At 66.0% G+C, this 57,102-nt stretch carries 59 protein-coding genes (2 of these 59 only partly in view); 51 read left to right on the plus strand and 8 right to left on the minus strand.

The genetic code is table 11. The features are described from left to right. The 26 genes from rpsC to glmM form a co-directional block, all read left to right on the plus strand. A protein-coding gene (gene rpsC / locus AC5RT8_RS12580; protein WP_494096049.1) for a 30S ribosomal protein S3 crosses the window boundary here: on the plus strand, nt 1-766 show its 3' portion. 77 nt of this gene lie to the left of the window's left edge; 766 of the gene's 843 nt are visible here — the last part of the coding sequence; the start codon falls outside the window, past its left edge; its stop codon occupies nt 764-766. Next, complete coding sequence (gene rplP / locus AC5RT8_RS12585; protein WP_146361096.1) at nt 767-1,183, plus strand: 50S ribosomal protein L16; 417 nt, start codon at nt 767-769, stop codon at nt 1,181-1,183. It abuts the gene before it with no gap. 2 nt (nt 1,184-1,185) lie between these two features. After that, nucleotides 1,186-1,515 carry a 50S ribosomal protein L29 gene (gene rpmC / locus AC5RT8_RS12590; protein WP_494096050.1) on the plus strand — a complete coding sequence of 110 codons (330 nt, stop codon included), beginning with the start codon at nt 1,186-1,188 and terminating at the stop codon, nt 1,513-1,515. After that, the gene (gene rpsQ, locus AC5RT8_RS12595) at nt 1,512-1,817 is read left to right on the plus strand and encodes a 30S ribosomal protein S17 (protein ID WP_494096051.1); all 306 of its coding nucleotides are present in this window, start codon (nt 1,512-1,514) and stop codon (nt 1,815-1,817) included. Before rpmC ends, rpsQ begins: the two co-directional genes overlap by 4 nt. Before the next feature lie 383 nt (nt 1,818-2,200). After that, nucleotides 2,201-2,569 carry a 50S ribosomal protein L14 gene (gene rplN / locus AC5RT8_RS12600; protein ID WP_055239356.1) on the plus strand — a complete coding sequence of 123 codons (369 nt, stop codon included), beginning with the start codon at nt 2,201-2,203 and terminating at the stop codon, nt 2,567-2,569. A gap of 3 nt (nt 2,570-2,572) precedes the next feature. Further along, nucleotides 2,573-2,932 (plus strand): 50S ribosomal protein L24, encoded by a 360-nt coding sequence (gene rplX, locus AC5RT8_RS12605; RefSeq protein WP_494096052.1) that lies wholly within the window; start codon nt 2,573-2,575, stop codon nt 2,930-2,932. Then, complete coding sequence (gene rplE / locus AC5RT8_RS12610) at nt 2,932-3,501, plus strand: 50S ribosomal protein L5 (RefSeq protein ID WP_493996335.1); 570 nt, start codon at nt 2,932-2,934, stop codon at nt 3,499-3,501. Before rplX ends, rplE begins: the two co-directional genes overlap by 1 nt. Before the next feature lie 90 nt (nt 3,502-3,591). After that, complete coding sequence (gene rpsH / locus AC5RT8_RS12615; RefSeq protein ID WP_146361106.1) at nt 3,592-3,990, plus strand: 30S ribosomal protein S8; 399 nt, start codon at nt 3,592-3,594, stop codon at nt 3,988-3,990. 18 nt (nt 3,991-4,008) lie between these two features. After that, a complete protein-coding gene (gene rplF, locus AC5RT8_RS12620) occupies nt 4,009-4,545 on the plus strand; it encodes a 50S ribosomal protein L6 (RefSeq protein ID WP_494096053.1) in 537 nt (178 codons plus the stop codon). A gap of 2 nt (nt 4,546-4,547) precedes the next feature. Beyond that, a complete protein-coding gene (gene rplR / locus AC5RT8_RS12625; protein ID WP_494096054.1) occupies nt 4,548-4,931 on the plus strand; it encodes a 50S ribosomal protein L18 in 384 nt (127 codons plus the stop codon). 29 nt (nt 4,932-4,960) lie between these two features. After that, the gene (gene rpsE, locus AC5RT8_RS12630) at nt 4,961-5,638 is read left to right on the plus strand and encodes a 30S ribosomal protein S5 (protein ID WP_494096055.1); all 678 of its coding nucleotides are present in this window, start codon (nt 4,961-4,963) and stop codon (nt 5,636-5,638) included. Then, nucleotides 5,638-5,850, plus strand: coding sequence for a 50S ribosomal protein L30 (rpmD, locus tag AC5RT8_RS12635; protein ID WP_146361114.1), 213 nt, complete (start codon nt 5,638-5,640; stop codon nt 5,848-5,850). The genes rpsE and rpmD overlap by 1 nt, the downstream gene beginning before the upstream one ends. A gap of 1 nt (nt 5,851) precedes the next feature. Next, on the plus strand, nt 5,852-6,307 hold the full coding sequence (gene rplO / locus AC5RT8_RS12640) for a 50S ribosomal protein L15 (protein WP_494096056.1): 456 nt from the start codon (nt 5,852-5,854) through the stop codon (nt 6,305-6,307). A 245-nt stretch (nt 6,308-6,552) separates the two neighbouring features. Beyond that, nucleotides 6,553-7,863 (plus strand): preprotein translocase subunit SecY, encoded by a 1,311-nt coding sequence (gene secY, locus AC5RT8_RS12645; RefSeq protein WP_494096057.1) that lies wholly within the window; start codon nt 6,553-6,555, stop codon nt 7,861-7,863. Further along, on the plus strand, nt 7,860-8,432 hold the full coding sequence (locus AC5RT8_RS12650; protein ID WP_494096058.1) for an adenylate kinase: 573 nt from the start codon (nt 7,860-7,862) through the stop codon (nt 8,430-8,432). Before secY ends, AC5RT8_RS12650 begins: the two co-directional genes overlap by 4 nt. Nucleotides 8,433-8,478: 46 nt before the next feature. Then, entirely contained in the window at nt 8,479-9,303 is an 825-nt protein-coding gene (map, locus tag AC5RT8_RS12655; protein ID WP_494096059.1) for a type I methionyl aminopeptidase, read from the plus strand. Nucleotides 9,304-9,576: 273 nt separating this feature from the next. Then, complete coding sequence (gene infA / locus AC5RT8_RS12660; protein WP_055239372.1) at nt 9,577-9,798, plus strand: translation initiation factor IF-1; 222 nt, start codon at nt 9,577-9,579, stop codon at nt 9,796-9,798. An 83-nt stretch (nt 9,799-9,881) separates the two neighbouring features. Then, entirely contained in the window at nt 9,882-9,995 is a 114-nt protein-coding gene (gene rpmJ, locus AC5RT8_RS12665; RefSeq protein WP_012397712.1) for a 50S ribosomal protein L36, read from the plus strand. A 201-nt stretch (nt 9,996-10,196) separates the two neighbouring features. After that, nucleotides 10,197-10,574, plus strand: a complete 378-nt coding sequence (rpsM, locus tag AC5RT8_RS12670) for a 30S ribosomal protein S13 (protein WP_230021123.1) — start codon at nt 10,197-10,199, stop codon at nt 10,572-10,574. Nucleotides 10,575-10,639: 65 nt separating this feature from the next. Continuing rightward, nucleotides 10,640-11,041, plus strand: a complete 402-nt coding sequence (gene rpsK, locus AC5RT8_RS12675; RefSeq protein WP_049829160.1) for a 30S ribosomal protein S11 — start codon at nt 10,640-10,642, stop codon at nt 11,039-11,041. 182 nt (nt 11,042-11,223) lie between these two features. Further along, complete coding sequence (locus AC5RT8_RS12680; RefSeq protein ID WP_146361126.1) at nt 11,224-12,234, plus strand: DNA-directed RNA polymerase subunit alpha; 1,011 nt, start codon at nt 11,224-11,226, stop codon at nt 12,232-12,234. Nucleotides 12,235-12,299: 65 nt separating this feature from the next. Beyond that, nucleotides 12,300-12,833: a 50S ribosomal protein L17 gene (gene rplQ, locus AC5RT8_RS12685; RefSeq protein WP_494096060.1), complete on the plus strand. Its 534-nt coding sequence runs from the start codon at nt 12,300-12,302 to the stop codon at nt 12,831-12,833. A gap of 38 nt (nt 12,834-12,871) precedes the next feature. Continuing rightward, nucleotides 12,872-13,801 (plus strand): tRNA pseudouridine synthase A, encoded by a 930-nt coding sequence (locus tag AC5RT8_RS12690; RefSeq protein ID WP_494096061.1) that lies wholly within the window; start codon nt 12,872-12,874, stop codon nt 13,799-13,801. A 307-nt stretch (nt 13,802-14,108) separates the two neighbouring features. After that, nucleotides 14,109-14,552 (plus strand): 50S ribosomal protein L13, encoded by a 444-nt coding sequence (gene rplM, locus AC5RT8_RS12695; protein WP_494096062.1) that lies wholly within the window; start codon nt 14,109-14,111, stop codon nt 14,550-14,552. Between the two features lie 39 nt (nt 14,553-14,591). Continuing rightward, nucleotides 14,592-15,089 (plus strand): 30S ribosomal protein S9, encoded by a 498-nt coding sequence (gene rpsI, locus AC5RT8_RS12700; protein WP_494096063.1) that lies wholly within the window; start codon nt 14,592-14,594, stop codon nt 15,087-15,089. A gap of 358 nt (nt 15,090-15,447) precedes the next feature. After that, nucleotides 15,448-16,812 carry a phosphoglucosamine mutase gene (gene glmM / locus AC5RT8_RS12705; protein WP_494096064.1) on the plus strand — a complete coding sequence of 455 codons (1,365 nt, stop codon included), beginning with the start codon at nt 15,448-15,450 and terminating at the stop codon, nt 16,810-16,812. A 16-nt stretch (nt 16,813-16,828) separates the two neighbouring features. On the opposite strand, the gene coaA is transcribed toward glmM, so the two are convergent. Continuing rightward, nucleotides 16,829-17,809 carry a type I pantothenate kinase gene (gene coaA / locus AC5RT8_RS12710; RefSeq protein ID WP_494096065.1) on the minus strand — a complete coding sequence of 327 codons (981 nt, stop codon included), beginning with the start codon at nt 17,807-17,809 and terminating at the stop codon, nt 16,829-16,831. 123 nt (nt 17,810-17,932) lie between these two features. Between coaA and glmS the strand changes: the two genes are divergently transcribed. From glmS to tsaD, 13 genes are all read left to right on the plus strand, one after another. Next, nucleotides 17,933-19,819 carry a glutamine--fructose-6-phosphate transaminase (isomerizing) gene (glmS, locus tag AC5RT8_RS12715; RefSeq protein ID WP_494096066.1) on the plus strand — a complete coding sequence of 629 codons (1,887 nt, stop codon included), beginning with the start codon at nt 17,933-17,935 and terminating at the stop codon, nt 19,817-19,819. 13 nt (nt 19,820-19,832) lie between these two features. After that, entirely contained in the window at nt 19,833-20,183 is a 351-nt protein-coding gene (locus AC5RT8_RS12720; protein WP_494096067.1) for a holo-ACP synthase, read from the plus strand. Nucleotides 20,184-20,193: 10 nt separating this feature from the next. Then, entirely contained in the window at nt 20,194-21,726 is a 1,533-nt protein-coding gene (locus AC5RT8_RS12725; RefSeq protein WP_494096068.1) for an NAD(P)H-hydrate epimerase, read from the plus strand. A 74-nt stretch (nt 21,727-21,800) separates the two neighbouring features. After that, nucleotides 21,801-23,981, plus strand: coding sequence for a glycogen debranching protein GlgX (glgX, locus tag AC5RT8_RS12730; RefSeq protein ID WP_494096069.1), 2,181 nt, complete (start codon nt 21,801-21,803; stop codon nt 23,979-23,981). Further along, on the plus strand, nt 23,978-26,314 hold the full coding sequence (gene treY / locus AC5RT8_RS12735; protein WP_494096070.1) for a malto-oligosyltrehalose synthase: 2,337 nt from the start codon (nt 23,978-23,980) through the stop codon (nt 26,312-26,314). Before glgX ends, treY begins: the two co-directional genes overlap by 4 nt. Next, entirely contained in the window at nt 26,311-28,053 is a 1,743-nt protein-coding gene (gene treZ / locus AC5RT8_RS12740) for a malto-oligosyltrehalose trehalohydrolase (protein ID WP_494096071.1), read from the plus strand. Before treY ends, treZ begins: the two co-directional genes overlap by 4 nt. Before the next feature lie 156 nt (nt 28,054-28,209). Continuing rightward, on the plus strand, nt 28,210-29,256 hold the full coding sequence (gene mgrA, locus AC5RT8_RS12745; RefSeq protein ID WP_494096072.1) for an L-glyceraldehyde 3-phosphate reductase: 1,047 nt from the start codon (nt 28,210-28,212) through the stop codon (nt 29,254-29,256). Next, complete coding sequence (locus AC5RT8_RS12750) at nt 29,257-29,781, plus strand: GNAT family N-acetyltransferase (RefSeq protein WP_494096073.1); 525 nt, start codon at nt 29,257-29,259, stop codon at nt 29,779-29,781. After that, nucleotides 29,778-31,034, plus strand: coding sequence for an alanine racemase (gene alr / locus AC5RT8_RS12755; protein WP_494096074.1), 1,257 nt, complete (start codon nt 29,778-29,780; stop codon nt 31,032-31,034). Before AC5RT8_RS12750 ends, alr begins: the two co-directional genes overlap by 4 nt. After that, nucleotides 31,031-31,558 (plus strand): tRNA (adenosine(37)-N6)-threonylcarbamoyltransferase complex ATPase subunit type 1 TsaE, encoded by a 528-nt coding sequence (tsaE, locus tag AC5RT8_RS12760; protein WP_494096075.1) that lies wholly within the window; start codon nt 31,031-31,033, stop codon nt 31,556-31,558. The genes alr and tsaE overlap by 4 nt, the downstream gene beginning before the upstream one ends. A gap of 54 nt (nt 31,559-31,612) precedes the next feature. Beyond that, entirely contained in the window at nt 31,613-32,281 is a 669-nt protein-coding gene (gene tsaB, locus AC5RT8_RS12765; RefSeq protein ID WP_494096076.1) for a tRNA (adenosine(37)-N6)-threonylcarbamoyltransferase complex dimerization subunit type 1 TsaB, read from the plus strand. 29 nt (nt 32,282-32,310) lie between these two features. After that, nucleotides 32,311-32,796, plus strand: a complete 486-nt coding sequence (gene rimI, locus AC5RT8_RS12770; RefSeq protein WP_494096411.1) for a ribosomal protein S18-alanine N-acetyltransferase — start codon at nt 32,311-32,313, stop codon at nt 32,794-32,796. Beyond that, nucleotides 32,793-33,875: a tRNA (adenosine(37)-N6)-threonylcarbamoyltransferase complex transferase subunit TsaD gene (gene tsaD / locus AC5RT8_RS12775; protein WP_494096077.1), complete on the plus strand. Its 1,083-nt coding sequence runs from the start codon at nt 32,793-32,795 to the stop codon at nt 33,873-33,875. Before rimI ends, tsaD begins: the two co-directional genes overlap by 4 nt. A 61-nt stretch (nt 33,876-33,936) precedes the next feature. On the opposite strand, the gene AC5RT8_RS12780 is transcribed toward tsaD, so the two are convergent. Next, nucleotides 33,937-35,082 carry a glutamate--cysteine ligase gene (locus tag AC5RT8_RS12780; RefSeq protein WP_494096078.1) on the minus strand — a complete coding sequence of 382 codons (1,146 nt, stop codon included), beginning with the start codon at nt 35,080-35,082 and terminating at the stop codon, nt 33,937-33,939. Nucleotides 35,083-35,243: 161 nt separating this feature from the next. On the opposite strand from AC5RT8_RS12780, the gene AC5RT8_RS12785 reads away from it, so the two are divergent. Next, complete coding sequence (locus AC5RT8_RS12785; RefSeq protein WP_494096079.1) at nt 35,244-36,059, plus strand: shikimate 5-dehydrogenase; 816 nt, start codon at nt 35,244-35,246, stop codon at nt 36,057-36,059. Here the strand turns inward: AC5RT8_RS12785 and AC5RT8_RS12790 are convergent. Then, nucleotides 36,056-37,270 carry a class I SAM-dependent methyltransferase gene (locus tag AC5RT8_RS12790; RefSeq protein WP_494096080.1) on the minus strand — a complete coding sequence of 405 codons (1,215 nt, stop codon included), beginning with the start codon at nt 37,268-37,270 and terminating at the stop codon, nt 36,056-36,058. The two genes, AC5RT8_RS12785 and AC5RT8_RS12790, sit on opposite strands and share 4 nt — an antisense overlap. Nucleotides 37,271-37,324: 54 nt before the next feature. Here AC5RT8_RS12790 and AC5RT8_RS12795 point away from each other — a divergent pair, with 54 nt between their 5' ends. Next, nucleotides 37,325-38,476 (plus strand): MalY/PatB family protein, encoded by a 1,152-nt coding sequence (locus AC5RT8_RS12795; protein ID WP_494096081.1) that lies wholly within the window; start codon nt 37,325-37,327, stop codon nt 38,474-38,476. Here the strand turns inward: AC5RT8_RS12795 and AC5RT8_RS12800 are convergent. The 5 genes from AC5RT8_RS12800 to AC5RT8_RS12820 form a co-directional block, all read right to left on the minus strand. After that, nucleotides 38,473-38,775, minus strand: a complete 303-nt coding sequence (locus AC5RT8_RS12800) for a hypothetical protein (protein WP_494096082.1) — start codon at nt 38,773-38,775, stop codon at nt 38,473-38,475. The two genes, AC5RT8_RS12795 and AC5RT8_RS12800, sit on opposite strands and share 4 nt — an antisense overlap. 120 nt (nt 38,776-38,895) lie before the next feature. Beyond that, a complete protein-coding gene (locus AC5RT8_RS12805) occupies nt 38,896-39,654 on the minus strand; it encodes an iron ABC transporter ATP-binding protein (protein WP_494096083.1) in 759 nt (252 codons plus the stop codon). A 37-nt stretch (nt 39,655-39,691) separates the two neighbouring features. Continuing rightward, the gene (locus AC5RT8_RS12810; protein WP_494096084.1) at nt 39,692-40,708 is read right to left on the minus strand and encodes an iron chelate uptake ABC transporter family permease subunit; all 1,017 of its coding nucleotides are present in this window, start codon (nt 40,706-40,708) and stop codon (nt 39,692-39,694) included. Further along, entirely contained in the window at nt 40,701-41,741 is a 1,041-nt protein-coding gene (locus AC5RT8_RS12815; RefSeq protein WP_494096085.1) for an ABC transporter permease, read from the minus strand. The genes AC5RT8_RS12810 and AC5RT8_RS12815 overlap by 8 nt, the downstream gene beginning before the upstream one ends. Before the next feature lie 67 nt (nt 41,742-41,808). Then, nucleotides 41,809-42,750 carry a siderophore ABC transporter substrate-binding protein gene (locus tag AC5RT8_RS12820; protein ID WP_494096086.1) on the minus strand — a complete coding sequence of 314 codons (942 nt, stop codon included), beginning with the start codon at nt 42,748-42,750 and terminating at the stop codon, nt 41,809-41,811. A 331-nt stretch (nt 42,751-43,081) separates the two neighbouring features. Between AC5RT8_RS12820 and groES the strand changes: the two genes are divergently transcribed. The 10 genes from groES to AC5RT8_RS12870 form a co-directional block, all read left to right on the plus strand. Then, entirely contained in the window at nt 43,082-43,378 is a 297-nt protein-coding gene (gene groES, locus AC5RT8_RS12825) for a co-chaperone GroES (protein WP_146361179.1), read from the plus strand. Between the two features lie 81 nt (nt 43,379-43,459). Beyond that, nucleotides 43,460-45,070, plus strand: coding sequence for a chaperonin GroEL (gene groL / locus AC5RT8_RS12830; RefSeq protein WP_494096087.1), 1,611 nt, complete (start codon nt 43,460-43,462; stop codon nt 45,068-45,070). A 205-nt stretch (nt 45,071-45,275) separates the two neighbouring features. Next, a complete protein-coding gene (gene guaB / locus AC5RT8_RS12835; RefSeq protein ID WP_494096088.1) occupies nt 45,276-46,793 on the plus strand; it encodes an IMP dehydrogenase in 1,518 nt (505 codons plus the stop codon). 129 nt (nt 46,794-46,922) lie between these two features. Then, the gene (locus AC5RT8_RS12840; protein ID WP_494096089.1) at nt 46,923-48,062 is read left to right on the plus strand and encodes a GuaB3 family IMP dehydrogenase-related protein; all 1,140 of its coding nucleotides are present in this window, start codon (nt 46,923-46,925) and stop codon (nt 48,060-48,062) included. Nucleotides 48,063-48,126: 64 nt separating this feature from the next. Next, entirely contained in the window at nt 48,127-49,851 is a 1,725-nt protein-coding gene (locus tag AC5RT8_RS12845) for a glycerol-3-phosphate dehydrogenase/oxidase (protein ID WP_494096090.1), read from the plus strand. 97 nt (nt 49,852-49,948) lie between these two features. Next, nucleotides 49,949-50,425, plus strand: coding sequence for a PTS sugar transporter subunit IIA (locus tag AC5RT8_RS12850; protein ID WP_494096412.1), 477 nt, complete (start codon nt 49,949-49,951; stop codon nt 50,423-50,425). A 55-nt stretch (nt 50,426-50,480) separates the two neighbouring features. Then, entirely contained in the window at nt 50,481-51,302 is an 822-nt protein-coding gene (locus tag AC5RT8_RS12855) for an SURF1 family protein (RefSeq protein WP_494096091.1), read from the plus strand. Next, nucleotides 51,299-51,715 (plus strand): DUF3817 domain-containing protein, encoded by a 417-nt coding sequence (locus AC5RT8_RS12860; protein WP_494096092.1) that lies wholly within the window; start codon nt 51,299-51,301, stop codon nt 51,713-51,715. The genes AC5RT8_RS12855 and AC5RT8_RS12860 overlap by 4 nt, the downstream gene beginning before the upstream one ends. 83 nt (nt 51,716-51,798) lie before the next feature. Further along, on the plus strand, nt 51,799-53,388 hold the full coding sequence (gene guaA / locus AC5RT8_RS12865; RefSeq protein WP_494096093.1) for a glutamine-hydrolyzing GMP synthase: 1,590 nt from the start codon (nt 51,799-51,801) through the stop codon (nt 53,386-53,388). 149 nt (nt 53,389-53,537) lie between these two features. After that, nucleotides 53,538-57,102, plus strand: the 5' portion of a protein-coding gene (locus AC5RT8_RS12870; protein ID WP_494096094.1) for an AAA family ATPase. Its footprint extends 278 nt past the window's final position; 3,565 of the gene's 3,843 nt are visible here — the first part of the coding sequence; it begins with the start codon at nt 53,538-53,540; its stop codon lies off the right edge, out of view.

A 57,102-nucleotide genomic window follows, 5' to 3' on the forward strand; every position in this document is an offset into this window, starting at 1 on the left:
CAACAAGCCGGGCCAGCGTTACAAGGACTTCGTCCGCGAGGACATCAAGATCCGTCAGCTGATGTCCACCGGCATGGACCGCGCCGGCATCGCCAAGGTTGAGATCGAGCGCACCCGTGACCGTGTCCGTGTGGATATCCACACTGCACGTCCGGGCATCGTGATCGGCCGCCGCGGCGCCGAAGCCGACCGCATCCGCGGCGAGCTCGAAAAGCTCACCGGCAAGCAGGTCCAGCTGAACATCCTCGAGGTCAAGAACCCCGAGATGGAAGCACAGCTGGTTGCCCAGGGTGTCGCTGAGCAGCTCTCTTCCCGCGTGGCTTTCCGCCGTGCGATGAAGAAGGCCATCCAGTCCGCACAGCGTGCAGGCGCCAAGGGTATCCGTATCCAGTGCTCCGGCCGCCTGGGCGGCGCTGAAATGAGCCGTTCGGAGTTCTACCGCGAAGGCCGTGTGCCCCTGCACACCCTGCGTGCGAACATCGACTACGGCTTCTTCGAAGCCAAGACCACCTTCGGCCGCATCGGCGTGAAGGTCTGGATCTACAAGGGCGATGTCACCTCCAAGGAACTGGCTGCACAGCAGGCTGCTGCACCGTCCCGCGGACGTTCCAACGACCGCCCGGGCCGTGGCCCGGCCGACCGCGGCGACCGCGGCGGCGACCGCCGTCGTCGTCCCGAGCGCGGCGACAAAGCCGCCGCGCCTGCTGCTGCAGAGGCTCCGGCCGCTGAGGCAGCTGCCCCCGCAGCAGAAGGAGGACAGGCTTAAATGCTTATCCCACGTCGAGTCAAGTTCCGTAAGCAGCACCACCCGGGTCGCTCCGGCGCTGCAACCGGCGGCACTGCCGTCAGCTTCGGCGAGTGGGGTATCCAGGCTTTGACGCCTGCGTACGTCACCAACCGCCAGATTGAAGCTGCGCGTATTGCCATGACGCGCCACATCAAGCGTGGCGGCAAGGTCTGGATCAACATCTACCCGGACCGTCCGCTGACGAAGAAGCCTGCCGAAACCCGTATGGGTTCCGGTAAGGGTTCTCCGGAGTGGTGGGTTGCAAACGTCAAGCCGGGACGGGTTCTCTTCGAACTCTCCGGTGTTTCCGAAGAGGTAGCTCGTGAGGCCCTGCGCCTGGCGATCCATAAGCTGCCGTTGAAGGCACGCATTGTGCGTCGCGAGGGTGGTGAATAGAAATGGCAGTTGGATCAAAAGAGCTGACAACTGAGCAGCTGGACGGCTTCGATAAGGACCGTCTCGTAGAGGAACTGGCCAAGGCCAAGGAGGAGCTGTTCAACCTCCGCTTCCAGTCGGCCACCGGCCAGCTGGAAAACCACGGTCGTCTGCGTGCAGTCAAGCGCGACATCGCCCGCATCTACACGGTGCTGCGTGAGCGCGAGCTGGGCATTCGTCCCGAGGTTGCCGCTCCCGTCGAGGAAGCAGCACCCGAGGCACCGAAGAAGTCAAAGAAGAAGGCTGACAAGTCTGAAGCTGAAGCCAAGGTCGCTGAGGATGATGCCAAGTGAGCGAAAACAAGAATGAGGCAGCAGTGACAACTGACGCAAACGGCGCTGATGCCCGCGGGTACCGGAAGACCGCACGCGGCTACGTGGTCTCGGACAAGATGGACAAGACCATCGTTGTCCAGGTTGAGGACCGCGTAAAGCACGCCCTTTACGGCAAGGTTATCCGCCGGACCGAGAAGCGCAAGGCCCATGACGAGCAGAACTCTGCCGGCATCGGTGACCTCGTGCTGATCGCCGAGACCCGGCCGCTGTCCGCTACCAAGCGGTGGCGCCTGGTCGAGATCCTCGAAAAGGCCAAGTAACCTAGTAGTAAGAAGTACCGGCCGGCCCGCCGGTGTGTTCCCCGCGGCAAGCGGAGAACACACCGGCACCGTCCACAGCGTGAGGGCCCCGGCCGCGTTATCATGTTCGATTTCGCATCCGGGGCCTTTCCGCGATAAACTTGAAATCTTGTCTGTGTGGTGCGGAAGTGTGTCCGGAGTACGGCCTGTTTCAGGTCCGGATTCCGACCAGTTCTCCTCACCGCCGAATGAGACAAAAGCCCGATAATCTTGTTCGACTCCGCGGAGCGGCTGCACTGGCGTGCAGCATGCCGGCCGGCGTTGAGTACCAGTATTACGGGGTCCACCCATATCCGTTCCGCAAGGCTCAAATCTGAGAACCGGCGCGACGACAGGAGTAATAAGTGATTCAGCAGGAGTCGCGACTGAAGGTCGCCGACAACACGGGTGCCAAGGAAATCTTGACCATCCGCGTTCTCGGTGGATCCGGCCGTCGCTACGCAGGCATTGGCGACACCATTGTTGCCACCGTCAAGGATGCAATTCCCGGCGGCAACGTCAAGAAGGGCGACGTGGTCAAGGCCGTCATCGTCCGTACCAAGAAGGAACGCCGCCGCCAGGACGGTTCCTACATCAAGTTCGATGAGAACGCTGCAGTGATCTTGAAGAACGACGGCGACCCCCGCGGTACCCGTATCTTCGGGCCGGTCGGCCGCGAACTTCGCGACAAGAAGTTCATGAAGATCATTTCGCTGGCTCCGGAGGTGCTGTAGTCCATGGCAAAGATCAAGAAGGGTGACCTCGTTCAGGTCATCACCGGTGCAAAGGCTGAGCGCGGCGGAGACCGCGGCAAGCAGGGCAAGGTTCTGAAGGTTTTCCCCGAGAGCAACCGCGTTCTCGTTGAAGGCATCAACCGCGTCACCAAGCACACCAAGGTTGGCCAGACCTCCCGCGGTTCCAACACCGGCGGCATCGAAGTTGTCGAAGCCCCGATCCACGTTTCCAACGTCGCCGTCGTCGACCCGGAAACCAAGAAGCCGACCCGCGTTGGCTTCCGCACCGAAACCGTCGAGAAAGATGGCCGTGAGCGCACTGTGCGTATCCGCGTGGCCAAGGGCTCTGGGAAGGACCTCTAATGACTGAGACTGTCACCAAGATCGTTCCCCGTCTGAAGACCCGCTACGCAGCGGAGATCAAGCAGACCCTGCAGGACGAATTCAACTACGCAAACGTCAACCAGGTTCCCCGCCTTGTCAAGGTGGTTGTGAACATGGGTGTTGGAGATGCCGCCAAGGACTCCAAGCTCATTGACGGTGCGGTCCGGGACCTCACCCAGATCACGGGCCAGAAGCCCCAGGTCACCAAGGCACGCAAGTCCATCGCACAGTTCAAGCTGCGCGAAGGCATGCCGATCGGTGCGCACGTTACGCTGCGCGGCGACCGCATGTGGGAATTCGTGGACCGTCTGGTCACCCTGGCTCTGCCCCGTATCCGTGACTTCCGCGGCCTGAACGGCAAGCAGTTCGACGGCAACGGCAACTACACGTTCGGTCTGACCGAACAGTCGATGTTCCACGAAATCGATCAGGACAAGATCGACCGCGTACGCGGCATGGACATCACCGTGGTTACCACCGCAAAGACCGATGACGAGGGACGCGCGCTGCTGAAGGCGCTCGGCTTCCCGTTCAAATCCGAAGATTAATTACTACGTAACAGGTCCGACGGAAAACCGTGAGGCACGGCCGCACGGGGCTCCTGCAGGAAACCGTTACGAGGGAGGGCAAGAGCCCAAATGACAATGACAGATCCTGTCGCAGATATGCTCACGCGTCTGCGCAACGCAAACTCGGCATACCACGATTCCGTGTCCATGCCCTACAGCAAGCTCAAGGCGCGCGTTGCTGACATCCTGAAGGCCGAAGGCTACATTGCCGGCTGGAAGGAAGAAGAGGCCGAGGTCGGCAAGAAGCTGACCCTGGATCTCAAGTTCGGTCCGAACCGCGAGCGTTCCATCGCCGGTGTTCGCCGCATCTCCAAGCCCGGTCTGCGCGTTTACGCGAAGTCCACCAACCTGCCGCACGTGCTGGGTGGTCTGGGTATCGCAATCCTGTCGACGTCGTCAGGTCTCCTGACCGATCGCCAGGCCGCCAAGAAGGGTGTAGGTGGGGAAGTCCTCGCCTACGTCTGGTAGCAGGGAAGGGAAAGAAAAATGTCACGTATTGGACGTCTGCCCATCCCGGTTCCTGCCGGAGTAGATATCGCCATCAACGGCAACGTTGTATCCGTCAAGGGTGCCAAGGGCGAGCTGAGCCACACCGTGCCCAGCCCGATCACGGCCACGCTTGAAGACGGCATCATCACCGTTACCCGCCCGAACGACGAGCGTGAATCCCGCTCCCTCCACGGCCTGACCCGCACGCTGATCAGCAACATGATCACCGGCGTGACCGAGGGCTACAAGAAGGATCTGGAAATCGTTGGTACCGGTTACCGCGTAGTTGCAAAGGGTTCGGACCTCGAGTTCGCCCTGGGCTACAGCCACCCGGTCCCCGTCGCGGCCCCCGAAGGCATCACGCTTACCGTGGTCGGCCCGACGAAGGTCACCGTGTCCGGTATCGACAAGCAGCAGGTGGGCGAGGTTTCCGCCAACATCCGCAAGCTGCGTAAGCCCGACCCCTACAAGGGCAAGGGTATTCGTTACGCCGGCGAGATTGTCCGCCGCAAGGTCGGAAAGGCTGGTAAGTAACCATGGCCATCAGCATTAATAAGAAGCGAAACAGCAAGAGCAAGTCTGCCCTGCGCAGCCGTCGCCAGCTGCGTATCCGCAAGCGGATTTCCGGAACCGCGGCTCGCCCGCGCCTCGTGGTCAACCGCTCTGCCCGCCACATCTTCGTCCAGGTTGTCGATGACACCCGCGGCGTAACCGTGGCTTCCGCCTCCACCATGGAAGCGGATCTGCGTGCACTGGACGGCGACAAGACCGCCAAGGCCAAGCGCGTCGGCGAACTCGTTGCTGAGCGGTCCAAGGCCGCCGGCATCGAAGCCGTTGTCTTTGACCGCGGTGGTAACCGCTACCACGGCCGTATTGCTGCAGTTGCAGACGGCGCACGTGAAGGTGGGCTGGCACTGTGACCGAGGTAAACAAGGAAAAGGAAAATCAGGTGACTGAAGCTACAGCTGCTGAGGCAACTGAGACCAAGGAAGCCGCAGCCACCGGTACCGACGACCGCCGCGGCGGACGTCGCGGCGAGCAGCGCTCCGACCGTGGAGGCCGCGGCGAACGCGGTGGCCGCGGTGGCCGCGACGGCGGACGCAACGATGAGAAGGACAAGTTCATTGAACGCGTCGTGACCATCAACCGCGTTGCCAAGGTGGTCAAGGGTGGCCGTCGCTTCAGCTTCACCGCCCTCGTTGTTGTCGGTGACGGCAACGGCATGGTCGGCGTTGGCTACGGCAAGGCAAAGGAAGTTCCCTCCGCTATCGCAAAGGCCGTTGAAGAAGCCAAGAAGTCCTTCTTCCGCGTCCCGCGCATCGGTGGAACCGTCCCGCACCTCGTCCAGGGCGAAGCTGCCGCAGGCGTTGTCCTGCTGCGTCCGGCTTCCCCCGGTACCGGTGTTATCGCCGGTGGTCCGGTCCGTGCCATCCTCGAGTGCGCCGGTATCCACGACGTGCTGTCCAAGTCGCTCGGGTCCTCCAACGCGATCAACATCGTGCACGCCACGATTGACGCGCTGAAGCGCCTCGAAGAGCCCCAGGCAGTGGCAGCACGCCGCGGCCTTCCGCTCGACCAGGTTGTTCCCGCCGCGATGCTCCGCAACATGCAGAAGGCAGGTGCCTGATGTCGACTCCGAAGAACGTTGCCGTTAGCACGGCTCGGCTGGAAATCACTCAGATCAAGTCCACCATCGGTGGTAAGCAGAATCAGCGCGACACGCTGCGTTCACTGGGCCTGAAGCACATCGGCGACTCCGTCGTCCGTACTGCTGACGCAGTGACCGTTGGCATGATCAACACGGTTCCGCACCTCGTGAAGGTTGAGGAGGCGAAGTAACATGCCCGAAGAAAACACAACTCTCAAGGTCCATCACCTGCGTCCGGCACCCGGTGCCAAGACGGCCAAGACCCGCGTAGGCCGCGGTGAAGGTTCCAAGGGTAAGACGGCAGGCCGCGGTACCAAGGGTACGGCTGCCCGCTACCAGGTCAAGGCCGGTTTCGCAGGCGGGCAGCTTCCGCTGCACATGCGCCTGCCGAAGCTGCGCGGCTTCAAGAACCCGTTCCGGGTCGAGTTCCAGGTTGTCAACCTGGACAAGATCTCGGAGCTGTTCCCCGAAGGCGGCACCGTGAGCATCGAAGCACTGGTTGCCAAGGGCGCGGTTCGCAAGAACCAGCCCGTCAAGGTGCTCGGCTCCGGCGACATCACCGTCAAGGTTGATGTCACTGCGAACGCCTTCTCCGCCAGCGCTGCAGAAAAGATCGCCGCAGCCGGCGGATCCACCACCACGGTCTAAGACCTCGTGGCGGGTCTGCCTCCCTCCTTCGTCCGGACGCATTGGGCGTCCGGCGGGAGAGGGGCGGAAGATCCAATGCTTCACCACTGAACTCCTGGCGGACCCCACCCGGTCTGCCGGGAGTTCAGTTTCGTTTAAGGCAACTACCGCGCCCCGTACGGCGTTAACGCAGTACGGGCCGCGAGCGGCTAGACTCTGTTTCTGTCACAAGTCCGGATCGGACTTTCCAAACTTCAGGAGGACGCTTGCTTAGCGCTATTGGCCGGGCTTTCCGGACACCAGATCTGCGACGCAAGCTGTTGTTTACGCTGGGAATCATCACTATCTTCCGCATGGGTGCTTTTATCCCGGCCCCGGGTGTTGACTACGGCAATGTGCAGCAGTGCTTGAATCTGGGTGCCACCTCGGGTGGTATTTACCAGTTCGTCAATCTTTTCAGCGGCGGTGCGCTGCTGCAGGTCTCCATCTTTGCCCTCGGCATCATGCCCTACATCACCGCCAGCATCATTGTTCAGCTGCTGCGCGTCGTGATCCCGCGCTTCCAGGCGCTCTACGACGAAGGCCAGCAGGGCCAGTCGAAGCTGACCCAGTACACGCGCTACCTCACCATTGCGCTGGGCCTGCTCAACGCAACAACGGTCGTGTCCCTGGCCCGCTCCGGTGCGCTCTTCAACAACCAATGCGCCCTGCCCATCATTCCGGATGACAACCTGGTGACGATCCTGCTGCTGATCGTCACACTGACCGCCGGTACCGGCGTCATCATGTGGATGGGCGAACTCGTGACGGAAAAGGGCGTGGGCAACGGAATGTCGCTGCTCATCTTCACCTCCATCGCGGCGTCCTTCCCCAGCTCCCTCGGCGCCATCCTCAACGCGCAGGGCTGGACCATCTTCCTGGCCGTGATCGCCGTGGGCGTCCTGACGGTTGCCCTGGTCATCTTCGTGGAACAGTCCCAGCGGCGCATTCCGGTGCAGTACGCCAAGCGGATGGTCGGCCGGCGGACCGTGGGCGGCACCAACACCTACATCCCGATCAAGGTGAACATGGCCGGCGTGATCCCCGTGATCTTCGCGTCCTCCATGCTCTACCTGCCCAGCCTCCTCGCGCAGTTCAATACGCCGAGCCAGGGCACCCCGCCGGGATGGGTGGTGTGGATCAACAACTACCTCGTCAGCGGCGACCACCCGCTCTACATGCTGGTGTACTTCCTGCTGATTGTCTTCTTCACGTACTTCTACGTCTCCATCACGTTCAACCCGGACGAGGTCTCGGAGAACATGAAGAAATACGGCGGCTTCATCCCCGGCATCCGGGCCGGCCGCCCCACCGCCGAATACCTGCAGTATGTGCTCTCCCGGATCACGCTGCCCGGCGCCCTTTACCTGGGCTTTGTCGCCCTGATCCCGCTGATTGCTCTGGTGTTGGTTGGAGCTAACCAGAACTTCCCGTTCGGCGGAACGTCAATCCTCATCATGGTTGGTGTGGGACTGGAAACGGTCAAACAGATTGACGCGCAGCTCCAGCAACGTCACTACGAAGGGTTATTGCGATGACAAGAATGCTCATTATCGGGCCTCCCGGCGCCGGTAAAGGAACTCAGGCGGCCCGGATCTCGGACCGCCTCGGTGTCACGGCAATATCGACCGGAGACATTTTCCGTTTCAACGTCAAGGAGCAGACTCCCCTGGGAGTGGAGGCCAAGAAGTACATCGACGCCGGCAACTTCGTTCCGGATTCCGTCACCAATGACATGGTCCGGAGCCGGCTGGCCGAGGGCGACGTCGAATCGGGCTTCCTGCTCGACGGCTATCCGCGCACCGTGGCGCAGGTCGAGGAGCTGGACGATATCCTCGCCGGCAACGGCCAGAAGCTCGACGCCGTGCTCCTGCTGACGGCCGACGACGACGAACTCGTTGCCCGCCTGCTTCGGCGTGCGGAACTCGAAGGCCGCAGCGATGACACCGAAGACGTCATCCGGCACCGCCTGGACCTCTACAAGCAGCAGACGGGCGACGTCGTCGCCCGTTACGAGGACCGCGGCATCGTGACCCGGGTGGACGGCCTCGGAGCCATCGACGACGTCACCGAGCGCGTCATGGAAGCACTGCAGGACCTGCGCTAAAGCCGGTCCGCGCACAAAGTTATCCCGCTAGGAAGTTAGAAGACACATGTTCGGCCAGCCTCGAATCGAATACAAGACCAACGAGCAGATGCGCACCATGCGCGAAGCCGGCCTTGTGCTGATTTCCGCTCTTGACGCAGCAGTGAAGGCCGCCGACGTCGGAGTCAGCACACGGGAGATCGACGCAGTGTTTGCCCGGGTGCTCAAGGAAGCTGGAGCAACATCCAACTTCCTGGGCTACCACGGCTATCCGGCCACGGTCTGCACGTCAGTGAACGAGGAAGTTGTCCACGGCATCCCCGGGAACCGGGTCCTGCAGGACGGCGACATCATTTCCATTGACGGGGGTGCGGTCGTGAACGGCTGGCATTCGGATTCCGCCCGTACCGTGATCGTGGGTACGCCGGACCCGGCGGACCAGCGGTTGTCGGAGGTCACCGAAAACGCCATGTGGCACGGCATTGCCGCTGCCGCCAAGGGCAGGTTCGTAGGCGATATCGGCGACGCAGTGGACGACTACGTCACCAGCGTCCCGGGCCCGAAGCTGGGAATCCTCGAGGACTACGTCGGCCACGGCATCGGCACCGAAATGCACCAGGCACCGGACGTGCTGAACTACCGGACCGGGCACCGCGGTCCCAAGCTGCGGCCGGGCCTGTGCCTGGCCATCGAGCCGATGCTGGTGCGCGGCAAGATCCTCACCCGCACGCTCGACGACGACTGGACCGTCGTCACCGAGGACGGCAGCCGGTCCAGCCAGTGGGAGCACTCCGTGGCGATCCACGAAAAGGGCATCTGGGTGCTCACGGCGCCCGACGGCGGGGCGTCCCGCCTGGAGCCCCTGGGTGTCACGCCGGTTCCGATTCCCTAGCAGCCGTGAACCGCGGCAGCAGGCCCCGTTCCTTCCGGAACGGGGCCTGCTGCGTTGGGAAACACCCGGGCCGGAAACTGGACAGCACGGGCGATTTAACTTATGGGGGCTCTTCCCGTAGAGTTATCTGTTGGTTGTCTCTACATTCGTGCCCGGATTGACCGTTTTCGATGCCTTGTGCGCCGATGCGGAGGCCGGAAGCGGGCAGGGACGGCCACATTCGAAAAACCGTTGCCGGCGTCACAGCCGGGAACACAGACGTTAGCGGAGGATATGGCCAAGAAAGACGGCGTCATTGAGATCGAGGGCTCGGTAAACGAAGCCCTGCCCAACGCGATGTTCCGCGTTGAGCTGGCCAACGGCCACATTGTGCTCGCACACATCTCGGGAAAGATGCGTCAACACTACATTCGCATCCTCCCCGGAGACCGCGTTGTGGTGGAACTTAGCCCGTACGACCTCACCCGGGGTCGCATCGTCTACCGCTACAAATAAACCGCTGCCAAGACAGTCAGCGCACCGGCATGCCGGCCCGCTGACAGTTCAAGCTCAACCCTGCAACCACGCAAAGGAAAACCATGAAGGTCCAGCCGAGCGTCAAGCAGATCTGCGATAAGTGCAAGGTGATTCGCCGTAACGGTCGAGTCATGGTGATCTGCGAGAACCCGCGCCACAAGCAGCGCCAGGGCTAATCAGCCTCTCTAGCTCCGAGGTCCGCAAGGGCACCGGTAAGAGGGCCCCTTTATCAGGGATTCAGCCCACGCGTAGTTAATTCAATAAGGCAGTGCAGCGTCTATACGCGTGACGCATACCCCCGGTACGGAGGCCGGGGACCTGGCAACAGGGACGCACTGCTTCAGACCTCCGGTAATAACCAAAGGAGAACCGCCGATATGGCACGTCTCGCTGGCGTTGACATTCCCCGCGAAAAGCGGGTAGTGATTGCGCTTACCTACATCTACGGCGTGGGCAAGACCCGTGCAGAGCAGACCCTTGTAGAGACCGGCATCAGCCCGGATACTCGCGTCAAGGACCTCACCGACGCTGAACTCGTTCAGCTGCGTGACTACATCGAGGGCAACTTCAAGGTTGAGGGTGACCTCCGCCGTGAGGTGGCCGCCGACATCCGCCGCAAGGTCGAGATCGGCAGCTACCAGGGCATCCGGCACCGCCGCGGCATGCCCGTCCACGGTCAGCGCACGAAGACCAACGCTCGTACCCGCAAGGGCCCGAAGCGCACCGTTGCCGGTAAGAAGAAGGCCGGCCGCTAAATAAGCGGTCTTACGGCCAGGCCCGAATCCGGGCCACCTAAACCAAACTCTTTGTAGGAGAAGTAATGCCCCCCAAGACTCGTGGAGCGGTCCGCAAGCCGCGTCGCAAGGATAAGAAGAATATCGCGCTCGGCCAGGCGCATATCAAGAGCACCTTTAACAACACCATCGTGTCCATCACGGACCCGTCCGGTGCTGTTATCTCATGGGCTTCCGCCGGTGAGGTTGGCTTCAAGGGCTCCCGTAAGTCCACCCCGTTCGCTGCTCAGATGGCTGCTGAAGCTGCCGCAAAGCGCGCACAGGAGCACGGCGTCCGCAAGGTCGACGTCTTCGTGAAGGGTCCGGGCTCCGGTCGCGAGACCGCCATCCGTTCGCTGCAGGCCACCGGCCTGGAGGTTGGCTCCATCCAGGACGTCACTCCGAGCGCACACAACGGTTGCCGTCCCCCGAAGCGCCGCCGCGTATAAGCAGCACTGCGGTTCCGGTTACCCCGGCGGGCAGGCCACTTTCAGCAAGTGGCCTGCCCGCCGGAGGGCGCCGGTCCCGGGCTGGCTGTAAGCCGTCCAAGACGCCCGCGGAAGACCCGTCGTCGTCGTTTCCACCATTTGTGTTGCGTCATATAGCGGATGCTCGCTGAAAGGAAATGCAAGTGCTCATTGCACAGCGCCCCACCCTCACTGAAGAAGTCGTAGCCGACAACCGCTCACGGTTCATCATTGAACCCCTGGAGCCCGGTTTCGGTTACACCCTTGGTAACTCCCTCCGTCGTACCCTGCTGTCCTCCATTCCCGGTGCCGCTGTAACCAGCATCCGCATCGAAGGCGTGCTGCACGAGTTCACGACGGTTCCCGGCGTCAAGGAAGATGTCACTGAGATCATCCTGAACGTCAAGAACCTCTCGGTTTCCTCCGAGCATGACGAGCCCGTTGTGGCGTACCTGCGCAAGCAGGGCCCCGGCGTGGTGACGGCTGCGGACATCGCTCCGCCGGCCGGCGTGGAGTTCCACAACCCCGACCTGCACATTGCCACGCTGAACTCGAAGGGCAAGTTCGAACTCGAACTGACCATCGAGCGCGGCCGCGGCTACGTGTCGGCCAGCCAGAACAAGTCCGGCGACCAGGAGATCGGCCGTATCCCGGTTGACTCCATCTACTCGCCGGTCCTGAAGGTGACCTTCCGCGTGGAGGCCACCCGTGTCGAGCAGCGCACCGACTTCGACCGCCTGATCGTCGACGTCGAGACCAAGGATGCCATTGCACCGCGCGACGCCGTCGCCTCTGCCGGTACCACCCTGGTTGAACTGTTCGGCCTGGCACGTGAACTCAACACTGCCGCTGAAGGTATCGAAATCGGTCCGAGCCCCACGGATGCCGCACTGGCAGCCGACATGGCACTGCCGATCGAAGACCTCGAGCTGACCGTGCGTTCGTACAACTGCCTCAAGCGCGAAGGCATCCACACCGTGGGTGAACTCGTAGCCCGCTCCGAGGCTGACCTGATGGACATCCGCAACTTCGGCGCGAAGTCCATCGACGAGGTGAAGGCAAAGCTGGTCGAACTGGGTCTGTCCCTGAAGGATTCCCCTCCCGGGTTCGACCTGGCCGCCCGTGCCGCAGCTATTGAAGAGGACGAGTCCGAATACTCGGACGACGAGCTCTAACTGAAGCAAATTCTTGCCGTTCGGGCTATTGAGCACCGCGCGGCACCGTTTGAGGAGAAAAAGTAATGCCTACACCCACCAAGGGTAAGCGCCTCGGAGGCAGCCCGGCACACCAGCGCCTGATGCTGGCCAACCTTGCCGCGCAGCTGTTCGAGCACAAGCAGATCACCACCACGGTGACCAAGGCCAAGCGTCTGCGTCCCTACGCAGAGCGCCTGATCACGTTCGCCAAGCGCGGGGACCTGTCCTCCCGCCGCCGCGTCCTGGCCCTGATCACCGATAAGGGCATCGTCCACGAGCTCTTCACCGACATTGCTCCGGCAGTCGAGAAGCGCGACGGCGGTTACACCCGTATCACCAAGATCGGCAACCGCAAGGGCGACAACGCTCCCATGGCCGTCATCGAGCTGGTCCTGGAACCGCTGTCCGCCAAGCAGTCGGTTGTGGCCGAGGCCAGCACTGCTGCAGCCGCCGCCGCTCCGGCTCCGGTCGAGTCCGCTGATTCGGCAGATTCCGCTGACTCCGCCGAATCCGCTGACTCCGCTGAGTCTGCTGACTCCGCTGACGAGGCAGTCGAAGAGACCGAAGAGAAGAAGTAATTCTTCCCTGACGTCCCGGTGCCCTTAATATGGGTGCTATGACTATCGAAAGGCCCGCCGTCCCCGAAATGGACGGCGGGCCTTTCCGCGTCCGGATGGACCTCGCCTACGACGGGGCACCGTTCTCCGGGTGGGCCGCCCAGCCCGGCCTGCTGACCGTCCAGGGCCTGCTGGAGGATGCGCTGGCGGTGCTGCTGCGCCGTCCGGTCCGTGTCACCGTTGCGGGGCGGACCGACGCCGGTGTCCACGCCCGCGGGCAGGTGGTGCACTTTGATCTCACTGCCTCCGAATGGAACGGGCTGGCCCGGGGACGGGACCTGGATCCGGGGGTCTCCCTGCGGCGCCGGCTGCACGGGGTGCTCAACAAGGAGCTCACCATGGCGGCGCGGGAAGCAGGCATGCAGCGGCGCACCGTGGATGCCCTGGCAGGCGCCGTCGAAGTGCTCTCCGCAGCGCCCGCGCCGGCCGGGTTCGACGCCCGCTTCTCGGCCCTGTGGCGGCGCTACAGCTACCGCATCTGCGACCTGCCCGAGAACCGGGACCCGCTGTCCCGGCACACCACGCTGTGGTTCAAGGCGCCCCTGGACACCGGGCTGATGAATGAAGCAGCCGAAGGCGTGCTGGGCCTGCGGGATTTCCTCTCCTTCTGCAAGCCACGGACCGGATCCACCACCATCCGCGAACTCCAGGAGTTCTCCTTCCGCCGCGGCGTCGACGGGATGATCACCACCCACATCCAGGCCGACGCCTTCTGCCACAACATGGTCCGCTCCCTCGTGGGCGGTTCCCTGCTGGTGGGATCGGGGGAGCGGCGTCCCCAGTGGCTGGCAGACCGCCTTGCCGCCATGGTCCGGGACTCCAAGTCGCTCCTGGCCCCGCCCCATCCGCTGGTGCTCGAAGAGGTCCGCTACCCTGCGGCTGCGGAACTGGGCGGCCGGGCCGAACTGACCCGGGCGCACCGCGAATAGCGGATCAGCGGGCCGGCATCGTAAAATAGGGGCAAATCCCATATCCGGGCGCTGCGGCAGCTTTTGACCTGACTACGTAAGCAGGCTATTGTTTATAGTCGTTGTGCGTGTCCTACCTCGATAGGCCTATGCCCACGGGAGCGGCTCAGTTGCAGAGCCACCTGGCCCCGGGGAAATAGCCGAGATATCAGGACCACTGGTTAATTCAGTCCTCACCTGACCATCCGGTAACGCATAGAGAAGCTGCACTGTCCATGGCATCCATGGGCGGCGCGCCACCTAAGAAGAAGAAACGAAGGCAAACACCGTGCGTACGTACACCCCGAAGCCCGGCGACATCAACCGCCAGTGGCACGTCATTGACGCCACCGACGTTGTCCTAGGCCGTCTTGCCAGCCAGACCGCAACACTGCTGCGCGGAAAGCACAAGCCGACCTTTGCTCCCCACATGGACATGGGCGATTTCGTCATCATCATCAACGCTGAGAAGGTTGCCCTGACCGGCGCCAAGCTCGAACAGAAGCGTGCCTACCGCCACTCGGGTTACCCGGGCGGTCTGTCCTCCGTCAACTACGCCGAACTGCTGGAAAAGAACCCGGTACGTGCAGTTGAGAAGGCCATCCGCGGCATGCTGCCCAAGAACTCCCTGGCTGCTGACCAGATCAGCAAGCTGAAGGTCTACCGCGGTGCCGAGCACCCGCACGCCGCACAGCAGCCCAAGACCTTCGAAATCAACCAGGTCGCCCAGTAGTTCTGGCCCGCCAACTAAGAAATTAATTCAAGGAGAATCGTGGCTCAGAACACTGAAGAGCTGAATGACAACACCGAGGAGCTTACGAGCTACACCTCGGAATCCTCTGACTCGGTCCAGACCGCAGTCAAGGAACGCCCCGCCCTGACCGTCGCCGGCTCCGCCGTCGGCCGCCGCAAGCAGGCCATCGCCCGCGTGCGCGTTGTTCCGGGTACCGGCAAGTGGATCGTCAACGACCGCGAGCTCGAGGATTACTTCCCGAACAAGCTGCACCAGCAGGAGGTCAACGAGCCGTTCAAGCTTCTTGACCTCGAAGGTGCCTACGACGTCATCGCCCGCATCCACGGCGGCGGCGCCTCCGGCCAGGCCGGCGCGCTGCGTCTGGGCGTCGCCCGCTCGCTGAACGAGATCGACCGCGAGAACAACCGCCCGGCCCTGAAGAAGGCAGGCTTCCTGACTCGTGACGCCCGCGTCATCGAGCGCAAGAAGGCCGGTCTCAAGAAGGCCCGCAAGGCTCCGCAGTACTCCAAGCGCTAAAAAGCGCCTATCCAAGGGATATTCGCTGGAGCGAATATCCCTTGGGGCCCTCGGCGCTTTTTGGCGCTTGGCTCCACAAGCGCCGGTTGCGCTCGACAAGCGCCGGTTTGGCGCTTGGTTGGACAAGAGCTGATTCAGCACCGGGGGTTTCACCGGAAGGCAGTCGCTACGGCGGCTGCCTTCCGGCGTTAAGGCGCGCCGCAGGAGGTCGGATTGGACACACGAGGCCGGTATTTTCCGGTCCGCCGGCGACTTTGGGCTTTCCCGTTTCGGAGACGGGGGTACACCGGTGGCAGAATGGGCCAGTAAGTTGCCGGAGTGGCTCCCGCTGTGGCTACAACCTGCTTGAGGATACGTAATGACTAGATTGTTTGGAACGGACGGCGTCCGTGGGCTGGCCAACGGGCTGATCACCGCCGAGGTAGCCCTCGGACTCGCCCAGGCCGCCGCGGTGGTGCTCGGCCACCGCCGGGTGGAACCGGGCCGCCGTCCGGTGGCCGTGGTTGCACGGGACCCCAGGATCAGCGGCGATTTCATCTCGGCAGCCATGGAGGCCGGGCTGGCCAGTTCCGGCATTGATGTCTACGACGCCGGAGTGCTGCCGACCCCGGCCGCCGCGTACCTGGTCGCCGACCTCGGGGCCGACTTCGGCGTCGTCATCTCCGCTTCCCACAATGCCGCCCCCGACAACGGCATCAAGTTCCTGGCCCGCGGCGGGCAGAAGCTGGATGACGCTGTCGAGGACGCCATCGAAGCGGAAATGGCACGCCCCAGCATGCGCCCCACGGGAAGCGACGTGGGCCGGATCCACCGCTTCGCGGACGCCGAAGACCGTTACGTGGTCCACCTCCTGCAGACGCTCCCCAACCGCCTCGACGGACTGAAAGTCGTCCTGGACTGTGCCCACGGGGCCGCCAGCGGCTGCTCGCCCCAGGTCTTCGCCGACGCCGGTGCCGAAGTGGTGGTTATCGGCGCAGAGCCGGACGGCATCAACATCAACGACGGCTACGGTTCCACCCACCTCGAACAGCTGCAGGCCGCAGTCACCGCGCACGGCGCCGATCTGGGCATTGCCCACGACGGCGACGCCGACCGCTGCCTTGCCGTGGACCACGAGGGCACGGTGGTGGACGGCGACCAGATCATGGCGATCATGGCCGTTGCCATGAAGGAAGCCGGCAAGCTCAAGGACAACGCGCTGGTGGCCACGGTCATGAGCAACCTCGGCCTGAAGCTCGCCCTGCGCGAGGCCGGCATCGAGGTCGTCGAAACCGGGGTGGGGGACCGCTACGTGCTCGAAGGGATGCGCAGCGGAGGCTACAGCCTCGGCGGGGAACAGTCCGGGCACGTCATCTTCTCCGAATATGCGACGACCGGCGACGGCGTCCTCACCGGACTGCAGCTGGCGGCCCGCGTGGCGCGGACGGGGCAGAGCCTGAAAGAGCTTGCCGGTGTCATGCAGAAGCTTCCGCAGGTGCTCATCAACGTCAAGGGCGTGGACAAGTCCGCCGTCGAGACCAACGAGCCGGTGCGGCTCGCCGTCGAGCAGGCAGGACAGGAGCTGGGCGAAACCGGCCGCGTGCTGCTGCGCCCCTCGGGCACCGAACCGGTGGTCCGGGTGATGGTCGAGGCAGCCGACATGGAAACGGCCGCCGGCACCGCCCGCCGGCTTGCCGAAACCGTGGAGGCGAACCTGGCCCTCAACGCCGGCGCGGCGGTCTAGCGGACCCTGCCCCGGCTCAGGTCTTGCGCAGGAGCATCCGCGTCACGGAGTGGTCCGCGTCCTTGGTCAGCACCAGCTGGGCGCGGCCCCTTGTGGGCAGCACGTTGGTGATGAGGTTTGGCTCGTTGATCCGCTTCCAGATGCCGAGCGCCGTATCCCGCGCCTCGTCATCCGTCAGGTCCGCATACCGGTGGAAGTACGACGCCGGATCGGCGAAGGCTCCGGTGCGCAGCGACTGGAAGCGCTGGACGTACCATTCCTCGATGTAAGAGGTCCGGGCGTCCACGTAAATGGAGAAGTCGAAGAAATCGCTCAGCGCCAGGCCGGAACGCCCGTCGGCGCGCGTCCGGGCCGGAGCCAGGACATTCAGTCCCTCGACAATCAGCACGTCCGGGCGGCGCACCACCACTTCCTCGCCCGGGACAATGTCGTAGGTCAGATGGGAGTACTTAGGTGCCCGGACCTCTTCGGCGCCGCTCTTGACCTCGCTGACGAAGCGCAGCAACCGGCGCCGGTCATAGGATTCCGGGAAGCCCTTGCGCTGCATCAGCCCGCGGCGTTCCAGCTCCGCATTGGGGTAGAGGAAACCGTCGGTGGTGATCAGTTCCACGTTTGGGGTGTCCGGCCAGCGCCGCAGCATTTCGCGCAGCACCCGGGCGGTGGTGGACTTGCCCACCGCCACGGACCCCGCCACCCCGATCACAAAGGGAGTGCGGGTGGTCTTCTCGCCCAGGAACGTGGTGGTGGCACTGTGCAGGCGGCCGGCCGCTGCCACATACAGGTTCAGCAGGCGGGAGAGCGGGAGGTAGACCTCCCGAATCTCGTCGAGGTTCAGCTGCTCGCCGAGGCCCCGCAGCCGAAGGATGTCCTCCTGGTTGAGCGGGGAACGGATCTCATGTGACAGCCGCGACCAGGTCTGGCGGTCCAGTTCGACGAAGGGGGTGAAACTGCTCTCGGGCGGCTGGGCCCCCGAGGACTTTCCATGGCGTTCGGTCACCTTAGGAATTCTGCCCTGAACACAAGGCAAACCCAAACGGCCCGAACTGCGCCAAGACCCGCCGAAAGCGCCTTGCCCCCTGTGCTTTCGGCATCCGGTGCGGTGGCCGGTACGCTTAGTGCTATGTGTGGAATTATTGGATATGCAGGCCGTCCGGACGCCGTTCCGGGTGTAGGCGCAGGCGGGCACGGCGCCCTCGACGTCGTGATGGAAGGCCTTCGGCGGCTGGAATACCGGGGCTATGACTCTGCCGGTGTCGCCGTCCTCACCCCCCTCGGTATTGAGTACCGCAAGAAGTCCGGCAAGCTGGCCAACCTGGTGGCCGAACTGGCATCCGCCCCGCTGACGCCTGCCACCACCGGCATCGGCCACACCCGCTGGGCCACGCACGGCGGACCCACCGACGAAAACGCCCACCCCCACCTGGCGGACAACGGGCGTCTGGCCGTGATCCACAACGGCATCATCGAGAACTTCGCCGAACTGAAGGCCGAACTGCTGGACGCAGGAACCGTCTTCGTTTCGGAGACCGACACCGAGGTGGCCGCAGCGCTGCTGGCCTCCATCTACCGCGGCGAGGGCAACGCAGACCTGGCGAAGTCCATGCAGCTCGCCTGCCAGCAGCTCGAGGGCGCCTTCACCCTGCTGGCCGTCCACACCGATTCCCCCGGCACCGTGGTTGCCGCCCGCCGCAACTCCCCGCTGGTCGTGGGGCTGGGGGAAGGCGAGAACTTCCTGGGCTCGGATGTTTCGGGCTTCATCGACTTCACCCGCCGCGCCGTGGAACTGGGCCAGGACCAGGTAGTAACCATCACTCCGGATTCGGTCGACATCACCGACTTCTTCGGGGAGCCCGCCGAGGGCACCGAGTTCCACGTGAACTGGGACGCCGCAGCTGCCGAAAAGGGCGGCTACGAATCCTTCATGGAGAAGGAAATCAACGACCAGCCCCAGGCAGTAGGGGACACCCTGCTCGGACGGTCCGACGTCGACGGACGCCTCACCCTCGATGAGTTGCGGGTCAGCCCCGAGGAACTCAAGAACATCAACAAGATCATGGTGCTGGCCTGCGGCACCTCGGCCTACGCCGGCCAGGTGGCCAAGTACGCCATCGAACACTGGTGCCGGCTGCCGGTCGAGGTCGAGCTCAGCCACGAGTTCCGCTACCGTGATCCGATCGTGGACTCCAACACCCTCGTCGTGGCCATCTCCCAGTCGGGCGAAACCATGGACACGCTGATGGCGGTGCGGTACGCGAAGGAACAGGGCGCGAAGATCCTGGCCATCTGCAACACCAACGGTTCGACGATCCCGCGCGAATCGGACGCTGTCCTGTACACGCACGCGGGACCGGAAATCGCCGTCGCCTCCACGAAGGCGTTCCTGGCCCAGATCACCGCCGCCTACCTGCTCGGTCTCTACCTGGCGCAGATCCGCGGCAACAAGTTCCAGGGCGAAATCAAGGACATCCTCGCGGACCTGGCCAAGGTGCCGGACAAGATCCAGCAGGTCCTGGACAACTCCGGACAGATCAAGGAACTGGCACAGCTCATGAAGGACACCCGTTCGGTGCTCTTCCTCGGCCGCCACGTCGGCTACCCGGTGGCCATGGAGGGCGCGCTGAAGCTGAAGGAGCTGGCGTACATCCACGCCGAGGGTTTCGCCGCCGGCGAGCTCAAGCACGGCCCGATTGCCCTTATCGAGGAAGGCCAGCCCGTGTTCGTGGTGGTCCCCTCGCCGCGCGGGCGGGATTCGCTGCACGCCAAGGTGGTCTCCAACATCCAGGAAATCCGTGCGCGCGGCGCCAAGACGATCGTGATCGCCGAAGAGGGGGACGACGCCGTCAAGGCCTACGCCGAGCACATCTTCTATGTGCCGGAAACCCCGACGCTGCTGGCGCCGCTGCTGACCACCGTGCCGCTGCAGATCTTCGCCTGCGAACTGGCTACGGCCAAGGGCTTCGATGTCGACCAGCCTCGCAACCTCGCCAAGTCCGTCACAGTGGAGTAAGGAGCGTTATTCGGTGATCATCGGAATCGGCATCGACGTGGTGGACGTGCCGCGGTTCGGCCGCCAGCTCGAGCGCACCCCCGGGCTCCGCGCCCGGCTGTTCACCCCGGCGGAACGGGAGCTGAACCTGCGTTCCCTCGCTGCGCGCTTCGCGGCGAAGGAAGCCGTAGCCAAGGCGCTCGGCGCCCCTGCCGGCATGAACTGGCAGGACTGCCAGGTCCGGCTGGATCCCGCCGGGGCGCCGCAGCTGCAGATCGACGGCACTGTGGCCGCCGTGGCGGAAGGCAAGGGTGTGCAGACCTGGCACCTGTCCCTCAGCCACGACGGCGACGTCGCCACGGCGATGGTCGTCGCCGAGGGCTAAGGTGTAGCGCATGATCAGTGCGTATACCGGGTCCGCCGTCCGCAGGGCCGAGGAGCCGTTGCTGGCCGCGGGGCAGGGAGCCGAATTGATGCGGCGTGCAGCTTACGGGCTGTACGCCGCCGCCGCAGACCGGCTGGCCGCCCGCCGGGGCCGGATCTACGGCTCGAGTGTTACCGTGCTTGCCGGTGCCGGCAACAACGGCGGCGATGCCCTGTACGCCGCCGCCCGGCTCGCCCGCCGCGGAGCAGCCGTGACGGCGGTGCTTACCTCCGCCGCGGCACACCCCGAAGCGCTGGAAGCCTTCCTGGCACAGGGGGGAAAGACCTTGGTCCTCACCGATTCCACCGCCGCTGACCTCACCCGGACCGCACTGGCCGCAGATGCCGTGCTGGACGGCGTCCTGGGCACCGGCGGCAGGGGCGGCCTCCGCGGACCGGTCCGGCTCCTTGCGGAAGCACTGAACGCGGCACGGACCCAGGGGCGGGCACCGCTGGTCGTGGCCTGCGACCTGCCCAGCGGCGTCGATGCCGATTCGGGCCGCGTGGAGGGAACCTGCCTGCACGCGGACCTCACGGTCACTTTCGGTGCCGTCAAGACGGGCCTGCTGGCCGGCCCCGGGGCAGCGGCGGCCGGTGGGATCCACTGCGTCGACATCGGCCTCGGTCCGTACCTCCCCGGCCCGGCCGCCCACCGCCTGCAGCCGGAGGACCTGGCGGAACTGTTGCCGGTCCCTGCCCCCGCGGACCACAAATACAGCCGCGGTGTGCTCGGCATTGCCGCCGGGTCGGAGACCTATCCCGGCGCCGCGCTGATGGCCACGGGAGCGGCGCTTGCCACCGGCGTCGGCATGGTCCGCTACCTGGGCCCCGCCGGCGTTGCCCGGCTGGTCAATGCCGCGCATCCCGAAGCCGTCTGCAGTGCGGGGACGGTCAGCGACGTCCACGTCCAGGCCTGGCTTGCCGGACCCGGTGCCGGCAACGACGAAGACCAGCGCCGGCGGGCCCGTGACGCCATGGCATCGGGGCTGCCGGCAGTAATCGACGCCGACGCCATCGGTGCCGCCGGCGCAGGCCTGCACCCCGGCGTCGTCCTGACCCCGCACGCCGGTGAACTCACCGCCCTGCTGCGTACCCTGGGCGAAGACGCCGAACGGACCGGCGTGGAAGCCGACCCCATCCGCTATGCACGGCTGGCGGCGGAACGCACCGGCGCCACCGTCCTGCTCAAGGGCTGGGCCACGCTGGCCGCGGCGCCCACCGGGGAACTGTACAGCCAGGCCGAGGCGACGCCCTGGCTGGCGACCGCGGGAAGCGGCGACACGCTTGCCGGAATCCTAGGTGCGCTGCTGGCCACCGACCGCACCCCGGCGGGCGAGCGGGCGCCCGGACACTATGCCCGCCTGGCGGCAGCCGCCGCCCACCTGCACGGCCGCGCCGGAGTGCTTGCCGCCGCCGCCGGACCGGTCCTGCCCTCACAGCTGGGACCGCAGATCCGGTCACTGGTGGCGGATCTCACGGCACGGCCGGGCGGCAAATTCAAGTAAGCTCCAACTCTGGGGTAAAAAAGTAAGTAGACATATCAATTTCGTGTTGTCAGGGAACTAGTCAGGAGCACTACATGGAAGTTTGGCCGGGAGATGCCTATCCGCTGGGCGCAACCTACGACGGAAACGGCACCAACTTTGCTCTGTACAGCGAGGTGGCAGATTCCGTAACCCTGTGCCTGTTCGATGAAGACGGTACCGAGCACCAGGTCCGCCTGAGCGAGGTCGACGGGTATGTCTGGCACTGCTACCTGCCGCAGGTCATGCCCGGGCAGAAGTACGGCTACCGCGTGGACGGACCAAACGATCCGGAGAACGGCAACCGGTGCAACCCGAACAAGCTGCTGCTGGATCCCTACGCCAAGGCCGTTGCCGGCGAGATCGACTGGGACCAGGCCCTGTTCGGCTACAACTTCGGTGACGAACACTCGCGCAACGACGAAGACTCCGCCCCGCACATGATGATGGGCGTCGTGATCAACCCGTTCTTCGACTGGGACGGGGACCGCAAGCCGAAGATCCCGTACCACCAGTCAGTGATCTATGAAGCGCACGTCAAGGGCCTGACCGAACTGCACCCCGACGTCCCCGAGGACCAGCGCGGCACCTACGCCGGCGTTGCCCATCCCTCCGTCATCGCCCACCTGCAGAAGCTCGGGGTGACCGCCATCGAACTGATGCCGGTGCACCAGTTCGTGAACGACTCGACCCTGCAGGAAAAGGGACTGTCGAACTACTGGGGCTACAACACCATTGGCTTCTTCGCTCCGCACAACACCTACAGCGCCACCGGCGACCAGGGCCAGCAGGTGCAGGAATTCAAGGCCATGGTGCGTGCACTGCACCTCGCCGGCATCGAAGTGATCCTGGACGTGGTGTACAACCACACCGCCGAAGGCAACCACATGGGCCCCACCCTGTCCTTCCGCGGCATTGACAATGCGTCCTACTACCGGCTGGTGGAAGACGACAAGAAGTACTACATGGACTACACCGGCACGGGCAACTCGCTCAACGTCGGCAACCCGCACGCCCTGCAGCTGCTGATGGACTCGCTGCGGTACTGGGTCACCGAAATGCACGTGGACGGTTTCCGCTTCGACCTGGCCTCGACGCTGGCCCGCGAGTTCTACGACGTGGACCGCCTCTCCGCCTTCTTCGAACTGGTCCAGCAGGACCCGGTAGTGTCCCAGGTGAAGCTGATCGCCGAGCCGTGGGACGTTGGACCCGGCGGCTACCAGGTGGGCAACTTCCCGCCCCAGTGGACCGAGTGGAACGGCAAGTACCGCGACACGGTCCGCGACTTCTGGCGCGGCGAGCCGTCCACCTTGGGTGAGTTCGCCTCCCGCATCACCGGCTCCGCCGACCTGTACGAGTCCTCGGCCCGCCGTCCGGTGGCGTCCATCAACTTCGTCACCGCCCACGACGGTTTCACGCTGCATGACCTGGTGTCCTACAACGAGAAGCACAACGAGGCCAACGGCGAGGACAACAACGACGGCGAGTCCCACAACCGCTCCTGGAACTGCGGCGTGGAAGGTCCCACGGATGACCCCGCCGTGCTCTCCCTGCGTGCCCGCCAGCAGCGCAACTTCCTCGCCACGCTGCTCCTTTCCCAGGGCGTGCCGATGATCGCCCACGGCGACGAGCTGGGCCGGACACAGCAGGGCAACAACAACACGTACGCCCAGGACTCCGAGCTGAGCTGGATCAACTGGGATGCGATGGACGCGCCGCTGATGGAATTCACCGCAGCGGTGAACACCCTGCGCGCCGAGCACCCGACGTTCCGCCGGCGCCGGTTCTTCGACGGCCGCCCCGTGCGGCGCGGCGAGGGCGAAGCCCTGCCGGACATTGTCTGGCTGACCGAGGACGGATCCACCATGTCCCCGGACGACTGGGACACCCCGGTGGCCCGTTCGCTGGGCGTGTTCCTCAACGGCCAGGGCATTTCGGGCAAGGACGCGCGCGGACAGCGGATCACCGACGTGAACTTCCTGCTGTACTTCAACGCCCATGACGAGGCCGTGAAGATCACCCTTCCGTCCAAGGAATACGCTCCCATGTGGGACACGGTCATCGATACGGCGGGCGAATACGCCGACTCGGAGCCGGTAGCCGCAGACGGACAGCTGACCGTCGCCGCCAAGTCCATGGTGGTCCTGCGGGCGCACGAAGAGGAAGAAGAGCACGACCACTCCGTGGCCGCGTCCCTCGCGGCACTGGCAGCCCAGAACACCGAGGCCGCCGAATGAGGACACCGCTTTCCACGTACCGGCTGCAGATCCGCCCGTCCTTCACCCTGTTCGACGCCGCGGAGCTCGTGCCGTACCTGGCCGACCTGGGGGTGGACTGGGTCTATCTCTCGCCCATCCTCACGGCCGAAGAAGGCTCCGACCACGGCTACGACGTCACCGACCCGTCGGCAGTCGACCCGACGCGCGGCGGAGCGGAGGGGCTGAAGGTCCTTTCCGACGCCGCCCATGCGGCCGGCCTCGGTGTCCTGGTGGACATCGTGCCCAACCACATGGGCATCGCCACCCCATCCCGGAACAAATGGTGGTGGTCCGTGCTGGCGGAAGGCCGCAGCTCCCGGTATGCCGAGGCCTTCGACATTGACTGGGACGCCGGGAACGGGAAGCTCCGGCTGCCCGTGCTGGGCGACGGCGGCAACGAACTCGAGCAGCTCAAGCTGGCGGGCAACGAACTGCACTACTACGACCACCGTTTCCCGGTCGCCGAGGGCACCGCTTCGGAAGGGGACAGTGCGCAGGATGTGCACGCCCGCCAGTCCTACGAGCTGGTCAACTGGCGCCGCGCCGACAGCGAACTGAACTACCGCCGCTTCTTCGGGGTCAACACCCTCGCCGGGATCCGGGTGGAAGAGCCCTGGGTCTTTGACGAGGCGCACGCCGAAATCAAGCGCTGGTTCGACGAAGGCCTCGTGGACGGCCTGCGCATCGACCATCCGGACGGACTCGCCGATCCCAAGGGCTACCTCGCCCGGCTGCGGGAGATCACCGGCGGCGCGTACATCCTGGTGGAAAAGATCCTGGAACCGGGCGAGAAACTCGCCGCGGACTGGGAAACCGAAGGCACCACGGGCTACGACGCGCTGGCAGACATCGACCGGTTGTTCGTGGATCCCGCGGGCAGCGACGCGCTGACCGCCCTGGTACCCACGGAACCGTATGCGCAGATGATCCACGGCACCAAGCGGGTCATCGCGGACGGCCTGCTGCACTCCGAGGTGCAGCGCCTCGTGCGGCTGCTCCCGGCGGACAGCGGACTGGACCAGGCAACGGCTGCGGATGCGCTCGCGGAGTTGCTGGCCTGCTTCCCGGTGTACCGCAGCTACCTGCCCGAAGGCGCCGGATACCTGACCGACGCCGTGATTGCGGCCAAGGTCCACCGCCCGGATCTCGCCGGTGCCCTCGACATCCTTCATCCGCTGCTGAACCCGTTGCTGGGCAATGACTCCGGGGACGCAGTGTCCCTGGACAGCCTGGGCGAGCTGGCGGTGCGCTTCCAGCAGACCTCCGGCATGGTGATGGCCAAGGGGGTCGAGGACACGGCGTTCTACCGTTACTCCCGGCTGACCTCGCTCAACGAAGTGGGTGCCGACCCGGCCCACTTCGCCGTGGCGCCGTTTGAGATGCACACCCGCCTGCTCCGCCGGCAGCTGGAACAGCCGGCGGCCATGACGGCCCTGACCACGCATGACACCAAGCGCAGCGAGGACACCCGTGCCCGGATTTCCGTGCTCGCAGAAATCCCGGAACAGTGGGCCGAAGCGTTCACGCGCCTCGATTCCCTGGCGCCCATGCATGACGGGCCCATGGCGAACCTGCTGTGGCAGACCTTTGTCGGAGCCTGGCCGCTGAGCCGGGAACGCGCACACGCCTACGCGGAGAAGGCCTCCCGGGAAGCAGCCAGCAGCACCACCTGGACGGCTCCCAACGCGGAATTCGAAGAGCGCATGCATGCAGCCGTTGACGCGGCGTTCGACAACCCGGACGTCAACGGTGTGATCACTGCGCTGGTCGAAAGCATCCGCGAAGCGGGGTACAGCAATTCGCTCTCGGCCAAGCTGCTGCAGCTGACCATGCCCGGAGTGCCGGACGTCTACCAGGGCACCGAGTTCTGGGACCGCTCGCTGGTGGACCCGGACAACCGGCGCGCGGTGGATTTCGCCCGCCGACGCGAGGTCACGGCGTCGTTCACCGGCTCCGGAGCGCCGGCCGTGGACGAGGATGCCGCAGCCAAGCTGCTGGTCACCACCCGCGCGCTGCAGCTCAAGCGCGGACGTCCCGAGCTGTTCACGGGGTACGTTCCCGTAGCGGCGGAAGGACCTGCGGCCGAACACCTCTTCGGATTCGACCGCGGCGGCGCGGTTACGCTGGTGACCCGTCTCCCGCTCGGGCTTGAGCGCCGCGGCGGCTGGCAGGACACCGCCGTCGTCCTGGCTCCGGGAACCTACCGGGACGTCGTCACCGGCACAACGCACCAGAGCAGCGGCCGGCTGGCCGCTGCGGATCTGTTCGGCACCTATCCGGTGGCGCTGCTTGTTCGGGAGGACGGCAAATGAGGACCAACTTCGACGTTTGGGCGCCCAAGGCGGAAACGGTGACGCTGCTGGCCGACGGCCGGCACCTGTCGATGACCCGCGGCGAGAACGGCTGGTGGCACGTCCAGCACGCCGAACTCACCGAGGACATTGACTACGGTTACCTCATCGACGATGCCGAAACGCCGGTGCCGGATCCCCGGTCCCGGCGGCAGCCCGAAGGGGTGCACGCACTCTCGCGTACCTTCGACCCGGACCTGCACCAGTGGCAGGACGGTAATTGGGCCTCCCCGGGGCTCGACGGCAGCGCGATCTACGAAATGCACGTGGGCACCTTCACCCCCGAGGGAACCCTGGACGCAGCGATCGGCCGGCTGGACTACCTGGTGGACCTGGGGGTCCGCTACATCGAGCTGCTGCCGGTGAACGCGTTCAACGGAACGCACAACTGGGGCTACGACGGCGTGCTGTGGTACGCGGTGCAGGAAACCTACGGCGGGCCTCAGGCCTACCAGCGGTTCGTGGATGCCGCCCACCAGGCCGGCCTCGGCGTCATCCAGGACGTCGTGTACAACCACCTCGGCCCCAGCGGCAACTACCTGCCCATGTTCGGCCCCTACCTCACGGAAGGTAAGTCGAACACGTGGGGGGACTCAGTCAACCTGGACGGGCCGCTCTCGGATACGGTCCGCGAGTACATCGTGGACAACGTCCTCATGTGGTTCCGCGACTACCACGTGGACGGCCTGCGCCTCGATGCCGTGCACGCCCTGCATGACGAACGGGCCGTGCACATCCTCGAAGAGATGGCCGCGGCAACGGACGAATGCGCCGAAGCCCTGGGCAAGCCCCTGTTCCTGATCGCGGAGTCGGACCTGAACAACCCCCGGCTGATTACGCCGCGGAACATCAACGGCTACGGCCTTGCGGGCCAGTGGTCCGACGATTTCCACCACGCAGCCCACACGAACCTCACCGGCGAAAACGGCGGCTACTACGAGGACTTCGACTCCGTCGGTGCGTTGGCGAAGGTCCTGCAGGAAGGGTTCTTCCACAACGGAACGTTCTCGACCTTCCGCGAACGCGGCCACGGCCGCCCGCTGGACAAGGAGGTGGTGACTGCACGCCAGCTGGTCACGGCCATCCAGAACCACGACCAGATCGGCAACCGGGCCGCGGGCGACCGGCTGAGCGCTACCCTGGGCTTCGAGCAGCTGGCCCTCGGCGCGGTGCTGAGCCTGTCCTCGCCGTTCACTCCCATGCTGTTCATGGGCGAGGAATTCGGCGCGTCCACGCCCTGGCAGTTCTTCACCTCCCATCCCGAACCCGAACTGGGGAAGGCCACGGCCGAAGGCCGCCTGAAGGAATTCGAGCGGATGGGCTGGGACCCGGCAACGGTTCCCAACCCCCAGGACCCGACGACGTTCACCAACTCCAAGCTGGACTGGGACGAGGTGGAAGAAGGGGACCACGGCCGGCTGCTGGACCTGTACCGCCGTCTGTTGGAGCTGCGCCGGAACACCCCTGACCTCATGGACCCGGACCTGCGCAACGTCCGGGTGGACTATGACGAAGTGGGCCGCTGGCTGGTGCTGCAGCGCGGCTCCACCGCGGTGGCGCTGAACTTTGCCGACACTCCGCGTGAAGTGCCGCTTCCGTTCGGCACGCAGGCCGACGTGCTGCTGGAGACCGCACCGGTGGAGCTGTACGGGGATGCCGTGCAGCTGCCGGCGTACGGTGCGGCCATCCTGGCTGGCTAGCGTCCAGGCCTTCCGCGCAGCCGGCACCCGCAGGCAGTTATCCGCCGGGTGCCGGCTGCCGCCGGTTAAGCAGGTCCCGGCGCCGGATAACGGCAGGCACGGCGCCGGATAACGGCACGACGGCGTGAGCCCGGCAACAGTGGCAGTATGGTCCCCATGACTTACGTTGCTGCGGATAACCGATACGAATCCATGCCCTACCGGCGCGTCGGACAGAGCGGACTCCAGCTCCCGGCGGTTTCCCTGGGCCTCTGGCACAACTTTGGCGATGACAAACCCTTCGAGACCCAGCGCGCCATCCTGCGCCGTGCCTTCGACCTCGGCGTCACCCACTTCGATCTGGCCAACAACTACGGACCGCCCTACGGCTCCGCCGAAACCAACTTCGGCCGCCACTTCCGGGACGACTTCCGCCCGTACCGGGACGAACTGGTGATTTCCAGCAAGGCCGGGTACGACATGTGGCCGGGCCCCTACGGAAACTGGGGATCGCGCAAGTACCTGCTTTCCTCCCTGGACCAGTCCCTCGAACGCATGGGACTGGATTACGTGGACATCTTCTACAGCCACCGCCCCGACCCGGAGACTCCCTTAGAGGAAACCATGGGTGCCCTGGACACGGCCGTGCGCTCCGGCCGCGCGCTCTACGCCGGCATCTCCTCCTACTCGCCCGAAAAGACCATCGAAGCGGCCCGGATCCTGCGCGAAATGGGCACGCCGCTGCTCATCCACCAGCCGTCCTATTCCATGCTCAACCGCTGGGTGGAGGACGGGGAGCCCGACCTGTTCGAGGCACTGCGCCAGGTGGGCGCCGGATCCATTGCCTTCTCGCCGCTGGCCCAGGGCCTGCTCACCAACAAGTACCTGGGCGGCGTGCCGGAAGACTCCCGCGCCGCCGCCGGCAAGTCCCTGGACCAGTCCCAGCTTTCGGAGGAAAACCTGGACCGGGTCCGCGGGCTCAACAGCATCGCCGAATCACGCGGCCAGAGCCTGGCCCAGATGGCCATCGCCTGGGTCCTGCGCACCCGGCCGGACGGCGAGTCCATCACCTCCGCGCTGATCGGCGCCTCGAGCGTGAAGCAGCTGGAGGACTCGCTGGCAGCCGTGAACAACTTGGAATTCACCCCGGACGAACTGCACCGGATCGACGAATACGCCGTCGACTCCAAGATCAACCTCTGGGCTGCAGCCCTCGAAGCGTAAATGACGGCAGTAACCATCCGGGAAGCCCGGCCGGGTGACTGGCCGGGCATCTGGAACCTGATGGAACCCATCGTGCGTGCCGGGGACACTTACTGCTGGGACACCGACACCGGCGAGGAGCAGGCCCGGAAGCTGTGGATGGAACCCGCGCCCACAGTGGTGTTCGTGGCTGAAACCGACAACGGGGTAGTCGGGACGGCGCAGCTGCACCCCAATAAGTCCGGCAACGGCAGCCACATAGCCAACGCGTCCTTCATGACCGCTGCGCAGTTCAGCGGCCGGGGCATTGCCCGGGCCCTGGCCGGACATGTGCTGGACGAAGCGGCCCGCCGGGGCTACCGCTCCATGCAGTTCAACGCCGTGGTGGAGACGAACACCCGTGCGGTGCAGCTCTGGCAGTCGCTGGGTTTCTCCATCCTTGCGACCGTGCCCGAAGCCTTCCGGCACCCGGTCAAGGGGCTGACCGGCCTGCACATCATGTACCGCACGCTTCAGGGGGAGGGGAGTGAAAGAATAGGTACGTGAACTACCCTGAATTCCGGCCCCCGTCCGAGCGCTCTGCCGTTATTGACCTGGCTGCCATCCGGCACAACGTCCGCCACCTGGCCCACGTGGTCAGCCCCGCCCGCGTCATGGCAGTGGTCAAGGCCGACGCCTACGGCCACGGTGCGGTGGAAACCGCCAAGGCAGCGGTCTCGGCAGGCGCCGCCTGGCTGGGCGTGGCACACATCAGCGAAGCGCTGGCGCTCCGGGCCGCCGGCATCACCGAACCGGTCCTTGCCTGGCTGCACACGAGGGACGCCGAATTCGCCGAAGCAATCCGGGCCAACGTGGACCTTGGCGTCTCCGGCTGGGACCTGGACGCGGTGGTTGCGGCGGCCCGGGAACTCGAAATGCCCGCCCGGGTCCACCTGAAGATAGACACGGGACTGGGCCGCAACGGCTGCCCGGAGGCCCTCTGGGAAGCCTTCGTGGGCCGGGCCGTGGCCTACCAGGAGGAAGGCCTGTTGCGGGTGGTCGGGATCTTCTCCCACTTCGCCGTCGCGGACGAACCGCACCGCCCGGAAACCGATGAGCAGCTGCGCAAGTTCCGCGAAGCCGTCGCCGTAGCCGAAGATGCCGGCGTAGACCGCGAAGTGCGGCACATTGCCAATACCCCCGGGGCGCTGTCCCGCCCCGACGCCCATTTTGACCTGGTCCGGATCGGGCTGGGCATGTACGGGCTGTCCCCGTTTGCGGGGCAGACCGCCGCAGAGCTGGGCCTGCGCCCGGCCATGAGCCTGAAGACCACCATTGCCGCATGCAAGGAAGTGCCGGCCGGCCAGGGTGTTTCCTACGGGCTGCACTACCGGACCGCGGAGCCGACCACGCTGGCCCTGGTGCCGCTGGGCTATGCCGACGGCATCCCGCGCGTCGCCACCGGCGGCCCCGTCCAGGTGGACGGACAGACCTACCCGGTGGTGGGACGCGTCGCAATGGACCAGATGGTCATCGACCTGCACCGCACCGGCATTGCCGGCACCCCGGAGTCCTTCGAGGGGCGGGAAGCCATCCTCTTCGGCGGCGAGGGCCTGCCAAGCGTGGACGAATGGGCATCCGCCGCCGGGAGCATCAATTACGAAATCATCTCCCGGATCAGCGGCCGCGTCCCGCGCGTGTACGTCGACAGCGCCCCGCTTGCCCCGGAGGACGGCGCCGAAGCGCTGCCCATTGCCCTGGACGCGGCACCGGACACCGCCGAAACCACCGACGAGGCACAGGCGGTGCAGGCACAGTGACATCGACACCTGCCTGGGAAGCGGAGTACCGCACGGCCGGCGCCGAAGAAACCCAGACGCTCGCCGAACGGCTCGGCCGCGTCCTGCGCCGGGGGGACCTGCTGCTGCTCACCGGTGAACTCGGCGCCGGCAAGACCACCTTCACCCAGGGCCTCGGCGCCGGGCTCGGTGTGCGTCCGGGCATCATCTCACCCACCTTCGTCCTGGTCCGCGAGCACCCCAACCTGGGCTCCGGGCCGGACCTCATCCACGTGGATGCGTACCGGCTCGGCTCGGAAGGCGAGGTCGACGACATCGACCTCGAGGCCTCCATGGACCGTTCCGTCACCGTGGTCGAATGGGGCCGGGGGCTGGTGGAGCACCTCTCCGACAGCCGGCTGGAGATCACGCTGGTCCGCGCCGTCGGCGGCGGTCCGGGTGCGGCTCCGTCCACCGACTTCTCTGCAGAAGACGCCGATGAGGAGCGCACCATCCGGCTGGCGGGTTTCGGCCCGCGCTGGCAGCAGGCCCCGGACCTGGGCTGACCGCCGGGACGTCCGGGAAAAACGCCCTGCGGAGCGCGCCGTAGAATAGGAACCGTGCTGATTCTCTCCATTGATACCTCCGCCATAGCCAGCGCGGCACTGCTCAACGGGGAGTCAGAGGTCCTGGCGTCCTTCGCCAGCGAAGACACCCGCTCCCATGCCGAAGTCCTGGCCCCCGCAATCGCCAACCTGCTGGCCGACGCCGGGGTTGCCGGGCCGGACCTGGACGCCCTGGTCGTCGGGGTCGGACCAGGTCCCTTCACCGGGCTGCGCGCCGGGATCGCCACCGCGCGGACCCTCGCCTTCGCCTGGGACAAGCCGCTGCACGGGGTGATGAGCCTGGACGCCGTCGCCGTGGATGCTGCCCTGGACGCGTGGCGCCACGGCATAGACGAGTTCGCCGTCGCCACCGATGCCCGCCGCAAAGAGGTCTACTGGGCTGCCTACCGCAGCACCGGCGGCACCCCCGAGCTGCTGGACGGCCCGCACGTGACCGACCCCGCCGAGGTGCCCGCACTGCCCGTCTACGGGGCAGGGGCCGGGCTGTACCCCGGGACCCTGCACGCGGTGGACGGCTTCGCCGCTGCGCAGCCCACCGCCGCCGCACTGGGACGCACCGCCGTCGTCCGCCTGGTGCGGGGACTGCCGCTGCTGCCCAGCACCCCGCTGTACCTGCGCGAGTCCGACGCCAAGGTCCCCGGCCCGCGGAAGCGTGCACTGTGACTGCCGCCGGGACCGTGCGCATCCGGCGCATGGACGCCGCTGACATCCCCGCCGTCGATGCCCTGGAACGACGGCTGTTTCCCGTCGACGCGTGGCCGCTGCAGATGTTCCACGACGAGCTGGCCCAGACCGAAACCCGCTCCTACTACGTGGCGGTGGACCCGGCAGGAACAGTAATCGGCTATGCCGGCCTGATGTGCGTGCTGCCGATCGCTGATGTCCAGACCATCGCCGTCGTCCCCGAGAGCGAAGGAGCCGGCATCGGCTCGCGGCTGCTCACCACCCTGGTGGAGGAAGCGAAGCAGCGCGGCGCGGAGGACGTGCTCCTGGAAGTGCGTGACGACAATCCGCGTGCCCAGCGCCTGTACCGCTGGTTCGGCTTTGAACAGATCCATGTCCGGCCGCGCTACTACCGCGACGGCGCCTCAGCGCTGATCATGCGCCTGCCCCTGGCCGGGTGGACGGGTTCTCCGGTGCCGGCCGGGACCGCAACAGAAACGAAGGACAGTAAATGAACCGCACCGACCCCTTGGTGCTTGGCATCGAATCCTCCTGCGATGAGACCGGGATCGGCATTGTCCGCGGGACCGAACTGCTGACCAACACGGTCTCTTCCTCGATGGAGGAACATGTCCGGTTCGGCGGCGTCATTCCCGAGATCGCCTCCCGCGCGCACCTTGATGCCATGGTTCCGGCGCTGCAGGCAGCCCTTGCCGAAGCGGGCGTGACGCTTGCCGACCTCGACGCCATTGCCGTGACCTCCGGCCCGGGCCTCTCCGGCGCCCTGATGGTGGGGGTCAGCGCAGCGAAGGCACTGGCCCTGGCCACCGGCAAACCGCTCTACGCGATCAACCACCTGGTGGCGCACGTGGGTGTGGGCGTGCTCGACGGCGGCGAGCTGCCGGAAAACCTCGGGGCACTGCTGGTCTCCGGCGGGCACACCGAGGTCCTGCGCGTAGCCAACCTCACAAGCGACGTGGAACTGCTCGGTTCCACCATTGACGACGCCGCGGGCGAGGCTTACGACAAGGTGGCCCGCATCCTCGGACTGGGCTATCCCGGCGGACCGGCAATCGACCGGCTGGCCAGGGACGGCAACCCGAAAGCCATCCGCTTTCCGCGCGGCCTGACCCAGCCCAAGTACATGGGCACCGCAGAGGCGCCGGGACCGCACCGTTACGACTGGTCCTTCTCCGGCCTCAAAACGGCGGTGGCCCGCTGCGTGGAGCAGTACGAGGCCGCCGGGCAGGAACTGCCCGTGGCGGACATTGCCGCGTCCTTCCAGGAGGCCGTGGTGGACGTGATCACCGCCAAGGCAGTGCTGGCCTGCACCGAGCACGGGATTACCAACCTGCTGCTGGGCGGGGGAGTGGCCGCCAATTCACGGCTCCGGGCCCTGACCGGGGAACGCTCCGCGGCGGCGGGCATCACGCTGCGCGTCCCGCCGATCTCCCTGTGCACCGACAACGGCGCGATGGTGGCCGCCCTCGGTGCGCAGGTGGTCATGGCCGGCGGCGAACCCTCCGGGATCGGCTTCGGCACGGACCCGTCACTGCCGGTCACCAGCATCCACCTGGCGCCGGCCGGCGCGTAGCCGGCCCCGGCGCCGGAGGGCCCCGGCGGAATACCGCCGGGGCCCTCCTATGTCCGGCCGGTCAGGCGCGGCGGAGCTGCCGGATACCGTCCATAACGACGGCGCGCAGGTCGCCGTCGTTCTCTTCCGCCACCCGGCGCTGCTGCTGGTAGCCGGCGCCGCGCTCGATGATGGTCCGGACGTCGGCCAGTTCGGCACTGCAGCCCAGCTCGGCGGCAATCGGCGCCAGCCGGGGCAGGACGTCTTCGAGCAGGTGGTCGGTGACCAGCTTCTCGTTGCCCTCGGCATCAAGGATCACGATGGCGTCCAGCCCGTACCGGGCCGCCCGCCACTTGTTTTCCTGCACGTGCCACGGCGGCATGGTGGGGATGGTGCCGCCGGCGTCAATGATCGAGGAGAACTCGTGTACCAGGCACTGGGTCAGGGCGGCAATGGCGCCTACGTCCTGGATATCGGCCAGCCCGTCGCAGACCCGCATCTCGATGGTGCCCAGTCCGGGGACGGGACGGATGTCCCAGCGGATTTCACTGATCGAATCGATGACCCCGGTGGTGAACATGTCCTCCACATAGGACTCGTACTCGGTCCAGGAACCGAACTGGAACGGCAGCCCCGCGGTGGGAAGCTGCTGGAACATCAGGGCACGCTGGGAGGCGTAGCCGGTGTCCTCGCCGGACCAGTAGGGGGAGGAAGCCGACAATGCCTGGAAATGCGGGAAGTAGTTCACCAGTCCGTCCAGGACGGGCAGGACCTTGTCCCGGCTGTCCAGCCCCACATGGACATGCACCCCGTAGATGAGCATCTGCTGGCCCCACCACTGCGTCCGGTCGATGAGCTTGGCGTAGCGTTCCTTGTCCGTGACCGGCTGCGAACGCGGGGTGCTGAACGGGTGCGACCCGGCGCAGAACAGTTCCACGCCCATCGGATCGGTCACCCGCCGGACCGCAGCGAGGGAGCGGGAAAGATCCGCTTTGGCCTCCGCCACCGTGCTGCAGACGCCGGTCACCAGTTCAACGGTGTTCTCCAGCAGTTCCTGCTTGATGTGCGGGTGCTCGTCGTCGACATGGAGCGCGGGGTCGTTGATGTTCACGCCGCGCAGCACCTCGTCCGCCACGGAGACCAGGTCTCCGGTGGTGCCGTCCACAAGGGCCAGTTCCCACTCGACTCCCAAGGTTGACTGGGCCGACTTGGCGAACTCGATTTCCAAACTGTCTCCTGCTGTATGCGCTGCGACTGAAGTACCCGGACCCGCATCTATTGCGTTGAGAACCGTACCAATCCTATAGCCGCAGGCGCGGTGGCCGGGCCCCGGCCACCGCGCCCGCTGCGAAACCGGGGGCCGTTCTCCCGCACGGACATAATGGGTAGATGCCGATCCTGAACAAAGACATGACCCTGTGCATTTCCCTGGCCGCGCGGCCCAGCAACATCGGTACGCGCTTCCACAACTACCTGTATGACCAGCTGGGGCTGAACTACGTCTACAAAGCCTTTGCCCCGGCGGACCTGGCGCAGGCCATTGCCGGGGTGCGCGGCCTGCCCATCCGCGGCTGTGCGGTGTCGATGCCGTACAAGGAAGACGTGATTGCCCTCGTGGACCGGATGGACCCGTCCGCGAAGGCCATCGATTCCGTGAACACGATCGTCAACGACGACGGCGTGCTCACCGCCTACAACACCGATTACCTGGCCATCGCCCGGCTGCTGCGGGACCACCGGGTCCCGGCCACGCACTCGGTGCTGCTGCGCGGCTCCGGCGGCATGGCCAAGGCCGTGGCCGCAGCCCTGCGGGACGCGGGGTTCTCCGACGTCACGGTGGTTGCCCGGAACGAAGCCGCCGGGCGTGCGCTCGCCGACCAGTACGACTTCGCCTGGCAGGCGGAGCCCCGCACGTCCACGGCGGACCTGCTCATCAATGTCACCCCGCTGGGGATGTCCGGGGCGGACGAAGACGTGCAGTCCTTCGGAGACAGCGCCGTAGCCGCTGCCAAGGTAGTGTTCGACGTCGTCGCGCTGCCCGCGGAAACCCCGCTGATCACCTCCGCCCGCGCCGCCGGGAAACCGGTGATCACCGGCGCCGAAGTCATTGCCATCCAGGCGGAGGAACAGTTCGTGCTCTACACAGGGGTACGCCCGACCCCGGAGCAGGTCCGCGAAGCCAGCGAGTTCTCCCGGGCGTCCTAGGCCGGAACCGGTTCCACCACCAGGGCCACGCGGTCCTCACCGATCCGGGTGAGGACCAGCGTCGCCTTGTTCGGGCCTTTCCCCGAGCCGGTGAGCAAGGCCTTGCGGACCTCCTCCGGCGTCACGGACATGCCGCGCTTCTTGATGTCCAGGACACCGATGCGCTTCTCCCGGACCCAGGCCTTCAACGCCCTGATGTTGTAGGGGCGTACCTCGAGGATCCGGTAGGCCCGGGCAAACGGGGTTTCGCGCAGTTCCGGGGCGCAGATGTACGCGATGTGCGGATCCAGGAGGTGCCCGTCCAGGGTGGCCGCGACGTCGGCCACCAGGCCGGCCCGGATCAGGGCACCGTCCGGTTCATACAGGTAACCCTCCGCAGGTCCCGTGGCCACGTCCTGGGTGCCGGCGTCGTAATCCACCGGGGAGGTGAGTTCCGCTGCACCGCCGGCACCGATCACCAGCGCGGCGCGCCGCACGCCGTCCCGGCGCAGCGCATTGAACCACAGGGTCGCCTCGGTGACGTCGCCGTCCACGGAAACCCACTGCACTTCGCAGTCCGCCGGCAGCGCCTCATGCGGGATGCCCGGGCCCATTTTCACCCCGACGGGCAGGCCGGCATCTGCCAGGGACTGCACGAAGGACAGGGGAGGGGAGAAGGCCTCCGGATCGAAGATGCGGGTGGTGCCCGACGTCGACGTGGTCCGGCGCGCCGGATCCAGCCACACGCCGTCGAACCCGGCCAGGTCGAAGTCCTCGGCCCGGCCCTGGACCACCGTCGCCTCCGGCCAGGGCATGAGGTTGATGGTGGCGGCTGCGGCAGTGATCTCATCCAGTTCGACGGCGGTCACCTGCCGGTCCAGGGTGGCCAGGGCGAGGGAATCGGCGCCGATCCCGCAGCCGAGGTCCGCCACCTTCTCCAGTCCGGCCTCCTGGTAGCGCCGCGCGTGCAGGGCGGCCACGTTCAGCCGGGTGGCCTGCTCCAGCCCGGGGGCGGTGAAGACCATGTGCTCGGCGAACGGGCCGAACTTGCCCCGCGCCTTCATCCGCAGCTTCGCCTGGGTGAGGACGGCGGCGACCAGCTCGGGGGCATGCCCGGCCTTGCGTAGATCCGTGTTCAGCTTCAGGGACTCGGATTCGAGATACGGGGGGAGCGAGTTCAGCAGCTGCCATCCCTCGGGGGTCAGAACATGGGCAAGGGAAGTATCGGGCATGCCCTCCAGCCTAGTTGTTCTGCCTGCAGGCACGTTAGCTGTAGGTTGGGCGGCATGACGAAGATCGCCGCCGAGCCGCTGGCAGCGCTGCGGGCCCGGACCAGCTACAAATGGCAGACCTATCCCGCCGATGTGCTGCCGCTGTTCGTGGCCGAAATGGATTATCCGCTGGCCGGGCCGGTGCAGCAGGCCATCATCGGGCGGGTACTGGCCTCGGACACCGGGTACATTGCCGGGCCGGAACCCGTGGCGGAGGCCTTGGCCGGCTTCGCGGCCAGGACCTGGGGCTGGGAGGTTGATCCGGAGGACGTGCGGAGCACCACGGACGTGAGCGTGGCGATTGTGGAGTGCCTGCGGCAGGCCGTACCCGTGGACGGCAGCGTGGTCATCACGCCGCCGGTCTATCCGCCGTTCTTCGAACTTCCCCTGGAAGCCGATGCCTCCGTGGTCCCGGTGCCGCTGCTGTCCGGCAGCGGGGGTTGGGAACTGGACCTGGCGGGACTGGAACGGGCATTTGCCCGCGGCGCGGATGCCCTGCTGCTGTGCAACCCGCACAACCCCTTGGGGCTGGTCCATTCAGCCGACACCCTCCGGGCGCTCGCAGACCTCTCGGCACAGTACGGCGTGGCCGTGATCAGTGACGAGATCCATGCCCCGCTGACCTATGAGCCGGGGGAGTTCACCCCGTACCTGACCGTGTCCGGGAATGCGCGCGACTACGGCCTCTGCGTTACCGCCGCGAGCAAGGGGTGGAATATCGCCGGCACCAAGTGCGCCGTGATGGTGGCGCAAAGCGAGCGCACCCGGCTGATGCTGGGGTCCATGCCCGAGGAGGTGTCGGCGCGGACGAGCATCCTCGGCCTGCATGCCACGGCGGCGGCCTACAACGACGGCGGCCCCTGGCTCGCCGGAGTGATGGAGTCCCTCAGCGCCAACCGGCAACTGCTGGGAGAGCTCCTGGCGGACCGGCTGCCCGGCGTGACCTACCGTCCGCCGTCGGCAGGGTACCTGGCCTGGCTGGATTTCCGCGCCCTGGGCTGGGGAGACGATCCCGCGGCGGCAGCCCTGGACCGGGCACGGGTGGCATTGGAACCGGGCCTGAGGTTCGGGCCCCAGGGCGCCGGATACGTACGGCTGAACTTCGCCTGCTCTCCGGAGGTATTGACGGAGGCTGTGGCCCGCCTGGCTGCTGCCGGCGGGCTTTAGGCCGCCGGAGCCAGGACGCGCAGCTGGCCGGGCGAAAACGGTTCCCGGACCGGGCGTCCCGTCAGCACCGGCAGGGACCCCGTTTCCGAGCTCCGTACCAGGCCCGCCAGGACGTCCCCGGCCACGCTGGCCTTCTGCAGGTCCAGGACCACGTCCAGGCCGGGGAGGGCGGCATTGGCCCGCCGCGCCAGCACATACAGCACACCGCTGTTTTCTGCCGTGACCCGTCCGCGCACCACAAGGCGTGCCTGCCGTGTTTCCAAGTCGAACCGGACAGCGACGCGCAGCTTGGACTCCATGGCGGGTCCTTCCGTGAAGACCGGATAAGTGGGGTCTTTCAACGTAGGAGCAGCCCCCGGCGGGGCGCAATGGGCCCGGAGCAAAATGGCCGTTCTTACGGGGCAGCCGGGAACGGCGGCTCAGGCGAAGTAGACGCCGATCCGGTTGCCGTCGATTTCCTCGATGCGGATATCGATGTCGTAAATGTCCTTCAGGACCTCCGGACGCATGATGTCCGACGGCGGCCCCTGGTGGATCAGCCGGCCGTTGCACATGGCGATGATGTCGTCGGAATAGCAGGAGGCAAAGTTGATGTCGTGGATGACCAGGACCACGGTCTTCCCGAAGTCGTCGGTAAGCCGGCGCAGCAGCCGCATCATTTCCACGGAGTGCTTCATGTCCAGGTTATTCAGCGGCTCATCGAGCAGCAGATAGTCGGTATCCTGCGCGAGCACCATGGCAATGAACGCCCGCTGCCGCTGGCCGCCGGAGAGCTCGTCCACGAACCTGTCGGCCAGATCGGCCAGGTCCAGGTAGGCCATTGCCTGGTCGATGTGGATTTTGTCCGCGGGGCCGGGGCGGCCGCCGTTGTGCGGGTACCGGCCGAAGCCGACCAGGTCCCTTACCGTCAGGCGGACGGTGAGGGAATTGTCCTGGCGCAGAATGGCCATTTTCCGGGCAAGGTCGCGTCCGGGGGCGGCAACGACGTCGAGCCCGTCCACGGAGGCCGACCCGGAGTCCATGGGGAGCAGGCGGCTGATCATGGACAGCAGGGTCGACTTGCCGGCACCGTTGGGTCCGATGATCGAGGTGATGCCGCCTTCCTTGATCTCACAGCTCACCCCGTCCACTACAACCGTGGAGGAGTAGCGTTTGGTAACGCCGTTGACGGAGATCATGATGCGGGGCCTTTCGAGCGGTGCACGGGGAGGACGGTCATTTCACCTTTCCCCGCAGGAGCAGGACGAGGAACACGATGCCGCCCACGAATTCAATGACGATGCTTAGCGCGGTGTCGAAATCGAAGATCCGCTCCAGCACCAGCTGGCCGCCCACCAGGGCGATGATTCCCAGCAGCACGGCAATGGGCAGCACCGCGGCATGGCGGAAGTTGGCACACAGCTGATAGGCCAGCGAAGCCACGAGCAGCCCGAAGAAGGTCACCGGTCCCACCAGTGCAGTGGACACCGCGACGAGCACCGAACAGATGATCAGCGTGAGCGTCACTGCCCGCTTGTGGTCCACCCCGAGGTTCACGGCGGTATCGCGGCCCAATGCCAGGACATCGAAGGAGTGGCGCATCCGCCAGGCCAGGGAACTGACGATTGCGACGGCGACGGCGGAGTACCCCAGCAGGGCGGCGTCGACATTGTTGAAGCTGGCGAAGAACAGGTCCTGCAGGATGATGAATTCGCTGGGGTCGATGAGCACCTGCAGCAGCGAGGAAAAGCCGCGGAACATGGTGCCGAAGACAATGCCGACCAGCAGCATCAGGTGCAGCGATTTCCCGCCGCCGGTAAACAGCCAGCGGTAGAGCAGGAACGAGAACCCGACCATTAGCAGCACTTCAAGGCAGAAGCGGACCGGTGCTCCCAGCGACAGCAGGGCGCCGCCGCCCAAGGCGAACACCAGGACGGTTTGGATCAGCACATAGAGGGCGTCGAAGCCCATGATCGACGGCGTGAGGATGCGGTTGGCGGTGACGGTCTGGAACAGGACGGTCGACACCCCGACGGCGTAGGCAACCAGGATCATCGACCCCACCTTGATTGCCCGGCGGGGCAGGGCGTACCCGAGGTTGCCGCGCAGCTCGATGGTCATGAAGACCGCAATCAGGGCAGCGGCGACGATGCCGAGCGTGATGATCCAGAACTTCGCCGGAACGGAGCGGACGGGACGCCGGCGGTGTTCCGTAAGTGCTGCCGGCAGTGCGCTGGCGGACGTCTCAGGCATGGGAACCGCGCTTGCGTAGGAGAAGGTACAGGAAGATGACGCTGCCTACGGCGGAGACCACTACGCCGACCGGGATTTCGTAGGGGTAGCGGATGGTGCGCCCGATGATGTCGCAGAGCAGGACGAAGCCCGCGCCGAAGACGGCAACCCAGGGCACTGCCCGGCGGACATTGTCACCGATCAGCAGGGACACCAGGTTGGGCACGATGAGGCCGAGGAAGGGGATGGAGCCGACACTGACCACCACCACGGCGCTGATCAGCGAGACAATGACCAGTCCGAGCGCCATGACCCGGTTGTAGTTCAGGCCGAGGTTGGTGGTGAAGTGGGCCCCCATGCCGGCGACCGTGAACCGGTCTGCGGCCAGGTAGCCGATGAGGGTCAGGGCACCCACGATCCAGAGCAGTTCGTAGCGGCCGCGCAGGACGCCGGAAAAGTCGCCGACCATCCAGCTGTTCAGGGTCTGCAGCAGGTCGGTGCGGTAGGCAAAAAAGGTGGTGACGGCGGAAATGACGCCGCCGAGCATGATGCCCACCAGGGGAACGATCAGGGTGTTGCGCAGCGGGATCCGGCGCAGCACCAGCAGGAAAAGCGCGGTGCCGGCGGCGGCGAAGACGGACGCCGTCGACATCTTCATAAACATCGAGGCGCCGGGCAGCAGCACGGTCACCGCCAGGATGCCCAGCTGCGCCGATTCCACCGTACCGACGGTGGAGGGCTCCACGAACTTGTTCCGCGCCATCAGCTGCATGATCAGGCCGGCCACGCTCAGGGCCATTCCTGCGAGGATGATGCTGAGCGTGCGGGGGAGCTGGCTGACCCAGAACAGCATGCGGGTGGTGGGGTCCCCGGCCAGCAGCGAGGACAGCGAAAGGTCGCCGACTCCGACGAACAGGCTCACGGCCGCCAACAGGACAACGGCGCCGGCCCCCAGGGCAAGTCCGGTGGTGGAACGCAGAAAGCGCCGCCGTTCCGGGGGAGCGGCGGCGGACGCGGGAGCCGGGTTTTTCGCCGGCGCGGCGGGGGCGGTCATAGATCGGTATCCAGTTCCTCCGCGGTCCGGCACGCCAGGTGCCGGACCGCGAAGCGCAGAGGTGCGGTTAGAGGGCGTCGTGGATGGTGTTGACCATGGTGTCCACGTTGTTCAGGCCGTACCCGACCAGGTACCAGCTGGCGGAGTCCAGCATGGTGATGTTGCCGTTCTGCGCGGCCTTGGTGCTCTTCACCAGTTCGTTGTCCAGCACGGCGGAGGCGGCTTCACCGGAGGTGCCGACGGCCACGTCGCGGTCAATCACGAACAGGTGGTCCGGGTTGGTGTCCGCGATGTAGTTAAAGGAGGCCTTTTCTCCGTGCTTGCCCTCGCCCTGGACTTCCGCCGCAGGTTCGACACCGAGGATGTCGTGGATGATACCGAAGCGGGAGCCCGGCCCGTAGGCGCTCATTTCCCCGCCGCTCGTCATCACAATCAGGCCCTTGCCGGCGTCGGCGGCGAGCTCCTTGGTGTCCTCCACCTTGCCTTCGAGGGCGGCCAGCTTGTCCTTCACCAGGTCTTCCTTCTGGAAGATCGAGCCGAGGGTCGTGGTGTTTTCCTTGAAGGAGTTCCAGGCATCGGCGTTGTCGACGCTCAGGTCGATGGTCGGCGCAATCTCGCTCAGCTCGTCATAGGAATCGGCAACCCGGCCGGAAATGATGATCAGGTCCGGTGCGCCGGCATTGATCGCCTCGAAGTCGGGTTCCTTCATGCTGCCGATCTTGGTGATGTCCTCTGCACCGTACTGGGAGAGGCTTTCCGGGAAGTTTGCAGCGGGCACGCCGTCGACATCAATGTCGAGGGCATCCATCGTGTCCAGGGCGCCGAGGTCGAAGGTGTAGACGGTCTCGGGGTTGACCGGAACCTCGGTGCTGCCCTGGGCGTGCTCGACCGTGACGGTCGATTCCTGTGCCGCTTCGACGTCGGCTTCTGCTGCATCGGTGGAGCAGGCGCTGAGCGCGAGGAGGGACACAAGGGCGGTTCCGGCCAGCAGGCGGGACTTAATGATCATGGGGGCTCCGGTGAGAGTCGTTGCGCCTATTCGGAATAGGTCACAGAAATGTTTTCTAATGCGCGCGCAGATGAAAACTATCCCGGTTAGGGGAGCCTAAGCAAATTCCGCCGTCATCTTCGGGCCGTGCAGGCGGGCTGACGGACTGCCGGCCGCTGAGGACACTGGCACTCACCTTGACCGAGTGCTAACCGTTGCATAAAGTCTGAGTTAGCACTCCGAACGTGAGGGTGCTAACTCCCGAAGGGAAAGCGCGAACCGGCACCGCGACGACGGCCAGCGCCAGACCAACGGCCCCATTCCGTTAGAAACTACGCAAAGGAGAGCCCGAGTGTCGGTCTCTATTAAGCCCCTTGAGGATCGTATTGTTGTCCGCCCGCTCGAAGCCGAGCAGACCACTGCTTCCGGTCTCGTTATCCCGGACACTGCAAAGGAAAAGCCCCAGGAGGGTGAAGTAGTTGCAGTTGGACCCGGCCGCGTTGATGACAACGGCAACCGCATCCCGGTTGACGTTGCCGAAGGCGACGTAGTCATTTACTCCAAGTACGGCGGAACCGAAGTCAAGCACGGCGGCCAGGAATACCTGGTGCTGTCCGCCCGCGACGTGCTGGCCGTCGTCGTTAAGTAGTTCCCCGAGAAAACCCCGGCCACATCCTGGCCGGGGTTTTCTGATGTAGGTGCAGATGTAGTTGTCGGAAAGGACACACACATGGCAAAGCAGTTGGAGTTCAATGACTCCGCCCGTCGATCGCTGGAAGCCGGCGTCGATAAGCTCGCCAACACGGTCAAGGTGACCCTCGGCCCGCGCGGCCGCAACGTCGTCCTGGCCAAGACCTGGGGCGCTCCCACCATCACCAACGACGGCGTCACGATTGCCCGCGAAGTCGAGCTCGATGACCCGTACGAGAACCTTGGCGCACAGCTGGCCAAGGAAGTTGCCACCAAGACCAACGATGTTGCCGGTGACGGCACCACTACGGCAACCGTCCTGGCCCAGGCCCTGGTCAAGGAAGGCCTGCGCAACGTTGCTGCCGGCGCCGCTCCCGGGCAGCTCAAGCGCGGCATCGAGGTGTCTGTTGACGCCGTTGCCAGGCGCCTGCTGGAAAATGCCAAGGACGTTGAAGGCAACCAGGTGGCCCACGTTGCCGCCATCTCCGCCCAGAGCACCGAGATCGGTGAACTGCTGGCGCAGGCCTTCGACACCGTCGGCAAGGACGGCGTGATCACCATCGAGGAGTCCTCCTCCACGCAGACCGAACTGGCCATCACCGAAGGCATGCAGTTCGACAAGGGCTACCTCTCGCCCTACTTCGTCACGGATCCGGAGCGCCAGGAAGCCGTCCTCGAAGACGCGCTGATCCTGATCAACTCCGGCAAGATCTCCTCGGTGGCCGAGTTCCTGCCGCTGCTGGAAAAGGCGCTGCAGGCCTCCAAGCCGCTGTTCATCATTGCCGAAGACGTCGACGGCGAAGCCCTGTCCACCCTGGTGGTCAACAAGATCCGCGGCACCCTGAACGTGGTTGCCGTCAAGGCTCCGGGCTTCGGCGACCGCCGCAAGGCCATGATGCAGGACATCGCGACCCTCACCGGCGCACAGGTGGTCAGCCCCGATCTGGGCCTGAAGCTGGACCAGGTTGGCCTGGAGGTCCTGGGCTCGGCCCGCCGGATCACCGTCACCAAGGACAACACCACCATTGTTGACGGTGCCGGTTCCGAAGCCGACGTTGCCGACCGCGTGGCCCAGATCCGTGCGGAGATCGAGCGCACGGATTCGGACTGGGACCGCGAGAAGCTCCAGGAACGCCTGGCCAAGCTCTCCGGCGGCATCGGCGTCATCCGCGTCGGCGCAGCCACCGAGGTGGAGCTGAAGGAAAAGAAGCACCGCATCGAAGATGCCGTGTCCTCCACCCGCGCCGCTCTCGAAGAGGGCATCGTGGCCGGCGGCGGTTCCGCACTGGTCCACGCCGCCCGCGCCCTGGACACGGACCCGGAGGTGACGAAGCTGGAAGGCGACGCCGCCACCGCCGTTTCCCTGGTGCGCCGCGCCCTGGCCCAGCCGCTGCGCTGGATCGCCGAGAACGCCGGCTCCGAGGGTATGGTCGTCGTCGCCAAGGTCGGTGAGCTGGAAGTCAACAACGGCTTCAACGCCGCCACCGGCGAGTATGAAGACCTCATTGCCGCCGGCATCATCGACCCGGTCAAGGTCACCCGCTCGGCCCTGCGCAACGCCGCCTCGATCGCTTCGCTGGTGCTCACCACCGAAGCGCTCGTCGTGGACAAGCCGGCCGAAGAGGATGACGACCACGGTCACCAGCACTAGGTAGCCGCCGCTCCGCGCCCACTGCGCTGAATAAGGGGCCCCGCCGCCGGAAGTATGCTTCCGGCGGCGGGGCCCTCGGCGTGTCAACCCTCACATGCGCCGGAGACCTTCGGGGCGGAATAGGGGCGGGCGGGCTTTCGTTTTACGATGGGTACAGGCTACATCGGGCCTTTTCCTTCCTCTCATCCCCGAAAGAGGCGCAGCTTTGAGTCAGCAGTACCCAGAACATGATCCGTTCGGCTTCGTCGGCCTGACCTACGACGACGTCCTCCTGCTGCCCGGCCCCACGGATGTCATTCCCTCCGAGGCGGACACCAGCTCGCGCCTCTCCAAGCGCATCACGGTCCAGACCCCGCTGCTTTCCGCCGCCATGGACACCGTCACCGAATCCCGCATGGCCATTGCCATGGCGCGCCAGGGCGGCCTCGGCGTAATCCACCGCAACCTGTCCATCGCCGACCAGGCGGAACACGTGGACCGGGTCAAGCGCAGCGAATCCGGCATGATCACCAATCCGGTGACGATTTCCCCGGGTGCCACCCTGCAGGAACTCGACGACCTCTGCGCGCATTTCCGCGTGTCGGGCCTGCCGGTGGTCGATACCGAAAACACCCTGCTGGGCATTGTCACCAACCGCGACACCCGCTTCATACCGCGTGCCGAATACCCCAACCGCAAGGTCGAAGAGGTCATGACCCGCATGCCGCTCATCACCGGCCGGGTGGGCATCAGCGCCGAAGAGACCATGGAGCTGCTGGGTAAGAACCGGATCGAGAAGCTGCCGCTGGTGGACGACGCCGGCAAGCTGCAGGGACTCATCACGGTCAAGGACTTCGACAAGGCCGAGCAGTACCCGCTGGCCACCAAGGACGACGAGGGCCGCCTGCGGGTCGGTGCTGCCATCGGCTTCTTCGGCGACGGCTACGAACGCGCCATGGCTTTGGTCGAAGCCGGCGTGGACCTGCTGGTGGTGGACACCGCCAACGGCCACAGCGCGGGCGTGCTGGACATGATTGCCCGCCTCAAGAAGGACCCGGCAGCCGCGCACGTGGACATCATCGGCGGCCAGGCAGCCACCCGCGAAGGGGCCCAGGCCCTCATTGACGCCGGTGCCGACGCCATCAAGGTCGGCGTGGGACCCGGTTCCATCTGCACCACCCGCGTAGTTGCCGGCGTCGGAGTTCCGCAGATCACGGCCATCTACGAATCCTCCAAGGCGGCCATCCCGGCGGGCGTTCCGCTGATCGCCGACGGCGGACTGCAGTACTCGGGCGACATCGGCAAGGCCATCGTCGCCGGCGCCGACACCGTGATGCTGGGCGGCCTGCTGGCCGGCTCCGCGGAAAGCCCGGGTGAGCTGGTCTTCGTCAACGGCAAGCAGTTCAAGTCCTACCGCGGCATGGGTTCCCTGGGCGCCATGCAGTCCCGGGGCAAGAACACCTCCTACTCCAAGGACCGCTACTTCCAGGCCGACGTCCCCAGCGACGAGAAGCTGATCCCGGAAGGCATCGAGGGCCAGGTGCCCTACCGCGGACCGCTCTCCGCCGTGGCGCACCAGCTGGTCGGCGGCCTGCGCCAGACCATGTTCTACACGGGTGCGCGCACCATCCCCGAGCTGAAGGCCAAGGGCAAGTTTGTCCGGATCACTCCGGCCGGACTGAAGGAATCCCATCCGCACGACATCATGATGACGGCCGAGGCGCCGAACTACGGACGCCGCTAGGTTTCTTGGCAACGGCAGCCCCTGCGATGTGCAGCGGGCTGCCGTTGTGCGTTAAAGCCCAGCGAAGCCGCCGGACCTAAAGCCGGGCGTCTTTAAGGCCGCAGCCGTCTGCTGGGATAACCTAGGGATGTGAGTAATGAGATAGAAATTGGCCGTGGCAAGCAGGGGCGCAGAGCCTATTCCCTGGACGATGTGGCGATAGTGCCCTCGCGGCGCACCCGCGACCCCCAGGATGTGTCCATCAACTGGCAGATCGATGCCTACCAGTTCGAAATGCCGGTCATCGGTGCCCCGATGGACTCGGTGATGTCCCCGGCCTCCGCGATTGCCCTGGGCAAGCTCGGCGGACTCGGCGTGCTGAACCTCGAGGGCCTGTGGACCCGGTACGAGAATCCGGAGCCGCTGCTGGATGAAATCGCCGCCCTCAGCAGCCGGAACTTCAGCCCCGAAGCCACCCGCCGGCTGCAGGAAATCTACAACGCTCCGATCCAGGCGGACCTGATCAGCTCCCGCCTGGCCGAAATGCGCGACGCCGGCGTCACGGTGGCAGGCTCACTCACCCCGCAGCGCACCCAGGAGTTCTACAAGACCGTCCTCGCCGCCGGCGTCGACGTCTTCGTCATCCGCGGCACCACCGTCTCGGCCGAACACGTGTCCAAGACCGTGGAACCGCTGAACCTGAAGCAGTTCATCTACGAACTCGACGTCCCCGTGATCGTCGGCGGAGCCGCCGGCTACACCCCGGCCCTGCACCTGATGCGCACCGGCGCGGCCGGCGTCCTCGTCGGCTTCGGCGGGGGAGCGACCACCACCACCCGGCGGGCGCTGGGCATCCACGCGCCCATGGCCACCGCCATCTCCGACATTGCCGAGGCGCGCCGGGACTACATGGACGAGTCCGGCGGCCGGTACGTCCACGTGATTGCCGACGGCGGCATGGGCACCAGCGGCGACATCATCAAGGCGTTCGCCATGGGCGCCGACGCAGTCATGCTGGGATCCGCGCTGGCCCGTGCCGAAGAGGCCCCGGGCCACGGCTGGCACTGGGGGCAGGAAGCACATCACAGCGAGCTGCCGCGCGGCGACAGGGTTCGGCTGGACACCGTCGGTCCGCTGAAGGAGGTCCTGTGGGGCCCCTCGCACCACACCAACGGCACCTCCAACCTCATGGGTGCACTGCGCCGGGCGATGGCCACCACCGGCTACTCGGACCTGAAGGCGTTCCAGCGCATTGAAGTGCTGGTCTCGCCGTACCAGTACAGCCTGTAAATACCGGCGCGCAGCCCCTAGAGTGGACGCAGCTACGGCAGGACCCTAGAGAGGAACCTGAACCATGACTGCAGACGCCCTGAGCCCCGCGTACCGGATCGAGGCCATGGACCGGCTTCGGGCCACAACCGCGCCGGGCAACGAGCTGGACATCCTGATTGTCGGAGGCGGCGTCGTCGGTGCCGGCGCCGCGCTGGACGCCGTGACGCGCGGGCTGAAGGTGGGCATGGTGGAGGCCCGGGACTGGGCGTCGGGCACCTCGTCGCGTTCCTCCAAGCTCATCCACGGCGGCCTGCGCTACCTGGAGATGCTGGATTTTGCGCTGGTCCAGGAAGCCCTGAAGGAACGCGGCCTGCTGCTGCAGCGGATCGCCCCGCACCTGGTGAAGCCGGTGGCGTTCCTGTACCCGCTGACGAAGCGGTTCATCGAACGGCCGTACGTGGGGGCCGGTATCTTCCTGTACGACACGATGGGGATGACCTCCGGAAACTCCCGCGGCGTGCCGATGCAGAAGCACCTGACCCGGCGGCAGACGCTGCGCATGGCCCCGAGCCTGAAGGATGACGCCATGGTGGGCGCCATCCGGTACTACGACGGGCAGGTGGATGATGCCAAGTACGTCGCGACCATGGTCCGCACCGCCTCGCACTACGGGGCCGCAGTAGTGAACCGGCTCGCCGTCGTCGACTTCCTGCGCGAGGGCGAACGCGTGGTCGGTGCCCGCGTCCGGGACCAGGAAACCGGCGACGAATTCGATATCGCCGCCAGCCAGGTGGTCAATGCAACCGGCGTCTGGACCGATGAAACCCAGGCGATGGTCACCGAACGCGGGCAGCTGAAGGTCCGCGCCTCCAAAGGCGTCCACCTGGTGGTGCCGCGGGACCGGATCCAGTCCACGGTCGGGATGATCCTGCGGACGGAAAAATCCGTGCTGTTCGTGATCCCGTGGGGCAGGCACTGGATTGTCGGCACCACCGATACGGACTGGCACCTGGACAAGGCCCATCCGGCGGCCACGTCCGCGGACATCGACTACATCCTCGAGCATGTGAACCTGGTGCTGAAGACGCCGCTGACCCGGGAGGACGTCGAAGGGGTCTACGCCGGCCTGCGGCCGCTGCTGGCCGGGGAAAACGATTCCACGGCCAAGCTTTCGCGCGAACACGTGGTGGCCCACCCGGTACCCGGGCTCGTGGTGGTGGCCGGGGGCAAGTGGACCACCTACCGGGTCATGGCCAAGGACGCCGTGGACGAGGCGGCCAGGGCGCTGGACGAGAAGGTGCCCGAAAGCTGCACCCAGACCATCCCGCTGCTGGGGGCCGTGGGCTACAAGGCGGCCTGGAACCGCCGGCACCGGACCGCCGACGAATACGGGGTGCATGTGGTCCGGGTGGAACACCTGCTCAACCGCTACGGGTCCATGGCCGAGGACCTGCTGGAGATCATCAAGGCGGACCCGACGCTGGCGGAACCGCTGCCCGGCGCCGACGACTACCTGCGCGCGGAAGTTGTCTACGCCACCACGCACGAAGGCGCCCGGCACGTCGAGGACGTCCTCGCCCGGCGGACCCGGATTTCGATTGAGTCCTGGGACCGCGGTGTTTCGGCGGCAGCGGTGGTGGCCGAACTGATGGCTCCGCTGCTGGGCTGGGACTTGGAACGGGTAGACAGTGAAGTTGCCCACTACCTGGCGCGGGTCGATGCCGAACGGCGCAGCCAGGAACAGCCCGATGACAAGAGCGCCGACGCCGCCCGCCTGGCGGCCGAGGACATCGCGCCGCGCATCTAGCGGGCGCCCTAACGGATGGAATGAAGAACACTCCTTGAACGAAGAACACCAGACCGTGCAGCATTCCCCGGTGCCGCACGGGGACGGGGAACTTAGCCTGAACGAAGCCGGGGCGGTACTGACCGACCCCGGGCTGGTGATCCTCGACATGGAGGCAGCCGACCGGTACGACGCCGCACGCCAGCTCGCGGAACGGCTCTACCGTGCCGGAAGAATCAGCAACCTGGAAAGGTTTTTGGAGCAGGTCCAGGCCCGGGAACACCAGATGGCCACCGGGCTGCCCGGAGGTATAGGCCTGCCCCACGCGCGCAGCGAGTATGTGCAGGAAACCTCCATTGCCGTGGGCATTGCCCGCTACGGGCACAGCGTGGACTTCGGTGCGGCGGACGGGCCGGCCACCGTGGTCCTGCTGGTTGCCACACCCGCGTCATCCTTCTCCCATCACCTGGAAGTCCTTGCCACCCTGGCACGGTCCCTGTTCCGGCCTGCCTTCCGCGATTCGCTGCGCCGCGCCAACGACGCCGAAGTCATTTCCGAACTGATCAATTCGTCGCTGGTCTTCTTCGACCACTGACGCGGACGCATCCCGTCATTGGGTTTTCTACAGCTTGACGAAGTACCGTTAACTCGTGCTCAAAACTGCCCTGCAGCCGCGCTGGATCGCCGGACTGCTCTTTGCCCTCGTCATCTCGACAGTGTTTGTGCTGTTGAGCCAGTGGCAGTTCTCCAGTGCCGAGACCGACGAATCCCGGGAGCCCCGGGTCACCGAGGACGTCCAGCCGCTGACCGAGGCCTTCACCCCGGGCAAGCCCATGTACGAGACAGAAGCGGACCAGATGGTCTCCTTCTCCGGCTCCTTCGACCCGGAGAAATCCGTGCTCGTGGAACAGCGGCTCCAGGACGGCGAGCTGGGCTACTGGGCCGTTACCGCCTTCACCGTCGACGGCGCCCCCTCGGGCGAATTCATTCCGGTGGTCCGCGGCTGGGTCTCCGACCCGGAGGACGTGACGGCCGCGCCGGAGGGCGATGCCGCCGTCGTCGGGCGCCTGCTGCCTTCCGAGGCCCCGCTGCCCGCGACGCCCAAGGAAGGCCGCGTGAGTGCACTTTCCACGGCGGAACTGATCAACCTCTGGGATGCGCCCGCCTACTCGGCGTTCGTCACGGCGACGGAAATCACCGTGGACGGTGCCGCCGTTGATCCGGGCAGCATGGAGACCGTGGTGGTTGACGCCCAGCCCGAGGAGACCCCGGTCAACTGGCTCAACATCTTCTACGCGCTCGAGTGGATCGTCTTCGCCGGCTTCTCCGTCTTCCTGTGGTGGCGCCTGGTGGCCGACGAGTACCAGCGCAGCCTCGAGGACGATGAGTACGAGGACGACGACGAGTACCTGGATTTCCCTGACGCAACCGAACCCGACAACGAACACCCCAGCAGCGAGGTAACCAAGTGAGCGAATCCGCAAGCACCGCCAAGGCACCGAGGAAAAAGAAGCGCCGGTTCGGCGGTACCCATGCCCAGATTCGTTCTGCCCTGAAGTTCTACAAGGTCTTTTCCTACGTCACGGGCGTCCTGCTGCTTGCCCTCGTGGTGGAGATGATCGCCAAGTACGGGTTCGATACCGAGATCATTGTCGGGGGCATCAACCTCTCCATCGGCGTGCTCATCCTGCACGGCTGGATGTACGTGGTCTACCTGCTCTCGGATTTCCGGCTGTGGCAGCTGATGCGCTGGCCGTTCTCCAAGTTCATCCTGATTGCCCTCGGCGGCGTTGTGCCGTTCCTCTCCTTTGTGGTTGAAGGGCGGATCCACCAGCAGGTCCTGGCCGAGCTTGAAGCCCATCCTGAAGCGGCCAAACGCTACTAGGGGAGCGGAGCGGGGGCGGCCCGGACTTCGGGCGGCCGCGGGCCGGTGTGCACGGCCGGCGGCGGGCCGACTATCCTTGAAACGTGACTAATCCCGCGACTGATCCCATTGAAGAGCGGCCCGTCCTCGTTGTGGACTACGGAGCGCAGTACGCCCAGCTGATTGCCCGCCGGGTGCGCGAAGCAGACGTCTACTCCGAGGTGGTTCCCCACACCTACAGCACCGAGCAGCTGCTCGCGAAGAACCCAGCTGCCATTATCCTCTCCGGCGGCCCCTCCAGCGTGTACGCCGAAGGCGCACCCAAAGTCGATGCAGACCTGTTCGACTCGGGCGTTCCGGTCTTCGGTATCTGCTACGGCTTCCAGGCGATGGCCGCGGCCATGGGCGGCAAGGTCGCCAAGACCGGGCTGCGCGAGTACGGCTCGACCGACGCACGCGTCGTCGGCGGCGCCCGGTCCATCCTCGAAGGCACCCCCGACGAGCAGAACACCTGGATGAGCCACGGCGACAGCGTGCAGGAAGCACCCGAAGGCTTCGACGTCCTGGCCAGCACCGCCGGCGCACCCGTCGCCGCTTTTGCGAACGAGGAAAAGGGCCTGTACGGCGTGCAGTGGCACCCCGAGGTCAAGCACTCCGCCCACGGCCAGGCCGTGCTGGAGAACTTCCTCTTCAAGGGAGCCAAGCTCGAACGCAGCTGGACCACCGGCAACATTGTCGAAGAGCAGGTTGCCCGCATCCGTGCCCAGGTCGGCAACTCGCGCGTGATCTGCGGCCTGTCCGGCGGCGTCGACTCCGCCGTCGCAGCCGCCCTGGTGCAGCGCGCCGTGGGAGACCAGCTGACCTGTGTCTTCGTGGACCACGGGCTGCTCCGCGAAGGCGAAGCCGAGCAGGTGGAACGCGACTTCGTGGCCGCCACCGGCGTCAACCTCTACGTCGCGAACGAGCAGGAACGCTTCCTGACCGCCCTCGCCGGCGTTTCCGACCCGGAAACCAAGCGCAAGATCATCGGCCGCGAATTCATCCGCGCCTTCGAAGAAGCCGAGCGGGCCATCATGGCCAAGGCCGAAGCCGAGGGCGAGCCCATCCGCTTCCTGGTCCAGGGCACACTGTACCCGGACGTCGTCGAATCCGGCGGCGGTGAAGGCGCAGCCAACATCAAGAGCCACCATAACGTGGGCGGACTTCCGGAAGACATGAAGTTCGAACTCGTGGAGCCCCTGCGGGCGCTCTTCAAGGACGAGGTCCGTGCCGTCGGCGCAGAGCTCGGACTGCCTGCCGAGATCGTCGGACGGCAGCCCTTCCCCGGCCCCGGACTGGGTATCCGGATCGTCGGCGAGGTCACGCAGGAGCGGCTCGACCTGCTCCGCCGTGCCGACGCCATTGCCCGCGCTGAACTGACCAGTGCAGGCCTCGACGACGAAGTGTGGCAGATGCCGGTAGTGCTCCTGGCGGATGTGCGCAGCGTCGGAGTGCAGGGTGACGGCCGGACCTACGGGCACCCGATCGTGCTGCGGCCCGTGTCCAGCGAAGACGCGATGACCGCGGACTGGTCCCGGCTTCCCTACGACCTGCTGGCCCGCATTTCGAACCGGATCACGAACGAAGTGGACGGAATCAACCGCGTGGTGCTGGACGTCACGTCCAAGCCGCCGGGAACAATCGAGTGGGAATAGCGTAAGGAACACAGGGGACGGCCGGTTGCGGCCGTCCCCTGTGTCGTCCCCCCGCGTTGCTATGTTCGGGAAACCCGCTCCGACGCGATAGTTTTGAAGGTATGCCAATTTGGTCGAGAACGCGCGGAAGTGCAGAAAAGAGGGCACTAGTGTCTGAGCAGAATACCGGGGAGAATCCCTCGGACTTCCTGCTGCCGTGGCTGGGACAATTGGGACAGCACGCCGGAACGGACACACTGCTCCATTTCACGCCGTCCGCAGCCAACAGCATCGACCTGACGCACGCGCATCCCTCCGGCCTGGCGCAGCTGCTGGCCGGCCGCCGTACCCGCCTGTCCACCCTCCTGCGCGATCCCGACCAGTACGGTGCCGCCATGAAGGCCGGGCGCCTGCTGCGCGCCAAAATCTACGAGCTGGGCACCGACCGCGGTATCGACGTCGGCTACATGGCTGCGGGCACGGCATCCTGGCGCTACGCCTCCGATGAAGCACTGCGGCCCGAGTCCCTGACCGCGCCGGTGCTGCTGACCCCCGTCGCCCTGACGGTCCACGCCTCGCAGGACGACTACGAGCTGCAGCTGACCGAGAAGGCGGCCCTTAACCCGGCCCTGGTCCGGCATCTGCAGAATGAGCAGGGCCTGGATATCGATGTCGAGGCGCTCACCCGCCTGGCGTACGGCACCGCCCGTTTCGATCCCCATCCGGTGCTGGAGAAGCTCCGTGCGGTGACCGGCAGCGTCCGCGGCATCAACATTGAACACCGGCTGCTGGTCTCGACCTTCGCCGATCTGTCGGATCTCAGCGAGGATCCTGCCCTGGATCCCGCCCACCCGATCCTCCGTGCCCTGATTGACGCTGCACGGGACGGGTCAGCAGGTCCCGCCGAGCCCGAGCCGCTGGACCTGCCGTCACTGGACGAGCGCGACCCAGCGGACGAACTGCTCATCCTCGACGCCGACCGCCAGCAGCAGGAAGTCCTGGACCTGGTCAATGCAGGCCAGTCGCTGGTGGTCTCCGCGCCGGCCGGCACCGGCCAGACGCAGACCGCGCTGAACGCCGTCGCGGCGCTGGCCAACGCCGGCAAGTCCGTCCTGGTAGTGGCGGAACGCCGCAGCACGCTCAACCAGTTCGTCTCCGAACTGGACGCGATGCAGCTCGGCTCCCTGATCCTGCAGGTCAATGCCGGGCTGACCCAGCAGCAGCTGAAGGACCAGCTGGTCCGTGCCATCGTGCGCAACGAAAAGGCGCAGGCACCGGAACTGCAGAGCCTGCACAAGGTCCTGCTCGAAAACCGCCACCAGCTGCGCGACCACGTCAAATCGCTGCATAACGTCCGCCGCCGCTGGGGCTGCTCGCCCTACCAGGCGATGCAGTCCCTGGCCGAGCTGACCTCGATGAATCCTGCGCCGGCCACCACCGTCCGGCTCAAGCGGAGCGTCCTGGACAGCATCACCGACCGCACCGAACTCACCGGCCGGCTCCGCCGGGCCGCCGAACTGGGCAGCTTCAGCCGGGCGGCAACCACCAGCCCGTGGTACGGCGCCAAACTGCTCAACCGCAAGGAAACGGAAGAAGCGTATGCGCTGACCCAGACCCTTGCCGCCGACCTGCCCGCGCTGCGCGCCAAGGTGCAGGACGTGGCCGGGCATTCGGAAATCCGCCTCGGTGAGACGTTTGCCCAGTGGGGCGAGCAGCTGGAACTGCTCGTAGCCGTGCGGGAGAGCCTGGATAAGTTCACCCCGGACATTTTCGACCGCCCGGTAACCGACCTGATCTCCGCAACGGCGTCGTCGTCCTGGCGGCGCGAGCGCGGCATCGACATGAGCTCCATGACCCGCTCCCGCCTGCGGCGCGTGGCCAAGGAATATGTCCGGCCGGGCGTGCACATTTCGGACCTGCATGCGTCCCTGGCGGAAGTCCAGCAGCAGCGTGCCGTCTGGACGCGTTACGCCACCACGCAGCGCCACCCCTCGGTACCCACGGGCCTGGCCGAGATCAACCGCTCCTACCTGCTGGTGAAGCGCCAGCTGGACACGCTTACCGGCATCCTGGCCGAAACCCCGCTCCACCCCGATCTGGCGTCCCTGCCGCTGGATGAGCTCGAGAAGCAGCTCAGCCAGCTGGCCGGCGACCGGGAAACCCTGGAAACGCTGCCGGAGCGGACCCTGCTCCTGGACGAGATGCGAGCCCAGGGCCTCGGGGAACTCCTCGACGACCTCAGCGCACGCGAGGTCCAGCCCCGCCACGTCGGCTACGAGCTGGAACTGGCCTGGTGGCAGTCCGCCCTCGAAGCCATGATCAGCGGGGACGACTACCTGGCCATGTCGGACGGCAACAGCCTGCGCCGGCTGGAAGCCGAGTACCGCCTGGCGGACAACGCCCATATTGCCTCCGGTGCCGCCCGCCTGCGCTGGAGCCTGGCTTCGCGCTGGCGTTCCGGGGTCCAGGCCTCGCGGGGTGCCGCCGAGGACCTGCGCGAGCTGATCAAGGACGGCGATCTGTCCCTGGAGAGCCTGAGCCGGCAGTCCGAGGAACTCGTGTCCTCCCTGCTCCCGGTCTGGGCGGCGAGCCCCCTGGTGCTGCCGATGGTGCTGCCGGAACACCGCCGCTTCGACACCGTTGTCCTGCTCGACGCCGAGTCCACCAGCCTCCAGTCGGCGGTTCCGGCACTGGCCCGCGCGTCGCAGGTGGTTGCCTTCGGTGACAGCTGCCTGGGCGGACCCCGGCCGTTCACGATCGGCGTGGAACCGGCCGGCGCTGCAGCCCAGCATGTGGAACTGCCCAGTGCCTTCGAAGCACTGGAACGGGTCCTGCCCACACGTTCCCTCTCCACCGTGTACCGGGGCACCGACAAAGCGCTCCTGCGCCAGCTCAGCGAGTCCTTCTACGGCGGACGCCTCTCCATGGTCCCGAGCGCCGAGGAAGTCACCACGGGCCACCGTGCGCTCTCCGTGGAATACCTGCCCGACGGCACCGGCATGCCCAGCGCCGACCATGAAGGGGTGGAAAGCGTGGCGGCGGAGGTCAACCGCGTGGTTGACCTTGTCTTCGAGCACATCCGCCGCCGCCCGCACCAGTCCCTCGGAGTCATCACCGCCAGCCCGCGCCACGCCGTACGCGTGGCCGAGGCGATCCGCGTGCAGATGGCAAACTTCCCCTGGGCCGCCGATTTCTTCACGGCAAAGGCCGAATCCTTCCGGGTTGTCCCGGTGGACCGGGCCGTGGGCATGGTCCGGGACTGCGTGATCTTCTCGCTCGGTTTCGGCCGCACCCCGCATGGCCGTGCGCTGCATAACTTCGGCCCGCTGTCGGCGCCCGACGGACGCAAGAAGTTCGTGACGGCCATGACCCGGGCGCGCTACAAGCAGCACGTACTGACCTGCTTCCAGCCCGCGGACCTGGATCGGACGCGGCTGGGCTACGGCGCCCTGGACTTCTATGAACTCATTAAGCGTGAGCTCGATCCGGAAACGGTGCGGGAGGAAGCTCCCGCCGCTGGAGGCATCATGGAGGAGGATCCGCTGGTCGCGGATCTGGTGGGCCGCCTGCGTGAGCGCGGGGCCAAGGTCTGGGACCACTATGACGGCGCGATCGACATCGTTGCCGCAGCCCCGCATTCCGCAGGTCCGGCAGGCACGCCGGCGCCCCTGGCCATTGAATCCGACGGTACCGAACGGTACCGGGCCATGTCCGTCCGTGAACGCAGCCGGCTCC

The sequence above is a fragment of the Arthrobacter sp. Ms25 genome, assembly GCF_059090365.1.

Excerpts from the sequence above, each read along its gene's own strand:
- rplP (WP_146361096.1), top strand. The coding sequence starts at position 767 with ATGCTTATCCCACGTCGAGTCAAGTTCCGTAAGCAGCACCACCCGGGT.
- rpmC (WP_494096050.1), top strand. The coding sequence starts at position 1,186 with ATGGCAGTTGGATCAAAAGAGCTGACAACTGAGCAGCTGGACGGCTTC.
- rplX (WP_494096052.1), top strand. The coding sequence starts at position 2,573 with ATGGCAAAGATCAAGAAGGGTGACCTCGTTCAGGTCATCACCGGTGCA.
- rplE (WP_493996335.1), top strand. The coding sequence starts at position 2,932 with ATGACTGAGACTGTCACCAAGATCGTTCCCCGTCTGAAGACCCGCTAC.
- rpsH (WP_146361106.1), top strand. The coding sequence starts at position 3,592 with ATGACAATGACAGATCCTGTCGCAGATATGCTCACGCGTCTGCGCAAC.
- rplF (WP_494096053.1), top strand. The coding sequence starts at position 4,009 with ATGTCACGTATTGGACGTCTGCCCATCCCGGTTCCTGCCGGAGTAGAT.
- rplR (WP_494096054.1), top strand. The coding sequence starts at position 4,548 with ATGGCCATCAGCATTAATAAGAAGCGAAACAGCAAGAGCAAGTCTGCC.
- rpmD (WP_146361114.1), top strand. The coding sequence starts at position 5,638 with ATGTCGACTCCGAAGAACGTTGCCGTTAGCACGGCTCGGCTGGAAATC.
- rplO (WP_494096056.1), top strand. The coding sequence starts at position 5,852 with ATGCCCGAAGAAAACACAACTCTCAAGGTCCATCACCTGCGTCCGGCA.
- AC5RT8_RS12650 (WP_494096058.1), top strand. The coding sequence starts at position 7,860 with ATGACAAGAATGCTCATTATCGGGCCTCCCGGCGCCGGTAAAGGAACT.
- map (WP_494096059.1), top strand. The coding sequence starts at position 8,479 with ATGTTCGGCCAGCCTCGAATCGAATACAAGACCAACGAGCAGATGCGC.
- infA (WP_055239372.1), top strand. The coding sequence starts at position 9,577 with ATGGCCAAGAAAGACGGCGTCATTGAGATCGAGGGCTCGGTAAACGAA.
- rpmJ (WP_012397712.1), top strand. The coding sequence starts at position 9,882 with ATGAAGGTCCAGCCGAGCGTCAAGCAGATCTGCGATAAGTGCAAGGTG.
- rpsM (WP_230021123.1), top strand. The coding sequence starts at position 10,197 with ATGGCACGTCTCGCTGGCGTTGACATTCCCCGCGAAAAGCGGGTAGTG.
- rpsK (WP_049829160.1), top strand. The coding sequence starts at position 10,640 with ATGCCCCCCAAGACTCGTGGAGCGGTCCGCAAGCCGCGTCGCAAGGAT.
- rplQ (WP_494096060.1), top strand. The coding sequence starts at position 12,300 with ATGCCTACACCCACCAAGGGTAAGCGCCTCGGAGGCAGCCCGGCACAC.
- AC5RT8_RS12690 (WP_494096061.1), top strand. The coding sequence starts at position 12,872 with ATGACTATCGAAAGGCCCGCCGTCCCCGAAATGGACGGCGGGCCTTTC.
- glmM (WP_494096064.1), top strand. The coding sequence starts at position 15,448 with ATGACTAGATTGTTTGGAACGGACGGCGTCCGTGGGCTGGCCAACGGG.
- glmS (WP_494096066.1), top strand. The coding sequence starts at position 17,933 with ATGTGTGGAATTATTGGATATGCAGGCCGTCCGGACGCCGTTCCGGGT.
- AC5RT8_RS12725 (WP_494096068.1), top strand. The coding sequence starts at position 20,194 with ATGATCAGTGCGTATACCGGGTCCGCCGTCCGCAGGGCCGAGGAGCCG.
- glgX (WP_494096069.1), top strand. The coding sequence starts at position 21,801 with ATGGAAGTTTGGCCGGGAGATGCCTATCCGCTGGGCGCAACCTACGAC.
- treY (WP_494096070.1), top strand. The coding sequence starts at position 23,978 with ATGAGGACACCGCTTTCCACGTACCGGCTGCAGATCCGCCCGTCCTTC.
- treZ (WP_494096071.1), top strand. The coding sequence starts at position 26,311 with ATGAGGACCAACTTCGACGTTTGGGCGCCCAAGGCGGAAACGGTGACG.
- mgrA (WP_494096072.1), top strand. The coding sequence starts at position 28,210 with ATGACTTACGTTGCTGCGGATAACCGATACGAATCCATGCCCTACCGG.
- AC5RT8_RS12750 (WP_494096073.1), top strand. The coding sequence starts at position 29,257 with ATGACGGCAGTAACCATCCGGGAAGCCCGGCCGGGTGACTGGCCGGGC.
- rimI (WP_494096411.1), top strand. The coding sequence starts at position 32,311 with ATGGACGCCGCTGACATCCCCGCCGTCGATGCCCTGGAACGACGGCTG.
- tsaD (WP_494096077.1), top strand. The coding sequence starts at position 32,793 with ATGAACCGCACCGACCCCTTGGTGCTTGGCATCGAATCCTCCTGCGAT.
- AC5RT8_RS12785 (WP_494096079.1), top strand. The coding sequence starts at position 35,244 with ATGCCGATCCTGAACAAAGACATGACCCTGTGCATTTCCCTGGCCGCG.
- AC5RT8_RS12790 (WP_494096080.1), bottom strand. The coding sequence starts at position 37,270 with ATGCCCGATACTTCCCTTGCCCATGTTCTGACCCCCGAGGGATGGCAG.
- AC5RT8_RS12795 (WP_494096081.1), top strand. The coding sequence starts at position 37,325 with ATGACGAAGATCGCCGCCGAGCCGCTGGCAGCGCTGCGGGCCCGGACC.
- AC5RT8_RS12800 (WP_494096082.1), bottom strand. The coding sequence starts at position 38,775 with ATGGAGTCCAAGCTGCGCGTCGCTGTCCGGTTCGACTTGGAAACACGG.
- AC5RT8_RS12805 (WP_494096083.1), bottom strand. The coding sequence starts at position 39,654 with ATGATCTCCGTCAACGGCGTTACCAAACGCTACTCCTCCACGGTTGTA.
- AC5RT8_RS12810 (WP_494096084.1), bottom strand. The coding sequence starts at position 40,708 with ATGCCTGAGACGTCCGCCAGCGCACTGCCGGCAGCACTTACGGAACAC.
- AC5RT8_RS12815 (WP_494096085.1), bottom strand. The coding sequence starts at position 41,741 with ATGACCGCCCCCGCCGCGCCGGCGAAAAACCCGGCTCCCGCGTCCGCC.
- AC5RT8_RS12820 (WP_494096086.1), bottom strand. The coding sequence starts at position 42,750 with ATGATCATTAAGTCCCGCCTGCTGGCCGGAACCGCCCTTGTGTCCCTC.
- groL (WP_494096087.1), top strand. The coding sequence starts at position 43,460 with ATGGCAAAGCAGTTGGAGTTCAATGACTCCGCCCGTCGATCGCTGGAA.
- AC5RT8_RS12845 (WP_494096090.1), top strand. The coding sequence starts at position 48,127 with ATGACTGCAGACGCCCTGAGCCCCGCGTACCGGATCGAGGCCATGGAC.